General features: G+C 64.0%; 37 protein-coding genes, 1 tRNA gene and 1 pseudogene. 21 read left to right on the top strand and 18 right to left on the bottom strand.

The genetic code is table 11. The features are described 5' to 3' along the window. Window positions 1-79 precede the first annotated feature (79 nt). On the bottom strand, window positions 80-1576 hold the full coding sequence (locus FJ980_RS13525) for an FAD-linked oxidase C-terminal domain-containing protein (protein ID WP_140543417.1): 1497 nt from the start codon (window positions 1574-1576) through the stop codon (window positions 80-82). A gap of 161 nt (window positions 1577-1737) precedes the next feature. Further along, window positions 1738-3060 carry a DUF3422 family protein gene (locus FJ980_RS13530; RefSeq protein WP_140543419.1) on the bottom strand — a complete coding sequence of 441 codons (1323 nt, stop codon included), beginning with the start codon at window positions 3058-3060 and terminating at the stop codon, window positions 1738-1740. A 209-nt stretch (window positions 3061-3269) separates the two neighbouring features. On the opposite strand from FJ980_RS13530, the gene FJ980_RS13535 reads away from it, so the two are divergent. The 4 genes from FJ980_RS13535 (at window position 3270) to FJ980_RS13550 (ending at window position 7326) form a co-directional block, all read left to right on the top strand. Further along, window positions 3270-4073 (top strand): FCD domain-containing protein, encoded by an 804-nt coding sequence (locus FJ980_RS13535; RefSeq protein WP_140543421.1) that lies wholly within the window; start codon window positions 3270-3272, stop codon window positions 4071-4073. 15 nt (window positions 4074-4088) lie between these two features. Next, window positions 4089-5225 (top strand): alpha-hydroxy acid oxidase, encoded by a 1137-nt coding sequence (locus tag FJ980_RS13540; protein WP_140543423.1) that lies wholly within the window; start codon window positions 4089-4091, stop codon window positions 5223-5225. A 58-nt stretch (window positions 5226-5283) separates the two neighbouring features. Beyond that, a complete protein-coding gene (locus FJ980_RS13545; RefSeq protein WP_140543425.1) occupies window positions 5284-6051 on the top strand; it encodes a metallophosphoesterase in 768 nt (255 codons plus the stop codon). A gap of 195 nt (window positions 6052-6246) precedes the next feature. Then, entirely contained in the window at window positions 6247-7326 is a 1080-nt protein-coding gene (locus FJ980_RS13550; RefSeq protein WP_140543427.1) for a helix-turn-helix transcriptional regulator, read from the top strand. A gap of 146 nt (window positions 7327-7472) precedes the next feature. Here the strand turns inward: FJ980_RS13550 and FJ980_RS13555 are convergent, their stop codons facing one another. Both FJ980_RS13555 and FJ980_RS13560 read right to left on the bottom strand, forming a co-directional pair. Then, on the bottom strand, window positions 7473-7613 hold the full coding sequence (locus FJ980_RS13555; RefSeq protein ID WP_095769965.1) for a hypothetical protein: 141 nt from the start codon (window positions 7611-7613) through the stop codon (window positions 7473-7475). A gap of 268 nt (window positions 7614-7881) precedes the next feature. Then, window positions 7882-9069 carry an isoprenylcysteine carboxylmethyltransferase family protein gene (locus FJ980_RS13560; protein WP_181181195.1) on the bottom strand — a complete coding sequence of 396 codons (1188 nt, stop codon included), beginning with the start codon at window positions 9067-9069 and terminating at the stop codon, window positions 7882-7884. Between FJ980_RS13560 and FJ980_RS34675 the strand changes: the two genes are divergently transcribed. Continuing rightward, window positions 9053-9682 (top strand): hypothetical protein, encoded by a 630-nt coding sequence (locus FJ980_RS34675; RefSeq protein ID WP_181181196.1) that lies wholly within the window; start codon window positions 9053-9055, stop codon window positions 9680-9682. The two genes, FJ980_RS13560 and FJ980_RS34675, sit on opposite strands and share 17 nt — an antisense overlap. A 256-nt stretch (window positions 9683-9938) precedes the next feature. On the opposite strand, the gene FJ980_RS13570 is transcribed toward FJ980_RS34675, so the two are convergent. Further along, window positions 9939-10637 carry a type 1 glutamine amidotransferase gene (locus FJ980_RS13570; protein WP_140543433.1) on the bottom strand — a complete coding sequence of 233 codons (699 nt, stop codon included), beginning with the start codon at window positions 10635-10637 and terminating at the stop codon, window positions 9939-9941. Between the two features lie 85 nt (window positions 10638-10722). On the opposite strand from FJ980_RS13570, the gene FJ980_RS13575 reads away from it, so the two are divergent. The 6 genes from FJ980_RS13575 to FJ980_RS13600 all read left to right on the top strand — a co-directional run bounded on the left by FJ980_RS13575 (window position 10723) and on the right by FJ980_RS13600 (window position 15454). After that, complete coding sequence (locus tag FJ980_RS13575) at window positions 10723-11370, top strand: hypothetical protein (protein WP_140543435.1); 648 nt, start codon at window positions 10723-10725, stop codon at window positions 11368-11370. A 131-nt stretch (window positions 11371-11501) separates the two neighbouring features. Beyond that, window positions 11502-12236 carry a 16S rRNA (uracil(1498)-N(3))-methyltransferase gene (locus FJ980_RS13580; protein WP_140543437.1) on the top strand — a complete coding sequence of 245 codons (735 nt, stop codon included), beginning with the start codon at window positions 11502-11504 and terminating at the stop codon, window positions 12234-12236. A 239-nt stretch (window positions 12237-12475) separates the two neighbouring features. Beyond that, on the top strand, window positions 12476-13849 hold the full coding sequence (locus FJ980_RS13585) for a glutamate--cysteine ligase (protein WP_140543438.1): 1374 nt from the start codon (window positions 12476-12478) through the stop codon (window positions 13847-13849). Between the two features lie 102 nt (window positions 13850-13951). After that, window positions 13952-14968, top strand: a complete 1017-nt coding sequence (locus FJ980_RS13590; protein ID WP_140543440.1) for a DUF937 domain-containing protein — start codon at window positions 13952-13954, stop codon at window positions 14966-14968. A 26-nt stretch (window positions 14969-14994) separates the two neighbouring features. Next, window positions 14995-15246, top strand: a complete 252-nt coding sequence (locus FJ980_RS13595) for a type II toxin-antitoxin system HicA family toxin (protein WP_140543442.1) — start codon at window positions 14995-14997, stop codon at window positions 15244-15246. Next, window positions 15230-15454 (top strand): type II toxin-antitoxin system HicB family antitoxin, encoded by a 225-nt coding sequence (locus tag FJ980_RS13600; protein ID WP_140543444.1) that lies wholly within the window; start codon window positions 15230-15232, stop codon window positions 15452-15454. The genes FJ980_RS13595 and FJ980_RS13600 overlap by 17 nt, the downstream gene beginning before the upstream one ends. Before the next feature lie 183 nt (window positions 15455-15637). Here FJ980_RS13600 and FJ980_RS13605 read toward each other — a convergent pair whose 3' ends face one another. Further along, on the bottom strand, window positions 15638-15928 hold the full coding sequence (locus FJ980_RS13605) for a DUF1127 domain-containing protein (protein ID WP_140543446.1): 291 nt from the start codon (window positions 15926-15928) through the stop codon (window positions 15638-15640). A 236-nt stretch (window positions 15929-16164) separates the two neighbouring features. On the opposite strand from FJ980_RS13605, the gene FJ980_RS13610 reads away from it, so the two are divergent. Then, entirely contained in the window at window positions 16165-17121 is a 957-nt protein-coding gene (locus tag FJ980_RS13610) for a LysR substrate-binding domain-containing protein (RefSeq protein WP_140543448.1), read from the top strand. Here the strand turns inward: FJ980_RS13610 and FJ980_RS13615 are convergent, their stop codons facing one another. Continuing rightward, the gene (locus FJ980_RS13615; protein WP_140543450.1) at window positions 17122-19368 is read right to left on the bottom strand and encodes an EAL domain-containing protein; all 2247 of its coding nucleotides are present in this window, start codon (window positions 19366-19368) and stop codon (window positions 17122-17124) included. Window positions 19369-19486: 118 nt separating this feature from the next. Between FJ980_RS13615 and xseA the strand changes: the two genes are divergently transcribed. Beyond that, on the top strand, window positions 19487-21052 hold the full coding sequence (gene xseA, locus FJ980_RS13620) for an exodeoxyribonuclease VII large subunit (RefSeq protein ID WP_140543452.1): 1566 nt from the start codon (window positions 19487-19489) through the stop codon (window positions 21050-21052). A gap of 7 nt (window positions 21053-21059) precedes the next feature. Then, window positions 21060-22178 carry a P1 family peptidase gene (locus FJ980_RS13625; protein WP_140543454.1) on the top strand — a complete coding sequence of 373 codons (1119 nt, stop codon included), beginning with the start codon at window positions 21060-21062 and terminating at the stop codon, window positions 22176-22178. 34 nt (window positions 22179-22212) lie between these two features. Here FJ980_RS13625 and FJ980_RS13630 read toward each other — a convergent pair whose 3' ends face one another. The 3 genes from FJ980_RS13630 to FJ980_RS13640 all read right to left on the bottom strand — a co-directional run bounded on the left by FJ980_RS13630 (window position 22213) and on the right by FJ980_RS13640 (window position 23557). Beyond that, a complete protein-coding gene (locus FJ980_RS13630) occupies window positions 22213-22464 on the bottom strand; it encodes a DUF768 domain-containing protein (RefSeq protein WP_140543456.1) in 252 nt (83 codons plus the stop codon). Window positions 22465-22673: 209 nt separating this feature from the next. After that, window positions 22674-22750 (bottom strand) — tRNA-His (locus FJ980_RS13635). 342 nt (window positions 22751-23092) lie between these two features. Further along, window positions 23093-23557, bottom strand: coding sequence for a phasin (locus FJ980_RS13640; protein ID WP_140543458.1), 465 nt, complete (start codon window positions 23555-23557; stop codon window positions 23093-23095). A 264-nt stretch (window positions 23558-23821) separates the two neighbouring features. Between FJ980_RS13640 and FJ980_RS13645 the strand changes: the two genes are divergently transcribed. After that, the gene (locus FJ980_RS13645) at window positions 23822-27844 is read left to right on the top strand and encodes a PAS domain S-box protein (RefSeq protein WP_140543460.1); all 4023 of its coding nucleotides are present in this window, start codon (window positions 23822-23824) and stop codon (window positions 27842-27844) included. A gap of 249 nt (window positions 27845-28093) precedes the next feature. Here FJ980_RS13645 and FJ980_RS13650 read toward each other — a convergent pair whose 3' ends face one another. Next, window positions 28094-30052, bottom strand: a complete 1959-nt coding sequence (locus FJ980_RS13650) for an acetoacetate--CoA ligase (protein ID WP_140543462.1) — start codon at window positions 30050-30052, stop codon at window positions 28094-28096. Between the two features lie 264 nt (window positions 30053-30316). Here FJ980_RS13650 and FJ980_RS13655 point away from each other — a divergent pair, with 264 nt between their 5' ends. After that, window positions 30317-32197 (top strand): AsmA family protein, encoded by a 1881-nt coding sequence (locus tag FJ980_RS13655; protein WP_140543464.1) that lies wholly within the window; start codon window positions 30317-30319, stop codon window positions 32195-32197. A 38-nt stretch (window positions 32198-32235) separates the two neighbouring features. Here the strand turns inward: FJ980_RS13655 and FJ980_RS13660 are convergent, their stop codons facing one another. The 6 genes from FJ980_RS13660 to FJ980_RS13685 form a co-directional block, all read right to left on the bottom strand. Then, window positions 32236-33054 (bottom strand): ABC transporter permease subunit, encoded by an 819-nt coding sequence (locus tag FJ980_RS13660; protein ID WP_140543466.1) that lies wholly within the window; start codon window positions 33052-33054, stop codon window positions 32236-32238. Further along, window positions 33051-34013: an ABC transporter permease subunit gene (locus tag FJ980_RS13665; protein ID WP_140543468.1), complete on the bottom strand. Its 963-nt coding sequence runs from the start codon at window positions 34011-34013 to the stop codon at window positions 33051-33053. The genes FJ980_RS13660 and FJ980_RS13665 overlap by 4 nt, the downstream gene beginning before the upstream one ends. Before the next feature lie 9 nt (window positions 34014-34022). Beyond that, the gene (locus FJ980_RS13670) at window positions 34023-35162 is read right to left on the bottom strand and encodes an ABC transporter ATP-binding protein (protein ID WP_140543470.1); all 1140 of its coding nucleotides are present in this window, start codon (window positions 35160-35162) and stop codon (window positions 34023-34025) included. 80 nt (window positions 35163-35242) lie between these two features. After that, window positions 35243-36340: a polyamine ABC transporter substrate-binding protein gene (locus tag FJ980_RS13675; RefSeq protein WP_140543472.1), complete on the bottom strand. Its 1098-nt coding sequence runs from the start codon at window positions 36338-36340 to the stop codon at window positions 35243-35245. 441 nt (window positions 36341-36781) lie between these two features. Next, on the bottom strand, window positions 36782-37666 hold the full coding sequence (locus tag FJ980_RS13680) for a DMT family transporter (RefSeq protein WP_246676412.1): 885 nt from the start codon (window positions 37664-37666) through the stop codon (window positions 36782-36784). Window positions 37667-37914: 248 nt separating this feature from the next. Next, complete coding sequence (locus tag FJ980_RS13685) at window positions 37915-39357, bottom strand: XRE family transcriptional regulator (RefSeq protein ID WP_140543474.1); 1443 nt, start codon at window positions 39355-39357, stop codon at window positions 37915-37917. Between the two features lie 251 nt (window positions 39358-39608). Here FJ980_RS13685 and aceA point away from each other — a divergent pair, with 251 nt between their 5' ends. The 3 genes from aceA (at window position 39609) to FJ980_RS13700 (ending at window position 41870) form a co-directional block, all read left to right on the top strand. Continuing rightward, window positions 39609-40898 (top strand): isocitrate lyase, encoded by a 1290-nt coding sequence (gene aceA / locus FJ980_RS13690; RefSeq protein ID WP_140543476.1) that lies wholly within the window; start codon window positions 39609-39611, stop codon window positions 40896-40898. Window positions 40899-40952: 54 nt separating this feature from the next. Further along, the gene (locus FJ980_RS13695; protein WP_027168360.1) at window positions 40953-41195 is read left to right on the top strand and encodes a hypothetical protein; all 243 of its coding nucleotides are present in this window, start codon (window positions 40953-40955) and stop codon (window positions 41193-41195) included. A gap of 291 nt (window positions 41196-41486) precedes the next feature. After that, entirely contained in the window at window positions 41487-41870 is a 384-nt protein-coding gene (locus tag FJ980_RS13700) for a response regulator (protein ID WP_140543484.1), read from the top strand. A 113-nt stretch (window positions 41871-41983) separates the two neighbouring features. Here the strand turns inward: FJ980_RS13700 and FJ980_RS13705 are convergent, their stop codons facing one another. Then, window positions 41984-42697 (bottom strand): HAD family hydrolase, encoded by a 714-nt coding sequence (locus FJ980_RS13705; protein ID WP_140543478.1) that lies wholly within the window; start codon window positions 42695-42697, stop codon window positions 41984-41986. Between the two features lie 149 nt (window positions 42698-42846). Between FJ980_RS13705 and FJ980_RS13710 the strand changes: the two genes are divergently transcribed. After that, window positions 42847-44280, top strand: coding sequence for a glutamine synthetase family protein (locus tag FJ980_RS13710; RefSeq protein WP_140543486.1), 1434 nt, complete (start codon window positions 42847-42849; stop codon window positions 44278-44280). 54 nt (window positions 44281-44334) lie between these two features. Next, a pseudogene (locus FJ980_RS13715) lies at window positions 44335-44507 on the top strand (four helix bundle protein); the annotation flags it as partial.

The following is a 44507-nucleotide window of genomic DNA, read 5'->3' on the forward strand; positions in this document are numbered from 1 at the left end:
ATCTCCCCCCTTGAGGGGGAGATGTCCGGCAGGACAGAGAGGGGGGCGAAGGAACGCCGTCATGCGAAATTAGCCCCCATCAAAACCTCGGAATATCCGGAAACGCCACCTGCCCGCGATGCACATGCATCCTCCCCAGCTCCGCGCACCGGCGCAGCTGCGGAAACACCTTGCCGGGGTTGAGCAGGTGGTTGGGGTCGAAGGCGCATTTCACCCGCATCTGCTGGTCGAGGTCGATCTGGTTGAACATTTCCGGCATCAGGTCGCGCTTCTCGACGCCGACGCCATGCTCGCCGGTCAACACGCCGCCGACCTGGACGCAAAGGCGCAAAATGTCGGCGCCGAAGCTCTCGGCCTTGTCCAGCTCGCCCGGCACGTTGGCGTCGTAGAGGATCAACGGGTGCAGGTTGCCGTCGCCGGCGTGGAAAACATTGGCGACACCTAACCCGTATTTCTGCGAAAGGTCGCGCATGCCGGCAAGCACCCTCGGCAGTTCCTTGCGCGGGATGGTGCCGTCCATGCAGTAGTAGTCAGGCGAGATGCGGCCGACCGCCGGGAAGGCCGCCTTGCGGCCGGCCCAGAAGCTCAGCCGCTCCTGCTCGGATTGCGAGATGCGGCAGGTGGTCGAGCCGTTCCTGTAGGCGATCGCCTCGACGAGGCCGATCAGGTGGTCGACCTCGACACTCGGCCCGTCGAGCTCGACGATGAGCAGCGCCTCGACGTCGAGCGGATAGCCGGCATGGACGAAATCCTCGGCCGCGTGGATCGCCGGGCGGTCCATCATCTCCATGCCGCCGGGGATGATGCCGGCGCCGATGATGTCGGCGACGCATTGACCGCCCTGTTCGCTGGTCGGAAAGCCGATCAAGAGAGCGCGCGCCGTCTCCGGCTTCTTCAATATGCGCACGGTGACCTCGGTGACGACGCCGAGCAGGCCCTCGGAACCGGTCATGACGCCGAGCAGGTCGTAGCCTTCCTGGTCGAGATGGCTGCCGCCGAGACGCACCACCTCGCCGTTCATCAGCACCATCTCGATGCCCAGCACATTGTTGGCGGTGAGCCCGTATTTCAGGCAGTGCACGCCGCCGGAATTCTCGGCGACATTGCCGCCGATCGAGCAGGCGATCTGGGAGGATGGATCAGGGGCGTAATAGAAGCCCTCCTGCTCGACGGCGGTGGTGATGCCGAGATTGGTGACGCCCGGTTGGGCGACGACGACGCGATTGGGATAGTCGATTTGAAGAATGCGGTTGAAGCGGCTCATCACCAGCAGCACCGCATCCTCGAGCGGCAGCGCGCCGCCCGACAGCGAGGTGCCGGAGCCGCGCGGCACGACGCGGATGTTGCGCTCGTTACAGTATTTCAGCACGCGCGAGACCTGGGCGACCGTTTGCGGCAGCACCACGACCAGCGGCAGCTGCCGGTAGGCGGTCAGGCCGTCGCTTTCGAAGGCGCGCATTTCATTGGCCGCGTCGACGACGCCCTCGCCCGGCACGATGATGCGCATGTCGGCGACGATCTCGGCGCGCCGGCGCATCGTTTCGGCATCTGGCTTGGGCATGGCTAGGCCGGATATCGGGCAGCCTCATCCGCTTTTGACTGGTCAAAATCTTTTACCAGCCTGACGTTTTTGTTGCAAATGCTGCTTTGGTCACACGCGGCGGCAAGCGTAACGCCAAGCTTCCGCAGCGGCAATCTGCCGCTGCGGACAGACCCGCGCGTGAAGATGGTTGTCCGCTATTCGCCCGGATGCTTCGCCGGCTCGGAATGCATCTTCCGCACCCGGCGCACGCCCCACCAGACGAGCAGGATGGCGACCGGCACGGAGGCCGCGGTGACCACTTCGGGCGCGAAAGCGTGACCGAAGACCGAGGCGCCCTTGGCCAAATAGCCGATGAGGCCGACGACATAATAGGATACGGCGGCGACCGACAGGCCTTCGACGGTCTGCTGCAGGCGCAGTTGCAGCCGGGCGCGGTTGTTCATCGAGGCCAGCAGGTCGCGGTTCTGCTTCTCCACATCGACATCGACCCAGGTTCGCAGCAGCGTGGTGGCGCGGGTGAGTTTTCGCGACAGGTTGGCCTGGCGCTCCTCGACCGAGCGGCAGGTACGAATGGCCGGCGCCATGCGCCGCAAGAGGAAGCCCGCCCAGGTGTCATAGCCCTGCACCGGCTCCTCATCCAGCGCTTCCAGCCTCGCGGTGACGATGCCGTCATAGGCGCGGCTGGCGCCGAAGCGATAGAGGCTGGACGCGGCATCGGCCTCGAGCTCGGCGGCGAGTTCGGTGAGGTCGGCGAGCAAGGTCTGGCTGTCGCGGGTCTCGACCGCCTTCATTTCCAGCGTGGTCTGCGCCAGGCGGTCCTCGATGCGACGGGCGCGGCCTGACAGCGTCAATGCCATCGGCAGGCCAAGCATGGCCAACGTCCGATAGGTCTCGATGTCGATCAGCCGCTGCGACAGGGCGCCGGTGCTGGCCGGCGTCAGGCCGCGATCGAGCACCAGCATGCGGGTCAGGCCGTCGCCGTCCTGGCGGAAATCGGTGATGATGGCGGCAGCGCCCCGCTCGACCAGCGAATAGCACAGGCTGGTCGGGTCGAAGCCGGCGATCAGCCTTTCGCTCGCCTGCGTCCATTTGCGGATTTCCAGGCGGATGCCGGAGATTACGGTGCCGGGTGGCGAGAAGCCATTGCCGAAGGGCGAGTCCTCCTGCCCCCGGCCGTTCTCGGCCAGCGGCCCTTCCCAGAGATAGGTCGAGAACTCCGTATGGCGCTCCCAGCGCAGCGTGCCCTTGCCCCATTTCATTGCATGGTGGCGGGCATTGCGCTCGGGTGCGGCGATGCCCAGCCGCCGCGACAGTTCCGACAGCACGGCATGATCGACCGCAGTGCCGCCCTCGGTCATGAAGGAAAGCTGGACGAGCACGCGCGGTTTCTCGATCAGCGGATGCGGGCGGGCATGGACCTCGCCCAGCGCGCCGGGCCGTCCCTCATGCGCCGGAAAGCCCATCACGCTGCCTTGGGCGCGCGGCTGGAATTCGAGACTGGACATCTCGTCGGACACGGTTGGTCCCCCTGGTTTCGACCTTCGTGCGAACCCTGCCGTCTTGCGGCAATCGGCGGGACGCGTAAACAGCAAATATCTGCATCCAGGCCGGTTGGCACGCGGCCGGCTATGCGACGGGCTGGACGAATTGGATAAATAATTTGACCAGTTGGCGACAGAGGCTTTAATCTGCGCCGCATCCGTCCCGTTTCCCAGGCACCCTTCCGTTGAGCGACATCTTCTCCAGGATCGAGCATTCGCGCACCGCCGACGAGGTAGTGCAGCAGATCGAGAGCCTGATCCTCGAAGGCGTGCTGCGCACCGGCGACCGGTTGCCCGGCGAGCGCGAGCTGGCGCGCCAGTTCGACGTGTCGCGGCCGATCCTGCGCGACGCGCTGAAGGCGCTGGAAGGCCGCGGGCTGCTGACGACCAAGGCCGGCGGCGGCACGCATGTCGCCGACGTCATCGGCCAGCTTTTCACCAAGCCGGTGACCGATCTCATCTCCACGCACCGCAAGGCGGTGACCGACTATCTGGAATACCGGCGCGAGATCGAGGCTGTCGCGGCCGAATACGCGGCGCGGCGCGCCACGCCGGAGGATCTCGCCCTGCTCGACCGCATCATGGCGCGCATGGACGAGGCGCACCGGACCGGCGATTTCGACGACGAGGCGGAAATCGACGTCGAGTTCCATCACGCGGTGTGCGAATGCGCGCACAACATCATCCTTTTGCACACGCTGCGTTCCTGCTACCGGCTGCTGTCGGAGGGCGTCTTTCAGAACAGGCTCCTGGTGTTCGGCGTGCCCGGCGCGCGCGAGGCGCTGCTCGAGCAGCACAGGGCGATCCACGCCGCGATCAAGGCGGCAGACCCAATTGCGGCGCGCAAGGCGGCGATGGACCACATCACCTATGTCGAGCGCTCGATGGCTGAGGCCGAGCGCAGCGGCGAGTGGCAGCGCGTGTCCAGGCTGCGCCTCAGACAGCGCTCGGACTCCGGCGACATCGAACCCACACGCAAACGCTCCTAAGCAGCGGGGACAACCATGAGCGAAATCCTCACCATCGCCGACCTCAAGGACCTGGCACGCCGCAAGGTGCCGAAGATGTTCTTCGACTACGCCGATTCCGGCGCCTGGACGGAGAGCACCTACCGGGCCAACGAAGAGGATTTCGGCAAGATAAAGTTCCGCCAGCGCGTGCTGGTCGACATGAGCAACCGTTCGCTGGAATCGGCCATGGTCGGTGAAAAGGTGGCGATGCCGGTGGCGCTCGCGCCGACCGGGCTGACCGGCATGCAGCATGCCGACGGCGAGATGCTGGCGGCACAGGCGGCGGAAGCGTTCGGCGTGCCGTTCACGCTGTCCACCATGAGCATCTGCTCGATCGAAGATGTCGCCTCGGTGACCAAAAAGCCGTTCTGGTTCCAGCTCTATGTGCTGCGCGACAAGGACTTCGTGCTCAATCTGATCGACAGGGCCAAGGCGGCCAAATGCTCGGCGCTGGTGCTGACGCTCGACCTGCAGGTCCTGGGACAGCGCCACAAGGATGTACGCAACGGTCTCTCCGCGCCACCTAAGATGACGCTCGCCAACATCATCGACCTTGCCCTCAAGCCGCGCTGGTGCCTGGGGATCGCCGGCACCAAGCGCCGCACCTTCCGCAACATCGTCGGCCACGCCAAGGGTGTCGGCGACGTCTCTTCGCTGTCGTCCTGGACGAACGAGCAGTTCGATCCGCACCTGTCGTGGAAGGATGTCGCCTGGATCAAGGAGCGTTGGGGCGGCAAGCTCATCCTGAAAGGCATCCTCGACAAGGAGGACGCGCTGATGGCGGCTGAGACCGGCGCCGATGCGATCGTGGTCTCCAATCACGGCGGGCGGCAGCTCGACGGCGCGCCGTCCTCGATCTCGGTGCTGGAAGAAATCGCCGATGCGGTCGGCGACAGGATCGAAGTCCATATGGATGGCGGCATCCGCTCCGGCCAGGACGTGCTCAAAGCGCTCTGCCTCGGCGCCAAGGGCACCTATATCGGCCGACCCTTCCTCTACGGCCTCGGTGCGATGGGCAAGGACGGCGTCACCAAGGCGCTCGAAATCATCCGCAAGGAGATGGACATCACGCTGGCGCTGTGCGGTAAGCGTTTGGTAACCGACATGGGCAAGGAGCAGTTGCGGCGCTAGGCCTTATTCACCGATCCGCCCTAGTTTCCCGTGATGAACCGCACGGGAAGACGTACGCTTGACTGAGACCGGCATCCACTATCTCGACGCGCGCGGGCCGGACGGCATGCGGCTTTACGCGATCGGCGACGTGCACGGACGCTACGACCTGCTCGCCGCCATGCATCGCCGCATCGAGAGCGAACTGGAATATGCGCCCGGGTCGGACTGGCGCATCATCCATCTCGGCGACTATGTCGACCGCGGACCGGATTCCAGAAGCGTCATCGATTTCCTGATCGAGACGCGCAAGCGCGATCCGCGCAACATCATGCTCGCCGGCAACCACGACATCGGCATGCTCGAATTCCTAGCCGAGGCAGAGCCGGACGGCCTGTTCATGAATTACGGCGGCGTGCAGACGGCGCAGTCCTATGGCGTCGATCTTCTTCGCGACGGCCCCTGGTACGGCAAGGGACAAGCGATCGCCCGGGGACATATGGCCCTGGTGAAAGCGGTGCCGCGCAGCCATGTCGATTTCCTGCAATCGCTGACGTTTTCGGCGACCTTCGGCGACTTCTTCTTCTGCCATGCCGGGATAAGACCGGGTGTGCCGCTCGACCGTCAGAACCAGCAGGACCTGATCTGGATCCGTGACGCCTTCCATGACCATCCAGGGCTTTTTTCCAAGGTGATCGTGCACGGGCACACGCCCGTCCCGGAAGCCGAGGTGAAGGCCAACCGCGTCAATGTCGACACGCTCGCCTGGAAATCCGGAACGCTAAGCGCGCTGGCCGTCAATGGCGGCGACAAACGCATCCTCGTCATGCAGGGGAAAGCGTTGTAGGCGCTGCGACGGATTGCCAGGCAAATGAAAGCCGCCACTGGCCCATACGGGCAATGAATTTCATGTTGCCGAGATCGGTCTCGCCCGTACAGATTGGACGCGCCGGCTTGAGATCAAGACACCAGCGGCGGATACTGAGCCGCTCTTTCCGCGTTTCCTGAGCCGTCACGCTCGCATTGATTTTGCACGGCAGTCATGATCGACCTGATTGAACTCATCTACGAGGCTGCCTTCGTTCCGGAGCGGTGGAACCAGGTGCTCCAGCAGGCGAGCGAGCAGTCGAATTCGGCCAGCGCGCAGGTCTTCTTCTTCAGCGACGACAGCCCGCCGCGCGGAACGACGCTCGACAATCTGCGGCCGCTGTTCGACGAGTTCGTCAAGGGCGATTTCTGGAAGTTCTGCGACAGCGTCCAGAAGATGTGCAGCTTGCAGCCGGCAAGCTTCGTGCGCGTCGACGACTTCATGAGCGCCGAGGAGATCGAGCGCGATCCGGCCCGCATCATGCTGAGGCAATTCGGCATCGGCGCTCATCTGTGCGCGGCTATCCCCATGCCGACCGGCGAGCTCGCGACATTCGTGTTCCAGAAATGGACCAAGGACGGCGGCTATAAGCATGGCGAGGTCGACAGGCTCGACGGGCTGCGACCTCATCTTGCCCGAGCCAGCCTGGTCGCCGGGCGGTTGAGAGTCGAGCGCGCCGAAGCGACCGCTTCAGCGCTCAATCTGCTTGGCTTGCCGGCCGCCGTGCTTTCGTCAAATGGACGGGTGATGGCAACGAACCTGCATCTCGATCGGCTGGACGCGGCGTTCCTGCCGGTGGCCCATGGCGGACTGGCGATCGCCGACCGCGATGCCAATCGGCTGTTTCAGGAGGCCGTGGCCGACATGAGCCGGCGCGGCAGTGCGATCGGATCCATCCCCGTGCCGGGGATCAGTGGCCAGGCGCCGTTCGTCGTACATCTTTTGCCGCTGCGGCGCGCCGCGCACGACATCTTCGGCAATGCCGACATCCTCGTGGTCGCGACACCGGTCAAGCCAAGCGCGCTCGTGCCGTCGGCGAGCCTGCTCAACGCCTTGTTCGATCTGACCCCGGCGGAGGCGCGGCTCGCCATCGATCTCGCCGCCGGCCTCACGCTGGCGCAATCGGCAAGCCGCAGCGGCGTCACCGTCAAATCGGCCCGCACCTATCTCGAGCGTGTCTTCCAGAAAACCGGCACTCATCGGCAGAGCCAACTCGTCGCCATGCTGAAAACGATGCGGCCGCTGGTCCAGTGAGCGGCCTGCACCGGTTCATCGTTTCACGAACGCAGAACCGCGCTTTGTCTTGACGCAATTCAGGACGGAACCGTTTCACACTTTCCTGGAATTGCTCAAAGCCAGATCCCGACGCGGAGATCCACCCCTCAACCGAGAGGTCAGGTCTAGTTGAGCGAGGCGGTGACGCCGTAGCCGTCGACGGCCCGGTGGTTTGTCGCTGCATCGGCGGCATAAATGCCGAGGCCGCAGAGCACGATGGCAGACAGCATGACAAAGGACAAAAGCGCTGCTTTCACGGACGTCATCTCTGGTTGAGCTTTCTGCATCTGTGCACGAGGCGGTTACCAATGCGTTGAAACGATAAAATGTGTCTCAATGTTTCGACGATTTCGCGCTTCTAGGCAGATTCTGTATCGCCGGTGTGTCGCTTGGATCACACAGAAGGTTCATCGCGGTTGCACGGACGATACAGGGCGGGCGCCTTCTAAGATGGCAGGCGAGCACAAGCCAAGCATGAAGCAGGTTTTCCCCAGGCGGAACCGGTGCCGCGTGCCAATTATGCCACGCTTCGGGTCAGGCTACTCTTTCAACCCAGGGCAAGCCTCGCCGAATCCTTGCCCACAGACCGCGGCGGGTGATGAAATCCTGGTATTCTCGATAAGCTGGGTCGGCCGCTAGATGCCGCCCTTCCGTGACGGCGCGTAGCCAGTAGAGGGCGTTTACGCCGGCAAGCAGCAGGCACGACTGCACGGCTACGGTCCAGCCCTGGGTGCTGAGGAACGGCATCGAGATCATCCACCAGCTGATGTTCTTACAGAGATAGGCGGGATGCTTGACCCAGCGGTACGGTCCGTTGGTGATGATGCCGCGATTGGTAAGGTTGGAGAACCGCAGACCGAAGGAGACGGTCGCCCAGGTATAGACCAGGACCAACGCTAGGATGATGCTGCCCCAGAGGCCGTAGATCAGCGGGTAAGATTCGAGGAAATGGCCCCAATAGGCGTCGTCCTGATCAAAGGCGAGATATTTGACCCCGACCGAGCTCCAGAACGGCGGATAGCAGAACAGGCAGATCACCCATCCGCTGACGGTTGGCTCGGCCGAGCGAAGATGGCTGTCGGTCAGGCGCAGGGTAAGCGTGTAGGCGACGGTCGCGAAGAGAACGTCGACAAGATAAAGAAAGTCGATGCCGAAGGAGAAGAAGTGCTCGAAATTGTCGATCGACACCAGTGGTGAGCGTGCCCAGAGCGCGGCGAGGTCATTGTTGGTGTAGATGAACATCAGCGGCAGGAAGAAGCCCTTGATGATCCAGCCTCGACCGTGCGCAGCTAGCATCGACCAGTCCCTTGGCCGGTTGCCCGCGACAAGGCGACCCAGCTGGGCATAAGCGTCCTCAGGCTGGCGCTGCAGGCGGTCGACAAAGGCGATGTAGACGGGTGAAAGCAGCACCAGCGCAGGCAGGCCGTAGAGCGCCGCCTGTTTGAAAGGATCGTAAAAGCTATCGGAATAGACCGGCAGCAGCCAGTAGATCGCGGCGACAACGCCGACGGTGAGCCACAGCCCGGCCAGCTTGTAGAGGATTCGCCTTATATCGGACGGTCGCTGCGGCGCGGCGGACAGGCCCGACGAGGCGTTGTGCTGGACCCGATAGACCTGCAGGTCGACCACCACCATGGCGAGCGCGACGACGGCAAGAACGGCGAGCGTCCTGATGTAGTCCGGCTGCTGCCACGAACGCAGTGCGATGACCGTCGCGACCATGGCCGCAAGACCGGCGATGCCGCTCCACGCCCCGGTTGCCGATCGCGGAGGCGCATCCAGGGCGCTCAATCGCAACGTTTTCGCATCGTGCAGCAAGGCTCAGCCACTGGTGCCGCTGGTGCCGCCCGAGGTGCCGCCGCTCGTGCCGCCGGAAGTGCCACCACTGGTTCCGCCGGAGGTGCCGCCGCTCGTCCCGCCGGAGGTGCCCCCGCTCGTCCCGCCCGAGGTGCCGCCGCTCGTCCCGCCGGAAGTGACGCCGCTTGTCCCGCTGGACGTGCCGCTGCTCGTCCCGCCGGAAGTGCCGCCGCTCGTCCCGCCCGAGGTGCCGCTGCTGCTCGATCCGCCGCTGCTTTTCCTCGCGGGACGATGCTCAGCGCCATTGCCGCCGCCGGATTCGCAGCGACCGGGGGACGCGCAGAAGGAGGCCAGATGGATCACAGGCGCTCCCGCCGCCGAATTCACCAACTGCCGCAAATCGCTCGCGACGTGCGCGGCCGCCGCGCAAGCACCACCGGCAACGACCGCGTATCCGACGACAAACCCCACAATCCGCATGAAAACCCCTGCCTCAAGAGCGACACCAGGCAATTACCCAAGGGTCCGCCCGCGGTGATCAAAAGACTCCGGCCCTGTCACGCAAGCCGGATACCTCCATGCGCCTTCGCGCACGCCTTCCGCGTGCTCGATTTGAACCCGGTAACCAATGAAAGGCAGGATCACAGACTCCGCAGTCGTCATATGACGACTACGCCGGACTTTTTCACACCGGCCAAGTCTGGAGGGCCCCCTGTTACGACCAGGGCCCGTGATCCATTGTGCGGCGTTACGTCATTTGCGGCTTTGGCATGACTCCAGCCAGTTTCGATCGTTTAGATCGTCGCCACCCAGGCGCGGGCAATGGCGAGCCCCGCGGCGTCGGCATCGGGCCCGTTGCGGGCCATCTCGTCATCAAGCTTGCCGGCCCAATCGGGATGGCGTTCCCCGATCAGCGATGCGAAGGAGGTGCTCCAGTCGCGCACCATCGGCGTATCCGCTTCGAAGTGGAACTGGAAGCCATAGACGGCGCGGCCGAGGCGGAAGGCCTGGTTTTCGGCGATCGCGCTGCCGGCGAGCCGCACGGCGTTTTCCGGCAGGCCGAACGTGTCGTCATGCCATTCGAAGATCGGGAATTTCTCGGGCAGCGCCGCCAGGACCGGATCCGATTTGGCGGCCTGCGTCAGCGACACCTTATGCCAGCCGAACTCGGTGGCGCCGCCGATCTGGTTGGTGCCGCCGAAAGCCCGCGCCAGAAGCTGACTGCCGAGACAGATGCCGAGAACCGAACGGTCCTTGTCGGCGAAATCGCGGGTCAGGTCGAGCAATGCGGGGAAGTAGGGGCAGATCTCGTCATCGAGCGCGTTCTGGGCGCCGCCAAGCACCACGATGGCATCGTGCTCGGTGCTGTCGCCGGGCAGAGTATCGCCGCGATAGGGCTTGCGCAGGTCGATATCGGCGCCGGCTTCCACAAGGGCAGCGCCGATCTGGCCAAGGCCCTCATTGTCGAAATTCTGGACGACCAAAACCCGCATCGAAAACCTGCTGACATGAAAACGCTGGGGCGAGCGATATCATGCGGCCCGTGTTTCAGCCAAGATGCGTGCCGGAGAGAAAGCTATGCCACTGCAAAACCGGGTCGATCCCTTCGGCGCCATCCACGCGGTGCCGGAACGCGGCCTGTTCACCGGCAATCGCGGCATCATCCATGACCCCGAGACGAAGACGCTGCTGAGGAAGCGCTGGGCCTTGCCGGCCTGGATCATCTGTGCCTGCGAATTCGGCAATGTGCGGCGCGAGCCGATGGGTCGCAACCGGCCTGGCGGAAAGGCAGGTTGGACGGAGCTGTTCTTCCTCGACGAGGTGACGGCGCTGGCCGCCGGCCACCGACCCTGCTTCTTCTGCCGGCGTGAACGGGCGACCGACTTCGTCAGCCGTTTCGGCAAGGCGTTCGGGATCGACGAACCGCGCGCGCCGATGGTCGACAAACGGCTGCACAAGGAGCGGCTGGCTTCCGGCGGACGGCCGCCTTCCGTGACCGCGCCGGAGCTCGGAGGCTTGCCGGATGGAACGGTGGCAGCGCAGGGCGACGCTGCCTATGCGCTGCGCGGCGGCAAGGCACGCAGATGGTCGTTCGCGGGTTATTCGAGTCCCATCGCCTTCGATCGCCTCACCGGCGGGTCGCTGCGCCTGCTGACGCCGGCGACCACCATTGCGGTATTGCGGCAAGGCTTTGCGCCTGTCTGGCATCCGACCGCCGATATTTGATGCCGCAGCCGGCCTCGCTCGTCCTAAGCAGATATCATGGGATGTCCCACGAATATCTGCTTAGATTCCCTTGTTTTTCGCAGGTTCTGATCGCAAAACCGCGAGACACTTTTGCGGAACCTGCTTGGGCCATGCGCGCCAACTACAAAATGCAGCGGCTGTTCGTGCCTGACGATCTCGGACCCGGCCTCGAATTCGACGCCGGACAGCAGCAGAGCCATTATCTCGCCCATGTGCTGCGGCTCGGCGAAGGCGCCGAGGTGCTGCTTTTCAACGGCCGCGACGGCGAATGGTCGGCGTCGGTCACCGCGAAGTCCAAGAAGGCGGTCCGGCTGAAGGTGCTGGAACTGCAGCGGCCGCAGCCGCCGCTGCCGGACCTCGTCTATTGCTTCGCGCCGCTGAAGCAGGGCCGGCTCGATTACCTTGTGCAAAAAGCGGTCGAGATGGGCGCAGGCATACTGCAGCCTGTCATCACCCAGCACACGCAAGTGGCGAAGCCCGGCATCGAACGGCTGCGCGCCAATGTCGTCGAGGCGGCCGAGCAATGCGGCATCCTGGCAGTGCCTGAGGTGCGCGAAGCGGAGAAGCTGGAACGGCTGCTCGCCAACTGGGACAAGGAGCGGCGGCTGATCTTCTGTGACGAGGATGCCTCGACCAACAATCCGCTGCGGGCCTTGCAAGCGGTAAACGAGAAGAAACTTGCGCTTCTGGTCGGTCCGGAAGGCGGATTTTCCGAGCACGAGCGCAAGATGCTGAGGGCCCTGCCATTCGTCACCGCCATCCCGCTCGGGCCGCGCATCCTGCGCGCCGACACCGCGGCGGTGGCCGCACTTGCCGCGATCCAGGCGACGATCGGCGACTGGTAGGACCTTGCCTTCTCCCTTTGTTTGGACCGGGGATATCGCGAACAGGTGTGCGAGGACATCGCGAACAGTTTTGCGCGTTTTGCGCGAGGGTTTCGGAATGTCCCCGAGGGGAAGGGGAAGGCGAGCCATGCAGATCAAATCCAGTTGAGCCGTGGCTCAGGATTTTTCGCTTGATCGGCTACTGACATTTCGTCCATCTAGCGCCCGGCGGCCAGCTGATGGCTGCGGAGGGCTTTCTAATGGCGCGCGACACAACTGATACCCAGCTCATCGAAGGCGTCGACGAACTTGTCGGCTATCTGGCCGACGGCAACAAGCCGCGTGACAAATGGCGCATCGGCACCGAGCATGAGAAATTCCCCTTCTATGTCGACGGCAACGCGCCGGTGCCCTATGGCGGCGAGCGCGGCATCCGCGCCATCCTCGAGGGAATGCGGGAAAAACTCGGCTGGGACCCGATTATGGATGCCGGCCGCATCATCGGCCTGGTCGAACCGACTGGCCAGGGCGCGATCTCGCTGGAGCCCGGCGGCCAGTTCGAACTTTCCGGCGCGCCGCTGGAATCGATCCACCAGACCTGCCGCGAGGGCAATGCGCATCTGGCGCAGGTGCGCGAGATCGCCGAGCCGCTCGGCATCCGCTTCCTCGGCCTCGGCGGCAGCCCGAAATGGTCGCTGACCGACACGCCGAAAATGCCCAAGTCGCGCTACGAGATCATGACGCGCTACATGCCGAAGGTCGGCACCAAGGGCCTCGACATGATGTACCGCACCTGTACGATCCAGGTGAATCTCGACTTCGAGAGCGAAGCCGACATGCGTCGCAAGATGCAGGTGTCGCTGAAGCTGCAGCCGCTGTCGACGGCGCTGTTTGCCAACTCGCCCTTCACCGAGAGCAGGCCTAACGGCCTGCAGAGCTGGCGCGGCGACATCTGGCGCGACACCGACAACCAGCGCTCCGGCATGCTCGAATTCTGCTTCTCGCCCGATTTCGGCTTCGCCGATTATGTCGAATGGGCGCTCGACGTGCCGATGTATTTCGTCATCCGCGACGGCCACTATCACGACATGACGCGCTACACCTTCCGCCAGTTCATGGCGGGCGCCGCCCGCAATGAACTCCCTGACGGCCTGCCGACCATGGGCGACTGGGCAAATCATCTCTCGACCCTGTTCCCCGACGTGCGCCTGAAGCGTTTCCTCGAAATGCGCGGCGCCGACGGCGGGCCGTGGCGGCGCATCTGCGCCCTGCCCGCCTTCTGGGTCGGGCTGCTCTACGACGAGCAGGCGCTTGACGCCGCCGAGACGCTGACCGCGAGCTGGACTTACGAGGAAGCGCTGGCGATGCGCAACGCCGTGCCCGAGCAAGGCATCGCGGCGCCGTTCCGCAACGCCACCTTGCGCGATGTCGCCCGCGACGTGCTTGCCATCTCGCGCACGGGCCTGAAGAATCGCGGCAAGAAGAACCGCGACGGCTATGACGAGACGTCGTTCCTCAACACGCTCGACGAAGTGGTCGCGCGCGGCACCACCAGCGCCGAGGAGATGCTGTCGGCCTACCACACGCGCTGGGGCGGCTCGATCGAGCCGGTGTTCATGGAATATGCGTATTAACCGTCCGGCATGCGCCGAGCGGTTGGGCGCCAAAAGCCGCTTCAATCGGTGATGGAAACGAACTAGGCTCTCCGATGAGGATATTCTCGGAGGAGAACCCAAATGCCTTCCCTGTTCGACATTTTCGCCCAGGCCCAGAACGGCGCCGGCATGCAGGCGCTGGCACAGCAATATGGGCTTTCAATGCAGCAGACGCAGGCCGCGGTGCAGGCGCTGCTGCCGGCATTCTCGCAAGGGCTGCAGCGCAACACCGCCGATCCCTACGGGATGGGCGCGTTCATGACGGCGATGGCGAGCGGCCAGCACGCCAAGTATTTCGAGGACGCCACGAGGGCCTTTTCGCCGCATGGCATCGATGAGGGCAACGGCATACTCGGCCATCTGTTCGGCTCGAAGGATTTGTCGCGCGCCGTGGCAGCCCAAGCCGCGCAGGCGACGGGATTGAGCCAGCAGGTGCTGCAACAGATGCTGCCGGCGATGGCCTCGATGATGATGGGCGGGCTGTTCAAGCAGACCAACAATCAATTGAGTGGGGGGCAGATGCAGGCCGCCGGCCTCGGCGGCAGCGGCAATCCGCTCGGCGAGATCATCGAGCAGATGATGCGCCAGGGCGGCCTCGCGCCGGCGCCGCAGACACGCCAGGCGCCGCAGCCGCCGCCCTATGGCGAGAACCCGCTCGGCAAAGTGCTGCAGGATATGTTCGGCGGCGGCGCGCCGCAAACCCAGCCCCAGCAGGCGCCCAGTCCGTACGGCGAAAACCCGCTCGGCAAGGTGCTGCAGGATATGTTCGGCGGCGGTACGACGCAGCAGCCGCAGCCGCAGCAGACGCAAAGTCCCTATGGCGATAACCCGCTCGGCAAGATCTTCGAGGAGATGCTGCGCCAGGGCGGCGGCGGTTTCGGCATGCCCGGGGGACAACCGGCGCCGCAGCCGCAGCAGCGCCAACCGCAGCCAAGCGCGCCGCAACAACCGCAAACCAACCCGAGCGGCCGGCCGCGAAACCCGTTCGACGACATCTTCGGCAAGATGTTCGAGACCGGCGCGCAGCAGCGCGATGAATATGAGAAGAACGTCGGGACGATCTTCGACCAGTTCAAGCGCGACATGGACCGGCGGTAGGTAGCAAACGCCCGAAGCGACGTTCCGTGAGCAAGAGACTTGAACAAATGCGCCGCAATCCCCGCGGCGACTGGTCGATGCGAGATTTCAAGGCAGTCTGCGACGAGGCCGGCATTCAATGCGTGCCGCCGAGATCGGGCGGATCGCATTACAAGATCTACCACTCGGCAATGGCCGACATTTTGACGGTGCCTTTCAAACGCCCGGTCAAGCCCGTATATATTCGAAAACTCGTGTCGTTTATCGACGAGGCAAAAAAGCATGACCGACAAGCTTGAATATCCTGTCGTCATCGCACCACTCTCGATTGAGGACGGTGGCGGGTTTTCCGCTTATGTCCCGGATCTTCCCGGTTGCATGAGCGATGGCGAAACTCCCGAGGAGGCCATCGCGAATGTCCAAGATGCCATCGTGGCTTGGATAGAAGCTGCGCATGAACTTGGCCGGTCAGTGCCAAGACCGTCGAGAAAATTGGCTTTCGCCTGATCCCCTGAGACGCTTTCCGGAGAGAGGCGCGGTCAAAAAATGCCCGGTCCTGGAGGAGGAACCGGGCAATGTGCAGGCTGGCCGGCGGGGAACCGGCAGGGAGTGTGGGAGCCTGCATGAAACTTGGTCGCGCTTGGCCGTGAAAAGGTTCAACGCGACCGGAAATCCAGGCAATGCGGCCGTTCAGGCCACCTGACGAGCGAGATCCTCGATCGTGTCGGCGCGCTCGCTGGCGATGGCGCGCAGCTTCACCGTCGGATCGCGGCCGAAGGGCACGGCGACGGCGACATGGAGGTCGGCGCGGGTCAGGCCGATATCGGCAAGCTCGGCGTCCGACATCTCGCCCAGGCGATAGAAGGCGCGGCGATTTTTCCAGGCGACATAGGCGTTGGCGAGAGCATTGAGCACGCGCGTCGCAACGGCCGGACGCGTGGTGATGCGCGGGGTCTCGGAAGCGAGTTCAATCGTGGTCATGTCAGTCTCTCCTTCGGGAGTCGAGCGGACGAAACCAGGCAAGCGGCGCCTTGGGAGAAGCGCCGCTCCAGTTTCCATTCATTGACGTGATGCATATCGTCGTCCCAGAACTGGGAACCACTTCTGGGCGACATGCACTGCTTTCATGTGAACGATGCCAATTTGCCATCGCGAGATTGATTAATCCAACGAATGTTTTTAATCTGTAGCATCAACATCAATGATGGGTTTGACCGATGAAAGCGCCGCTCGACCTCGATCAGTTGCAAACCTTCATCTCGATCGCCGACACCGGCAGCTTCACCCGCGCGGCCGAGGAGGTGCACCGGACACAGTCGGCAGTGTCGATGCAGATGCGGCGGCTGGAGGAGCGGATCGGCAAGCCGCTGTTCGAAAAGGACGGCCGCACCAACAAACTGACCGAGGAGGGCGAGAGGCTGCTTTCCTACGCGCGGCGGCTGATCCATCTCAACCGCGAGACTTTGGCCGCCTTCGACGACCAGCGGCTCGAAGGCACGATCCGTATCGGCACGCCGGACGACTATGCCGATCGCTTCCTGCCCGAGATCATGGCGCGTTTCTCGCGCTCCAATCCGCGCGTCGAGCTGACCGTCGTATGCGAGCCGACGCCGGGGCTGGTCGAGCACATCAAGCGCGGCAATCTCGACCTGGCGCTGGTGACGCATAACGACACGCGCGGCCAGTCGGAAGTGGTACGGCGCGAGCCGCTTTTGTGGGTGACGTCCGCCAACCATGCCACGCATGAGCAGGAGACGCTGCCTATGGCGTTCGGCCGGCCGAACTGCATCTGGCGGCGCGCCGCCGTCGACGTGCTCGACCGGCAGAACCGCGAGTACCGCGTGCTGTTCTCCAGCTTCTCGGCCACGGTGATTACCGCGGCCGTGCTTTCCGGCCTGGCGGTCTCGGTGCTGCCGGAATGCGCGCTGCGGCCCGGCATGCGCGTGCTCGGCGAGGCCGACGGCTTCGGCCAGTTGCCGGACTGCCGCATCGGCATCATGCGCGGCCAGACCTCGCAACCGGAGATCGTCGACGCTTTGGCCCGCCACATCGCCGAAAGCCTCGACAACATTTCCGTGCCGCTCAGCGAGGAGGCGGGAAGCTTCGACTTCGCCGCGCTTGCCTTTGCCAAGATGAAGCGGGTCAAGGCGAACCAGATCATGCCGGGATGGTAATCAGGCCCGAGCGGCGGAGCGCTCCTGATCCATTGACGAGACACCCGGCAGCGCAAGCAATTGGCCGGGCTCCAGCGGCGGCGACAGCAGATAGCCCTGCAACTGGCGGCAGCCCATGCCGACCAGCAAGGCCTTTTGTGCATCGGTTTCGACGCCTTCCGCGGTCACCTCGACGTTGAGCGCCTGCGCCAGCTCGATCAGCGTCTTGACGATGGCGCGCGCGCTTTCGTCCTCGTCGAGCAGATGCACGAAAGAGCGGTCGATCTTCAACTTGTCGATCGCCTGGCGGCGCAGATAGCTCAGCGAGGAATAGCCGGTGCCGAAATCGTCGAGCACGATGCAGATGCCGGATTGGCGCAGCGCGGCAATCACCGTGCCGATCGTATCATTGTGCTCGAGCAGCACGCTTTCGGTGGTCTCAAGCTGCAGGCGACAGGGATTGAGTCCGGTTTCGCTCAGGATATCGGCGACCTGTCCGGCAAAGCCGATGTCACGCAGCTGCATCGGCGAGATGTTGACCGCGATCCAGGGCAATTCGGTCCCGGCGGCAAAGCGGCAGGCTTCGCCCAGCGCCCATTTGCCCAAATCGCCGATGAGGACGAGGGGTTTTACCGAGCGGAGCGGCCTGACAAGGCCGCGCTCTTCGGCGATGGCGATGAATTGCGCTGCCGGCAAAGCGCCATGCACTTCATGACCCCAGCGGATCAGCGCTTCGGCCCCCAGTATTCCGCGGCCGTCGGCCGCGAAAACCGGCTGATAGGCGAGCTTGATGCCACCTTCGCCTTCCAGCGCCTTGCGGAGTTCGGACTCGACCTTGCGCTTGCGCAACAAGAGATCGTCCATGTCGCCGGCAAACAACTCGTAGCGGCCACGACCGTTCTTCTTGGCCTCGTAAAGCGCGATGTCGGCCTTGCGCAACAGCTCGTCCGCATCGGTGTCCGATCCGGACGACAGCGCGATGCCGACGCTCGCGCTGACGAAGACCTGGTCGTCGATCAGCCGGAACGGCTCACGCAGCTTCAAGAGCAGCCTTTCGGCGATGTCCTCGGCACTTCCGACGTCGGGAACGTCAAGCAGGATGACGGCGAACTCGTCACCGCCGAGCCGCGCGACGGTATCGACTTCGCGGATCGCATGCTTGAGCCGCGCCGCGGTCTGGCGCACGAGCTCGTCACCTGCCGGGTGGCCGAGCGTGTCGTTGATATGCTTGAAGCGGTCGAGATCGAGGTAAAGCAGCGCGATGCGCGTCTTGTCCTTGCTGGCGAACAGCAGCGTGCGCCGCAGGCGGTCCTCGAACAGCGCCCGATTGGGGAGGCCGGTGAGCGTGTCGTGGAAGGCGAGATACTGCGCCTGGTCCTGGCTGGTCTGCAGCGCGGCCGAGGCGCGACGCAACCTTCGCAACAGGAATACCAGCGCGCCGCCCGCCAACAGCAGGGCGATCGCCAAGGCAGGAGCGATCTCGCGCACTAAGGCAAGGCCGGGCCGCAGCTGGTCCCAGCCGATATAGCCGAGGATGACGCCGCGCGAATCGACCAGCGGCACGGCGGCTGGGCCAGCCGGCTGTGACAAAGGCACCAGCCGCGCGCCATCAAGCAGGTACTTTCCGGCGATCTTGCCGATCACCGCGTCATTGATGAATTCGACCGATACATGCAGGCACTCGGTGCCGCGCGCCTGAGTGATCCTGTCCGAGCTCGGCACCAGCGGCATCACACTCAGGATCGCCGGCTTGCCGTCGAGCGACACCAGATCCTCGGCCACCATCTTCGCAGGCTGACCGTATGCATCGGCCTGCGGCGGCCCAGCCAGCATGCGACGGAGTTTTTCGATGATGGGAAGAAGCGCGGGCTGGTCCTCGCCATAGGCGGAAGCGTCGACCACCTTGCCCTCGCGCATAGCGTGGATCGCATGATTGGCGGCGTCGAGAATATAGACCCGGTTGTGACCGTAGTAGGTGAACATCCAGACACTGAGATTCTCTTCGATCCAGGTCTGGTTGCCTGCCCTCACATTGATGATCGCGTCATCCCAGACCGAAACGCTTTCCTGCTCCCGCTGAACAGACGCAATCTGGTCCTTCAAACCATCGGCGATGAACATCTTTTGTCGTACGAGCGAGGCATCATCGGCCTGGCTGGCCGCGTAGAAGCCGAAGCCCACGACGATGGCTAAAGCGAAAGTGGCGAGCGTCAGCACGGTCAGCGTGACCTGACGGGTCAACGGGCTGCTGTTTTGGCGTACGCTCATCAGGTCCCCGGCCGGCTCTTCGGGCCTGTCAAAGCAAATCGGGCTTAACATCGCGTTATAATATTAGCGCGGTTTCTCCGCGCTTGACGCGGGCCGATAAGCGTTCCCCAATCGCGCAATGAGTGAAACAGCAACCGAATCACGCAGCAACGCCACCGAATATACGGTGAGCGAGATTTCCGGCGCGCTGAAGCGCACTGTCGAGGACAACTTCGGCAATGTGCGGGTGCGTGGCGAGATTTCCGGCTATCGCGGCCCGCATTCGTCCGGCCACGCTTACTTCGCGTTGAAGGACGACCGCGCGCGGATCGATGCGGTGGTCTGGAAGACCACCATGGCGCGGCTGAAGTTCCGCCCCGAGGAAGGCATGGAGGTGATCGCCAGCGGTAAGCTGACCACCTATCCCGGCAAATCCAACTACCAGATCGTTATCGACAATCTGGAGCCGGCGGGCGCCGGCGCGCTGATGGCGCTGCTCGAAGAGCGCAAGCGCCGGCTGCAGGCCGAAGGCCTGTTCGATGCCGGCCGCAAGCGGCGGCTGCCTTTCATGCCCAAAGTCATCGGCGTCGTCACCTCGCCGACCGGCTCGGTGATCCGCGACATCATCCACCGCATCAAGGACCGGTTTCCGCTCCATGTGCTGGTGTGGCCGGTGAGGGTCCAGGGCGAGACGACGGCCAGAGAGGTGACCGCGGCCGTCAACGGCTTCAACGCGTTGACATGGGACGGACCCATCCGCCAACCCGATCTGTTGATCGTGGCACGCGGCGGCGGCAGCCTCGAGGACCTCTGGGGCTTCAACGACGAAGGGCTGGCGCGGGCGGTGGCGGCGTCCGCCATCCCGGTGATCTCGGCCGTCGGGCACGAGACCGATACGACTCTGATCGACTTTGTTGCCGACATGCGCGCGCCGACACCGACGGGCGCGGCCGAGATCGCCGTGCCGGTCAGGGCGGATCTGGAGGTTACCCTGGCCAGCCTTGGCGCGCGGCTCAACGCCTGCGCCTCGCGGCATCTGGAACGCAAGCGCCAGGCGGTGCGCGCCGCGGCGCGCGCGCTCCCCTCGCCCGACCAGCTGCTGGCGCTGCCGCGCCGCCGTTTCGACGATGCGACCAGCCGCCTCGGCCGCGGGCTGACGGTGAATATCGAGCGCAAGCGGGCGACGCTAGAGCGGCAAAGGCTGACGCCGGCAACTCTGTCGCGGCGCCTCAATGAAGCGCGCACGCTGACTGGTCGCGATATTGCCCGGGCGCGAGCCGCGTTCTTCGCCATCGTGCGCGAAAGGCGCGCGCGCTTCAAACGCACGGCGGCAAGGCTGTCGCCGGCGCCGATCGTACGGCGCCAGAAGCAACAGGCCGACACGCTGGCCGCGCTGTCGCGCAGGCAGGATCAGGCCACGGCGCGGCGCCTCGACCGGCTGCGCGCGGCTCTTACCCAGGCGGACCGGCTGCTTTCGACATTGTCGCACAAAGCCGTGCTGGCGCGTGGCTTCGCGCTGGTCAAGGACGCCGAAGGCGCCGTCATCAAGCGGGTCGCGGAGCTGGCGCCGGGCGCGGCGCTGCAGCTGGAATTCGCCGACGGCAATGCCGAAGCCATCGCAACCTCCGGCGGCGCGCGGCCGAAACTGGCCGCGAAGTCGTCCGCCAAGGCCAAGGAGCCGGGCAGTCAGGGTTCGTTGTTCTGAGGTTTCCATGAGCGACCACGACCCGCATCTTCGCACGCCATCGGGCAAGCCGCGCCTGCGCTCCTTCGGCATCGCGCTCGACGGCATGCCCGGCCGTTTCAACGCCATCACCGACGTGCCGGGTGTGTCGGTGGGCTACACGACGCTGATTTCAGGCGACGGCCCGCTGCAGGTCGGCAACGGTCCGGTGCGCACCGGCGTGACCGCGATCCTGCCCAGGCCGGCTCAGGAACTCGCGACGCCGGTGTTCGCCGGCGTGTTCAGCCAGAACGGCAATGGCGAGCTGACCGGAACGCACATCATCGAGGAAACCGGCGCCTTCAATTTCCCGGTCACCATCACCAACACGCATTCCTGCGGCGTGACCCGCGATGCCACCTTGCGCTGGATGCATCGCGTCTCGCCGGCCGCGCTCGACAGCGGCTGGGGCCTGCCGGTGGCGGCCGAGACCTATGACGGCTTCCTCAACGATATCAACGGCCATCATGTGAGCGTCGACCATGTGGCCGCGGCACTCGACAGCGCCAGCAATGGGGCCATCGAGGAAGGCAGCGTCGGCGGCGGCACCGGCATGATCACCTTCGGCTTCAAGGCCGGGTCCGGCACCGCCTCACGCGTCGTCGCATGGCAGGACAGGCGCTACATTCTCGGCGTGTTCGTGCAGGCGAATTTCGGCAAGAGGCACAATTTCACCATTCGCGGCCGGCGTGTCGGCCCAGAATTGGCCCAGCCGGCCATCCGCGAGCGCACGCCCCGCGCCGAAAAGGGCTCGATCATCGCCGTCGTCGCCACCGATGCGCCGTTCCTGCCGCATCAGATGAAGCGGCTCGCCCGGCGCGTGCCGCTCGGCATCGCCATGACCGGCGGCTATGGCTATCACAGTTCTGGCGACATTTTTCTCGCCTTCTCTACCGCCAATGCCGAGGCCGCGCTGGCGCCTTCAGGCCGCATCGCCCGCGCGGAATTCATCCCGGACGTCGACATCGACCCGTTCTTCGACGCGATCGTGCAAGGCGTGGAGGAAGCGATCCTCAACGCATTGGTCGCCAATGCGGATATGACAGGGCGCGACGGCAATTTCGTGCCGGCGCTGCCGAAGGAATGGCTGAAGGAAAAATTCGGCTGAGAAACGGCGCCGCCGGCCTGTGGCAGGCGGGTGTTTATTCCGGTTTGTCCGGCTTGACTTCGCTGGTGCCCTCTTCGGCGGCTTCCTCGAGGCGCGACGCGATCAGCTCCTGGATGTCGCCGACCTCTTCCTGGATGTCCTCGAGCAGAATGCCTGCCTCGGCAGCCTTGGCGCAGCACTCCCTGGCGAGGGTCTCGGCCTGCTTGTCGATCTTGATCGGCAAATCCTGGCATTGGACTTTCTCGCCAATCCATCCGCGCAAGAACTCGATCGCATGTTCACTCATACTGCTTTTTCCCTAGCGGCAAAGCCGGTTGGTAGCCATGAACGTCCGCACCCTTGCAAAGGATGCATGCCCCATTCGACCCGAGTCGGCCTCGACCGGCAAGACACCTTGTCTGTGGGATAAGACATCCCGCCCAAAGGACAAGAGATGGTCCGCGGAGCCGAAGGAATGGAAGGGTTCAAGGTGCACGTTCAGATCATCGAGAGTGATGGTACCGTTGGCTGGGATCGAACCAGCGACCTCCGGATCCACAATCCGGCGCTCTAACCAGCTGAGCTACAACGGCCTGCCTGCCTGAGCTGGATCGAGGTGAAAGCTTCATTCTCCGTGATCCGCTCTGTCGTTCGGCGATGCGTCAAATACGGGCTATCGGATTCTAATTCAAGGGCCTTGATAAGGTAAACGATTGGTTTCCTCATCCGCCTGTCGTCAAGGCAAAAGAAAAGGCCGGCGGGAGGAGGTGCCGGCCTTTTCCTGTTACGAGCCAGCGGGAGGAGGTGCTGGCTGGTCACCCCGGAAACGGAGGGAGGAGGTTCCATTTCCGGGTATCTGGTTACTCAACCTATCGCACGACTATTTGTCTGACGAAATGCGACGTTTTGATGCATCGCAGGGTTGTGCGCTGAAATCAGGCGGCCTTGGCGTCCTTCATCGCCTTCTCGAAGGCGCTCTTGACCGGCTTGGAGACGTCCTCGACCGCCTTGGTGGCAACGGTCTGGAATTCCTTGGCCTGCTCGACGGCCATTTCGACGCGCTTGCGCAGGAAGGAGGTCTGCAGCTCGACGACTTCCGAAAGGGTCTTGGCGCCGACCAGGGCTTCGAGGTGCGAGAAGCTGGCCTCGGCATTGGCGCGCAGCGCGGCGATGGCCTTCAGCGAAACGTCGCTGGAAACGGTCTTGGCGGTCTCGTAGGTCGACTCCAGAACCTTCTGGGTCTCCTCGGCGCCGGTCTTCAGCTTGGCATAGGCTTCCTTCGACTGCTCGACGCCCTTCTCGGCGAAGGCGCGGATCTGGTCAGTGGCCTGGGAAGCATCAAAGCTCGGGAACTCGACGTTTTCGATGGTCTCGGAGGGCTTGGCAGTGGTCTTGGACATTTTCCAACCTTTCGGGGCAGCGGCTTTGACAGAAAGCCGTCTCGTTCATGTATGATGGCAATATAAAGGATCTTTTTGTGCGTTGCAATATCTTTGCTGCACCGCACCATAAAAATCTTTCCCCTGCGTCAGCCACGAGAGCCGTTAACCAAGAGCCCAGAGATTTCGACCGATACAAGCTTAGGCTTGTGGACCTCCGGGCCGCGGGCTTTTATTAACAAAGCGTTAACTGAAAAATGCCCGCTTCGGAGGGTTGGCCAGCGCATGCCGCCTGAAAACTACTCCTTCCTCGACGTTGCCGTGCTCGACGCGGTGCGCCAGCGCTTTGCCGCGGGCGATGCTTTGGCCATTTTGTCGGTCGACCTCGAACAGGTGATCTGGGCGAACGGTCCGGGGGCGTCGGGCTTCGGCTATCCGGATATCGAGGCCATCATCGGCGCCTCGGCGCGGCTGCCGCTGATCGCCCGCCGGCAGATCATGGCGACCAGCGGTTTTCCCGACATCGGCAGCGACCGCGCCGTCACGGTGAGGCTGGCTATCGGCATGGTGAGCCGCGCCGTCGGCTTTCTGGCCAGCGCAGTGACGATGCCGGACGGCGAGGCGGCAATCATGCTGGCGGTGCCGGCGGCGCAGACCACTTCGCGCAGCGCCGGCGAGATCGCCAGCCGTGCCATCGGCGGCTTTACCGAGGCCGGGCATTTCATTGCTTTTGTCGACGCGCAAGGCGAGGTCGAGGCAGCCTCGGACGGCTTTGCGGCGCTCGGCATCGAGCCGCGGACGTTGGCTGCCCTGGTTGCGGATGTGGCAAGCAGCGGCGACCGCATCGTCAAACGCCTCGTGCCGGGCATCGACACCGCCTACCCGGCCGGTTTTGCGCGGCTCACCGATACGCGTCATCTGCTGGTGGTGATCGACGAGGCGCAGCTCGACGACTCCGATAGCGGCCAGGACAATCGGCCGGCCGCCGACCAGGGCGATCGGACCGGCGATCAGGGAATTGCGGCGCCAGAGGCGGTTAGCGCCCCGCCCCAAGGTGAAAGCGCTGCAATCGAGCCCGAGTCTCAGCCTGTCCAGGACAACCCAGCGCCTACCGCGGCGGCTGGCAAAGGGGACGAGCCGGCGCCAGAGGCTCCCGACGGCGACGCACAGCCCGACGTGGAGAGCCGGACCTTGGCCGGCCAGCGCCCTGCCGGGACAGACCATCAGGCCGACACCGCCGGCGCCGGCCACCACGACCATTGGTACTTCAATGCCGGCGACGACGGCGCCGGGCATGCTCAACCGACAGCGCCGACGAAGGGCGAGCCGGAAGGTGCCGTCGCAGCCGAAGGCCAAGGACAGCATGGCGCCGAAGCAGCCGGAGACGAAACCGCCAAATCGGTCCAGTCGACCTCGCCCCGCGACATCGACCGCTCGGCGCCACCGCTGCGCTTCGTCTGGCGCACCGACGCCGAAGGTCGGTTCAGCGCGCTGTCGCCCGAATTCGCCGACATCGTCGGCCAGCCTGCCGCCGATGTGATCGGCCGCCGCTTCAAGGATGTCGCCGCCACTTTCGGCCTCGACGCCTCGGGCGAGATCGCCGGCCTGCTCGACCGGCGCGATACCTGGTCCGGCCGCTCGGTACTGTGGCCGGTGGCCGGAACGGGTCTGAAGATCCCCGTCGATCTGGCGGCCCTGCCCGTCTATGGCCGCAGCCGCGCCTTCGAGGGTTTTCGCGGCTTTGGCGTCGCGCGCAGCGCCGACGCCGTGGTCGATCCCGAAGCGCTTGGCATGGCTCTGGTGCCGAATGCCGCTCCTGCCGGGGCCGAGCCGCCGGTCGAGCAGCCAGGCTCGGGACAGACCGAACAGTCGAAGCCTGAAGACCCTTTCCAGGGCGAAGTGCCGGCATTGACCATCGTGCCGAAGCCTGAGCGGCGCTTTGCCGACAAGGTGATAAGGCTGGCCGAGCATCGCCAGCCGGCCAACGACAAGCAACCGGGAAGCGACACGCCGGCAAATCAGAAGGGGCTGTCGATCCTCGAGCGCAGCGCCTTCCGCGAGATCGGCGAGCGGCTGCGCAAGGACAGTTCCGCCCCTGCCGAGGAACGCGGCCCCGAGGCCGACAAGCAGCCCGATGCCGCTGTTGCCGGCGAGGACGCGGCAACGGTGAAGGAAGCGGCCAACGAAACAAGGGCCGACGCAAGCCAGCCGCTTCCACCCGACGCGGCGGAGCACGACGGTTCCGCCCAGGACGCGAGCTTGTCCACGCCCTCGGAAGCCGACGACGCGAAGGCCGATGCGAAGGCCGCGGAAGCGGAGACCGAGGCGGAAGACCAGGAAGACCTGGCGCGGCTCGACGGCATCGATGGCGCCGCCGAGACCGGCGACCCCGGCCAGGCCGAGACCTCGGCCGGTTCCGGCTCGCTGCTCAACTTTGCCGACGGCAAGAAACCCACGGAGGACGCCGGCATCGCGCCGGTTTCCCAGAACGAGCAAGCACAGGGCACCCGGGAGGACGCCGAACCTGCTGCCGCGGAGCCGCAGCGGCCCGTCGAAGAGCCTGCGGCGCCGCCGGTCGCCGCCGGGCGGCCCGCCTCCGATGCGACGGCCGACGACAGCATGACCGCCGACGACTTCCGCGATGCGCAGGACAATGAGGACTGGGCAGGCTCAGATGCAGATGCCGCCAAGGCCGCGGAAGAACAGCCGGAAGAACCGGACGCGACGGCCGCGGCGCGGCGACGCCTCGACGTGCCGCCGCTTAAACTTTCCGGCTTTGTGCCGTCCGCGTTTTCGACCGGAGAGGAAGCCAAGGCCCCCGACACGTCCATCCTGGCCAGGCTGCCTGTGCCGCTGCTCATCCATTCGGGCGACATGCTGCATTATGCCAATGACGCCTTCCTCGAACTCACCGGCTATGATGCGCTGGACGACCTCGCGGATGCAGGCGGCCTGGGCGCGCTCTTCGCCGACCCTTACGCCGAGGACGCCGCTACGGACGAAAGCGACCACTCGCTGAAGCTCAAGACCCGCCAGGGCCTGGAATTCCCGATCGACGCGCTGCTGCGCTCGGTGCCGTGGCGCGACGGCAAGGCGCTGATGCTGGTGGTGCGGCGTTCCGGCGAGGACGATGCGGCGCATTTCACCGCCGCCAATGACGAACCGGCGCTGCAGCCGGACGTGCCGGAGCTGAAGTCGCGCATTGCGGAGATGCGCACCATCATCGACACCGCCACCGACGGCGTCGTGCTGATCGGCCGCGACGGCAACATTCGCTCGATCAGCCGGCCGGCCGAAGCGCTGTTCGGTTTCGACAGCGACGAGGTCGCGGGCAAGCCCTTTGCCTCGCTGTTTGCCATAGAAAGCCAGCGCGCGGCGCGCGACTATCTGGCCGGGCTTTCGGAGCCGGGTGTCGCGAGCGTGCTAAATGACGGCCGCGAGGTCATCGGCCGCGAGGCGCAGGGGCGTTTCATCCCGCTGTTCATGACCATCGGCAGGCTGCCCAACGACAGCGGCTTCTGCGCCGTCGTGCGCGACATCACGCAATGGAAGCGGGCCGAGGAAGACCTGACGCAGGCACGCGCGGTTGCCGAGCGCGCCTCCTCGCAGAAGACCGATTTCCTGGCCCGCATCAGCCACGAGATCCGCACCCCGCTCAATGCCATCATCGGCTTTTCCGAGCTGATGGTAGACGAGAAATTCGGTCCGATCACCAACGACCGCTATCGCGACTACCTGCGCGACATCAACCGCTCGGGCAACCATGTGCTCGATCTCGTCAACGACCTGCTCGACATCTCCAAGATCGAGGCAGGCCAGCAGGAGATGGATTACGAGGCGGTGTCGCTCAACGACACGCTGGCCGAGACGGTGGCGATGATGCAGCCGCAGGCCAATCGCGAACGGGTCATCATCCGATCCAGCTTTGCCTCGCGGCTGCCGGAAGTGGTGGCGGATCTGAGAAGCGTGCGCCAGATCGCCCTCAACATCCTGTCCAACGCCATTCGCTACACCCAGGCCGGCGGCCAGGTGATCGTCTCGACCGCCTACGAGGCCTCGGGCGATGTCGTCATGCGTGTACGCGACACCGGCATCGGCATGACCCAGGCGGAGATCGAGCAGGCGCTGAAGCCGTTCAAGCAGATTAATGCGTTGAAGCGCGGACGCGGCGACGGCACCGGCCTCGGCCTGCCCCTCACCAAGGCCATGGTGGAGGCCAACCGCGCCCGTTTCGCCATCACCTCGACGCCCGGTGAAGGAACCCTGGTCGAGGTCGGCTTCCCCTCGACGCGCGTGCTCGCCGAATAACTTTGCACGCGACAGCGACGGCCAAAGAAAAAGGCGTCCAAGAGGACGCCTTGAGAAATGGGATGCTGTCACAACGGGGGCTTGAGCTGAACCTCAGGGGACGAGGAACGGGATTTCTCCCTCAAGTTACACGCGACTATCAGCGTCGTCTCTTAACAAGTCCTTACCGGACCGCGAAAAAATTTACGAATGTGTACCACCCGTGAAATCTAGGTAAATTCGCCGGACAGATTTCGTTAACCACATCGGTCAGCTTGCCAGCTGCGGCAGGTCGCGGAACAGCTCCAGCGCCTCGGGATTGGCGAGCGCTTCCTTGTTCTTCACGGCGCGGCCGTGGACCACGTCGCGCACGGCGAGCTCGGTGATCTTGCCGGACTTGGTGCGCGGGATGTCGGCGACGGCGACGATCCTGGCCGGCACGTGGCGCGGGCTGGCGCCGATGCGGATCCTGGCGCGAATGCGCTTTTCCAGATCCTCATCCAGGGTCACGCCGGAGGCGAGCCGCACGAACAGCACGACACGGACATCATTGTCGAAATCCTGGCCAATGCAGAGCGCCTCGAGGATTTCCGGCATCTGCTCGACCTGGTTGTAGATCTCGGCCGTGCCGATCCTCACGCCGCCCGGATTGAGCGTGGCATCGGAGCGGCCGTGGATGATCATGCCGCCATGTTCCGTCCATTCGGCGAAGTCGCCATGGCACCAGACATTGTCGAAACGCTCGAAATAGGCGGCGTGATATTTCTTGCCTTCGGGGTCGTTCCAGAAGCCGATCGGCATCGACGGGAAGGCCTTGGTGCAGACAAGCTCGCCCTTCTCCTGCCGGACAGGTTTGCCGTCGTCGTCCCAGACGTCGACCGCCAGGCCAAGGCCAGGGCCCTGGATCTCGCCGGTCCAGACCGGCTCGGTCGGCACGCCGAGCACGAAGCAGGAGACGATGTCGGTGCCGCCCGAGATCGAGGCCAGGTGCACGTCCTTCTTGATGCCGTCATAGACGAAGCGGAAATCCTCCGGCGACAGCGGCGAGCCGGTGGAGGAGATGGTGCGCACGCTCGACAGATCGTGGCTCGCGATCGGCTTCAGGCCGGCCTTGCGAACCGAATCGATGAATTTGGCCGAGGTGCCGAAATAAGTCATCTTCTCGGTATCGGCGAAATCGAACAGCGCGTTGCCGTCGGGGTAGAAAGGCGAGCCGTCATAAAGCAGCAGCGTCGCGCCGGAGGCGAGGCCCGAGACCAGCCAATTCCACATCATCCAGCCGCAGGTGGTGAAATAGAACAGGCGATCGCCATCGAGCAGGCCGGCATGCAGCCGGTGCTCCTTGACGTGCTGGATCAGCGTGCCGCCGGCCGAATGCACGATGCATTTCGGAATGCCGGTCGTGCCCGAGGAAAAAAGGATGTAGAGCGGATGCGCGAAGGGCAGCCGCTCGAAGCTCACGGGCTTTGCGGCAAAGGGCGAGAGCGCGTCTTCGAGCGCGGCTGCCTTGTCGATGGTGGCGGCAACGTCGCTCGAGGTGCCGAGATAGTCGACGATCAGCACCTTGCCCAGGCTTGCCAGCTTGTCCGCGACAGCGCGGATCTTGTCGGCCACCTCGATCGCCTTGCCGTTGTACCAATAGCCGTCCGGCGCGATGAAGACGACCGGCTCGATCTGGCCGAAGCGGTCGAGCACGCCCTGCTCGCCGAAATCGGGAGAGCATGACGACCAGACCGCGCCGATCGAGCTTGCCGCCAGCATCGCGGCGATGGTTTCGGGCATATTCGGCATCATGGCGGCGATGCGGTCGCCGGCCTTGACGCCGAGCGACAGGAAGAGCTGCTGCAGGCGCGAGGTCAGCGCGTGGAGCTCGTTCCAGGAGAGCCGCCGCTCGACCTTGTCCTCGCCGCGAAAGACGATGGCCGGGCCGCCGCCGGTCTTCTGCAAAAGGTTCTCGGCGAAATTCAGCCTGGCATCGGGGAAGAAGCTGGCGCCGGGCATCCGCTCGCCGTCGACGAGGCGCCGCTCGCCCTTGTCGCCGACAAGCGCGCAGAAATCCCAAACCAGGTCCCAGAAGGCTTCGCGGTTGTCGGTCGACCAGCGATGCAGTTCGGCATAGCCGGAGAAAGAACGCGCAGCCTTTGCCTCCGCGGCCTTCATGAACGCGGTCATCGGCGCTGCGTCGATCCGCTCCTGCGTCGGGGTCCACAAAGGTGTGTCGGCGGCCATGATCGCTCCTCCCAAAGCGTCGCGTTCGAGCCAGTTAAGCCCAACGTCGCATATGCCATCGTCCCAGAAACGGCGTGCGATTGCGGATCGGGATCGTGCAGACCGCTTATGCATATTGCGGCGCAGCAGAGCAAGATTTTGTTCGGGCGACCCATGGCGGCCGCTGTGCAAATGCCATCGCAAGGCCATAAAGACTTGAAAAGCGTCGGCGCTCGGTTACACCCGTCGGGCGATTTTGTCGGCAACGAAAGCATACGGGGCGAAATGCCATCATCTCTGATCCGGCGCGGGGTGTGGGCGATCGGCGTTGCCGTGCTCGTCATCGCGCTTGCGGTCGCGGCGCTGCCGCTCATTGCCTCGACCCGTATCGTGCGCGACCGCATCGCCTGGGAATTGAGTGCCTGGAGCGGCTTCAGGGTCACGATCGACGGCTCGCCGCGCATCGAGGTGTGGCCGAAATTCCGGGCCATCCTCAGCGACGTGACGCTGTCGCAATGGACCGAGACCGAAGCGCCGCCGGTGGTCGAGGCCGATCGCGTGGAAGTCGATCTCTCCGCCATGGCGGCCTTGCAGGGCAACGTCGCCTTCTCGACCGCCAGGCTGGTGCGCCCGACTATCAGGGTGCAGCGCACCGCCAGCGGCTTCTATCTGCCGCCGCTTCCGACCGGCGGGCGCATCACGCGCTCGATCGACACCGCGCGCGGCGTGGTCACCGCCAACCCGCAGAAGCCGGATCTCGGCAAATTGCCGTCCGATCCGTTCGGCACCGTCGAATTCCGCGATGGCCGCGTGGTGACTTCGGTTGACGGCAAGGAGGCCGAAATCCTGAGCAGCCTGAACGGCCAGGTCAATTGGGAAGCGATGAACAGCGAGGCGTCGCTGACCGCGAGCGGAATCTGGCGCGGCGAAAGCATGCAGCTCGATTTCTCATCGGCGAAACCGCTGGTGCTGTTTGGCGGAGGGGCGGCACCCGTCACCTTTTCCTTCAAGGCGGCCCCCGCGACATTCTCCTTCGACGGCACGGCCTCGATGTCGGACAATGCCTATCTGGACGGCCAGGCGAAGTTTGCCGCCCCGTCGCTGCGACGCGTGCTGGAGTGGTCGCAGGCAGGGATCGCGCCGGGTGCTGCGATCGGCGCGGTCTCGATCGCCAGCAAGGTGAACGCCTCGGCAGGACGCGCGAAATTCGAGAACACCACGGTCACGCTCAACAACAACCCGGGCATGGGCGCGCTGGATTTCTCCTTCGCCGAGGGGAGCCCGGTGATTGCCGGCACGCTCGCCTTCGACACGCTGGATCTCAGATCTTTCCTGTCGGCTTTCACGCCTGTCGCGCCGACCGGCGAGGCCGGCCCCGGCGATGTCGACACCAGTTTCGCCGACCGCATCAATCTCGACCTCAGGCTGTCGGCGGCGCATGCCATGGCGGGGCCGGTCCAGCTCGCCGACGTCGCGGCGACCGCGCAGGTCAAGAACGGTCTTGCCGTCTTCGACATATCCGACGCGTCGGCCTTCAACGGCAACATCCAGAGCAGCCTGCGCTTCGACCGCAAGCCGGAAGGCACGCAGGTCGAGATGCGGCTCCTGGCATCGGACGTAGATACGGGCGCCTTTGCCACGGCGGCGGGAATGACGCGGCTGGTGCCGGCCAGCACCGGGACCGTATCGGTCATCCTCAAGGGACCGGGCAAGGCCTGGAATTCCATCTTCGAGAATGCCGACGGATCGTTCTCAGCAACGTTGGGTCCGGGCACTATCAACGGGCTCGACCTGCCGGCCTTCCTCAAGCGCAACCAGCAGGGCGGCTTCTTCGCGCTCGACGATGTCGCCAATGGATCGCTGCCGATCGACGGCGCCGAGATCAAGGCAAGCATTTCGAAGGGCGTGGCGCGCCTGGACAAGGCCGAGATCAATTCGCAGAAATACAAGATCTGGCTGTCCGGCATCGCCTCCTATGTCGGACGCGGGCTGGCGCTCTCGGGCGGAGTGGTGCCCAACGGACAGCCGGCGCAGCAGCCGCAGCAGGCCAACAGTCAGGCGGCCAGCCCGGCTTCCGCGCCGCCGAGCCAGCCGCTGTTCTTCGTCGGCGGCAACTGGAGCGCGCCGTTCATATCGCCGATCGCTCCCGGCGTTTCAGGCCAGTAAAGGCGAGGGACGCAAAGCGTCCCCGCTTCTCGTCACGCTCAACCGCGCTGCGCGGCCTGCTCGTCGAGCTGGCGCTGGATCTCGCGCCGCTTGTTGGCGATCGAGGCGATGATAACGCCGACCGCCACCACCGCGATCAGGATGGTGCAGGCGGCGTTGATTTCGGGCGTCACGCCGAGGCGCACCTGGCTGTAGATCTTCATCGGCAGCGTGGTGGCGCCGGGACCCGAGGTGAAGCTTGCGATGACCAGATCGTCCAGCGAGAGCGTGAACGCCAGCATCCAGCCGGAGATGATCGCCGGCAGGATGACCGGCAAGGTGATCTGGAAGAAGGTCTTCACCGGCGGCGCGCCGAGATCCATCGCCGCCTCCTCCAGCGAACGGTCGAACGTGACCAGCCGCGACTGCACGACGACGGCGACGAAGCACATGGTGAAGGTGATGTGGGCGAGCGTCACCGTGACGAAACCGCGGTCGAGCCCGACGGCGACGAAGAGCAAGAGCAGCGAGAGGCCCGTTATGACTTCCGGCATGACCAGCGGCGCGAAGACCATGCCCGAGAAGAGCACACGTCCCTTGAAGCGCGTGTAGCGCGTCAGCGTGATGGCGGCGAGCGTGCCGAGCACGGTCGCGACGGTTGCGGAGATGACGCCGACGCGCGCCGTCACCCAGGTGGCGTCCATCAGGCCCTGATTGTGGAACAGCGACACGTACCATTTGGTCGAAAAGCCGCCCCAGACGGTGACGAGCTTGGATTCGTTGAAGGAAAAGACGATCAGAAGAACGATCGGCAGATAGAGGAAGGCAAAGCCCAGCACGATCGAGGTGATGTTGAAGCGGCTCCAGGTCGAGTTCATCTGCCCTGCTCCTGTGCCTTGGCCTGAGCCTGCTGGAAGAACATGATCGGGATGGTCAGCACCAGGAGCAGGATGACGGCCACCGCCGACGAGACCGGCCAGTCGCGATTGGAGAAGAACTCGTTCCAGAGCGTCTTGCCGATCATCAGCGTCTGCGAGCCGCCGAGAAGGTCGGGGATGACGAACTCGCCGACGGCCGGGATGAACACCAGCAGGCAGCCGGCGACGACGCCGGGCAGCGACAGCGGGAAGGTGATCTTCCAGAAGGCGCCGGTCGGCGGGCAGCCGAGGTCCTGCGCAGCCTCGATCAGCGAATAGTCCATCTTCTCCAGCGAGGAATAGAGCGGCAGCACCATGAAGGGCAGGTAGGAATAGACGATGCCGATGAAGATAGCGGTGTAGGTGTTGAGGATCACCAGCGGCTGGCTGATCAGGCCGGTGGCGAGCAGAACCTGATTGAGCAGGCCTTCGGGTTTCAGGATGCCGATCCAGGCATAGACGCGGATCAGGAACGAGGTCCAGAAGGGCAGGATCACCAGCATCAGCAAGGTCGGGCGGATCGTGGCCGGCGCCCGCGCCATGCCATAGGCGATCGGATAGCCGACGACCAGGGTGAGTATCGTCGAGATTCCCGCGATGACCAGGCTCGTCACATAGGCGTTGAAATAGAGCGCGTCCTGGGTGAGCCAGGTATAGTTATCGAAGTTGAGGTCGCGGACGCCGGCGAAAAATCCCGAAACGCCGTCCTTGAAGCCGAGCACCGGCGTATAGGGGGGCATCGAAATCGCCGTTTGCGACAGCGAAATCTTGAACACGATGATGAAGGGAACAAGGAAGAAGAACAGCAGCCAGAGATAAGGGACGATGATGACGAGGCGGTTGACGAGGCCTGTTGCCAGCCTCGCCGGCAGTGTTGCGGTTTCGGTCGATGGGGCGGCGGTCGCTGCGATATCCGTCATCTCAGCCTCCTACCTGGTCAACACGACGCCGGCATCGGGACGGAAGGAGACCCAGGCGCGATCGTTCCAGGTGAGCGGATCCTCGGTGATGCGCGAAGCGTTCAACGCGCTTGCCCGCACGATCTGGCCGTCGTCAAGCTTGATATGATAGACGGTCATGTCGCCGAGATAGGCGACGTCGTAGACCTCGCCTTCGAGCGCGTTGACGGCATCGGCCGGCTTTTTCGAGGAGACCTTGATCTTCTCCGGCCGGATCGCGAAGACGATGTCGGAGCCGGCAGCGGCGTTGCTGCCATTGTCGACGACGATCTGCGCTCCTGTCGCGCCGGTGATGCGCGTGGTGCTTGTCATATGTTCGGCAACCTTGCCTTCGAACATGTTCACATTGCCCACGAAATGCGCAACGAAGCGCGAGGCCGGCGCCTCGTAAATCTCGGCAGGCGTCGCGACCTGCATCACCTCGCCCTTGTCCATGATGGCGATGCGGTCGGCCATGGTCATGGCCTCCTCCTGGTCGTGGGTGACGACGACGAAGGTGAGGCCGAGCTCCTGCTGCAGGTCCATCAGCTCGAACTGCGTTTCCTCGCGCAGCTTCTTGTCCAAAGCGCCGAGCGGCTCGTCGAGCAGCAGAACCTTCGGGCGCTTGGCGACCGAGCGGGCAAGCGCCACGCGCTGGCGTTGGCCGCCCGAGAGCTGGTGCGGCTTGCGCTTGGCGAACTGCTCGAGCTTGACGAGCTTCAGCATCTCGGCCACGCGCTTTTCGACATCGGGTCCAGGCATGCCTTCCTGCTTGAGGCCGAAGGCGATGTTTTTTTCCACCGTCATATGTGGGAACAGCGCGTAGGACTGGAACATCATGTTGACCGGCCGCTTGTAGGGCGGGATGCCGCGCAAATCCTGTCCGTCGAGGAGGATGCGGCCCGCCGACGGCTCCTCGAAGCCGGCGAGCATCCTGAGCAGGGTCGACTTGCCGCAGCCCGAAGCGCCGAGCAGGGCGAAGAATTCGCGCTCGAAGATGGTCAGCGACAGGTTGTTGACGGCGGTGAAGTCGCCGAACTTCTTGGTCACCTTGTCGAACTGGATATACGGCTTGGCGTTCGGATCGTTCCAAGGCGAGAAATCCCTGCGGATGCTGCCAAGCGATTTCATGGTCCCCACTCCGTTACTTTTTAAAATTCCCCAAAAGAAAGCGACCCCGGCAGTTGGCTGCCGGGGTCGCGTCTCAATGCTTATTGGCCGGTGACGATCTTGGTCCAGGTGCGCGTGATGACGCGCTGTGTCTTGGGATCGTATGGCGCAACCGTGTACAGCTTCTTCGTCGTCTCTTCGTCCGGATAGACCGAAGGATCTTGCAGGATCGCCTTGTCGATGAATTGCTGCGAAGCCTTGTTGCCGTTGGCATAGAGCACGTAGTTCGACGATTTGGCGATGACTTCGGGCGTCATCATGTAGTTGATGAACTCGAGCGCTTCGGCGACATGCGGCGCGTCCGCGGGGATCGCCATCTGGTCGAACCACATCTGGGCGCCTTCCTTAGGCACCGAATAGCCGATCTCGACGCCCTGCTTGGCTTCCTCGGCGCGGTTGCGCGCCTGGAAGACGTCGCCCGACCAGCCGATCGCCAGGCAGATGTCGCCGTTGGCCAAAGCGTTGATGTATTCGGACGAATGGAACTTGCGGATATAGGGCCGGACCTTCAGCAGCGCTTCCTCGGCCTTTGAAATGTCATCGGGCGAGGTGCTGTTGGGGTCGAGTCCGAGATATTTCAGCGCCGCCGGAATGATGTCGGCGGGAGAGTCCAGCACGTAGACGCCGCAATCCTTCAGCTTGGCCAGCTTGTCCGGATTGAAGAACACGTCCCAGCTGTCGATCTTGTCGGTGCCGAGCGCGGCCTCAACCTTCTTGACATTATAGCCGAGGCCGACCGTGCCCCACATATAGTTGACCGAATATTCGTTGCCCGGATCGTATTTGGCGGTGCGCTCGGAGATAACGTCCCACATGTTGGAGATGTTGGGCAGCTTCGACTTGTCGAGCTTCTGGAACACGCCCGCCTGGATCTGACGCGCCAGGAAATTGGCGCTCGGCACGACGACGTCATAACCGCTGCCGCCGGCAAGCAGTTTCGTCTCCAGTATCTCGTTGGAATCGAAGGTGTCGTAGACGACCTTGATGCCGGTCTTCTTGGTGAAGTCGTCGATGATCGAGCTGTCGATATAGTCCGACCAATTGTAGACGTTGACGACGCGGTCTTCGGCATGGCCGCTTATTGTGAAAAGCGTCAGAAATGCCGACGTCGCCGAAAGCCAAAGCGCTTTGCGGATCATGGTGTTCTCCTTTGGTGAGTGTTCCCTCGCCGGCTCGTCGCGATATGGCGGCGCGGCGTTCGTTTCAGACTATTGAGCTTTCCGGAGAGCGACAAGCGTGAACTGCCCACGCCAGGGTCGATCAAGGCATCGAGGTTCGAGGCGTTCCACCCTCCCAGGCGAGGCACCCGGGCGGCGTCAACGGCATTCACCGCGGCGTAAGCAGAGCTATGACGATGCAGTCCGGTCCCGAGCAGGCCGGCGGAGTCACTTGGCAAGATACGCCTGTATTGTTGTTGCCGTGATCACAGCCTGCCCGCCCGGCAACTGGGTTGTCAATGGGGGAGGCTGCCTAAAGCGCGTCGCGCTGAAGGGGATTCAGGCGAAGCGCTTTAAGTCTTTGTTTTGATGCATGTCGTTCTCCCAAAACCGCTGCGCACTTTTGGGCGACATGCATTAACATCAATTGGGCGACGGCAGGCCGGTTACCCCGGGACGTGCAGGCCGCGCCTGTCGCTTAAACTCCAGGCCGATATGGACGAGCAGCGCCGTGACGACGACTGCGCCGCCGATAATGGTGCGCACCGACGGCACTTCGGAATGGACAAGCCAGACCCAGATCGGCCCAAGGATCGGCTCGAAGGTACCGAGCAGCGCCGCGATCGCCGCCGGCACCAGCCGCGCGCCCATGGCGAAAAAGGCGAGGCCGACGCCGAGGTTGATGACGCCGAAGGCGAAGAGGAAGCCCATGTCGCGCCCCGATACCGCGAATGCCGAGGCCTGGGAAGCGGCGAACGCACCGGCGAGCAGCGCGCCGAGACAGGTGGCCGGCACCATGCGCACATGAGCAAAGCGCCGGGTGATCACGGTCGCGAGCGAAAACATCACCGCGATCAGCAGCGCCAGGCCGTCGCCGATCGGCGAGACGGCGCCGCCCAGGGATTCGGAAACCATGATGGCGACGCCGGCGATGACGGCGGCGATCGCGATCCAGGTGGCCGGGGCGACCCGTTCGCGAAACAGCAGCCAGGCAAGGAGCGCAGCAAGCAGCGGCACGCCGGCCTGCATCAGGAGGATGTTGGCGACCGTGGTGTAGGCAAGCGCCACCACGAAGCTGGTCGAGGCGGTGGCGAAGCAGAAGGCGACGCCAAGGCCGGGCAGTCCCATGTGCCGAAAGAGCTTCAGGGTGCCGCGCCAGCCGTCGCGCCACAGCATGAAGGCGAGCAGAAAGGCCACGGCCCACAGCGAACGCCAAAACACCACGATCCAGCTGTCGCCGACATGGATGAAACGGGCGATGGCGCCGCCGAAGCTCCACATAAGCGCCGAAAGGAAGACCAGGAGCATGCCGATCCGCTCCTCGCGAGGCGAGACGGCTGGCAAGGCAGTGGAGGACGGGGCGACGCGGGGCGAGGCGGTATCGGTCATGGACATGACTGTCAGCGGGTTGCGTTCGATGCAGCAAGGACAACAAGACGTGTGTCTCAGACGACAGAACTGTGCCTCAGAAAGAATTATGCCTCAATCGCGTAGCGCAAAGACGCCGGCCCGGCGTGATCCAGCACCCGGCGAGACTTGGGACACATCCGCCGATGTCATCCTTGAAAATCGAAGGCGCTGAGACCCGTCACCATCTCGTCGAGGCCGAGCGGGCGCGTCACCGGCGGCTCGGCGCGCGCCAGGCAGCCGACGCGCTCGCAAAGCCTGCAGGCGGGGCCTACCGGCGTGGCGAAGCCTTGACCGGGCTTGCCTGCGGCTGCGGCCGGCAGCGCCGCGCCATAGACGATATCGTCGCGAAAGCCGATATCGCAGCCTAGCAGGAGCGCGGTGCGGCGCGGCCGTTCGGAGAACGCGCCCTGCGGACCTTTCAGCGTGCGGGCAATGCAGAGGAATTCGGCGCCGTCCGGCATCTCGACCGCTTCGACGAGGATCTGGCCGGGCTGCGAGAACGCCGCATGGACGGGAAGCTTGGGGCAGCCGCCGCCGAAGCGGCTCTGCGGATAGCCCTGGCTGCCGGCCTTGCGGAAGCGGTTGCCGGCATTGTCGACTTCCAGCATGAAGAACGGCACGCCCGCTGCGCCCGGCCGCTGCAGCATGGTCAGTCGATTGGCCGCCTGCTCGAAAGAGACGCCGAAGCGAGAACGCAGGACGTCGATGTCGTAGCGACCGCGAACGGCGGCGGCATGGAAAGCCTGATAGGGCATCATCAGCGCATGCGCGGCATAGCGGCCGAGCTCGAAGCGAGCGAGCCGGCGGGCCTCGTCGGTACCGAGCTTCAGCGCCTGGATCTCAGCCGCGACGGCCACCGACATGCGCATGAGGCTCGCCTCCATCGCGACTTCGCGCAATTGGTCGAAAGGCGACAGCCGCTCGGACAGGAACAGACGTTGCGAATGGCGATCGTAGCGGCGGCGCCAGTTGGGCATAGTGGCGACCGGCAGCACCTTGACGACGATGCCGTGCTCGCGCCTTAGCCAGGCTTTGAGCGCGCCGAACAGATCGTCACCAGGGTCGAGGACCGATGTGAAAGCCTCCGCCTCCTCTTCCAACGAAGCAAAATGGTTCGGCCGGCGCTCAAATACGTCATGGACTTCGTCGGCAGGCAGGCGGGTGCCGGACAGCGCGGTTGCCCTGCCCTCCTTGGCCAGAAGCTGGTTGAGGTCGGACAGGCGCTCGGCCTGCTCGCGATAGGCGCGAAAGAGTTTCACCATCGCCGCCGAAGCGTTCGGCGCTGTTTCGGCGAAGTCGATCAGTTCCTGATCGCCGGGCAGTTCGCCGGCAAGAAGCGGGTCGCTGAAGGCTTCGCGCAAAGCCGCGATCGAGCCTTTTGTCTCGCCCTGCAATTCATGTGGATCGACCTTGTAGACGGAGGCAAGCTTGAGGATGAGTTGCACCGTCAGCGGTCGCTGATTGCGCTCGATCAGGTTGAGATAGGATGGCGAGATGCCCAGCCCCTCGGCCATCGCTGTCTGGGTCAGGCTCCTGGCGTTGCGCAGCCGGCGCAGTCGCGGCCCGGCGAAGATCTTCTGGTCGGCCATTTCTGCCATCCTTGACAAGAATTTACATGATTATCAAGCCCGGCGCTCGTTCGCCGCTTTTACAATCGTGACAAATTTACAGAGCTGACTTGTCAATGGCAACACAGCTTTTCCTCTATTTTCTGAGATATCTTGCGGTTTTTCTAGGCGCCTTTCGCGCTGCAATGTAAACAATGTCATACGCAAGACGTCGCAGAATATGCCTTTGCGATGCAGCGCTGACGCAGTTCCCAAATGATCCGGAGTGACCAATGACCGATTTTTACAACCTCGTCCCCTCCGCACCGGAAGGCCGTTTCGACGGCATCGAGCGCCCCTACTCGCCGGAGGATGTGAAGCGGTTGCGCGGCTCCGTGCAGATTCGCCAGACGCTGGCCGAGATGGGTGCGAACCGGTTGTGGAAGCTCATCCACGAGGAGGATTTCGTCAATGCGCTTGGCGCGATGTCGGGCAACCAGGCCATGCAGCAGGTTCGGGCCGGCCTGAAGGCGATCTATCTCTCGGGCTGGCAGGTGGCGGCCGATGCCAACACCGCCTCGGCGATGTATCCAGACCAGTCGCTTTACCCGGCCAATGCGGCGCCGGAACTGGTCAAGCGCATCAATCGCACCTTGCAGCGCGCCGACCAGATCGAGACATCCGAAAGCAACGGGCTGTCGGTCGAGACCTGGTTCGCGCCGATCGTGGCTGACGCGGAAGCCGGCTTCGGCGGCCCGCTCAACGCCTTCGAGATCATGAAGGCCTTCATCGAGGCCGGCGCCGCGGGCGTCCACTATGAGGACCAGCTGGCGTCGGAAAAGAAGTGCGGCCATCTCGGCGGCAAGGTTCTGATCCCGACCGCGGCGCATATCCGCAACCTCAACGCGGCGCGCCTTGCAGCCGACGTGATGGGCACGCCGACGCTGGTCGTGGCGCGCACGGACGCAGAGGCGGCGAAGCTTTTGACCTCCGATATCGACGAGCGCGACAGACCTTTCGTCGACTACGACGCCGGCCGCACGGTCGAGGGCTTCTACAATGTTAGGAACGGCATCGAGCCTTGCATCGCGCGCGCCGTGGCCTATGCGCCGCATGCCGACCTGATCTGGTGCGAGACCTCGAAGCCGGATCTGGCGCAGGCCAGGAAATTCGCCGAGGGCGTGCGTAGGCACCATCCGGGCAAGCTGCTCGCCTACAATTGCTCGCCGTCCTTCAACTGGAAGAAGAACCTCGACGACGCCACGATCGCGAAGTTCCAGAAGGAGCTCGGCGCGATGGGCTACAAGTTCCAGTTCATCACGCTCGCCGGCTTCCACCAGTTGAACTTCGGCATGTTCGAGCTGGCGCGCGGCTACAAGGACCGTCAGATGGCCGCCTATTCGGAACTGCAGGAGGCCGAGTTCGCGGCCGAGGCCCGCGGCTATACCGCGACCAAGCACCAGCGAGAGGTCGGCACCGGCTATTTCGACGCCGTGTCGATGGCGATCACCGGCGGCCAGTCTTCGACTACCGCCATGCATGAATCGACCGAGCACGCCCAGTTCAGGCCGGCGGCCGAGTAACGGACAACAACCAGAGGCAACGCCCGCAGGGCATCTACACCGAGGAGAAGACCAATGGCATCGATAAGCCGCGTCAAGGAGAGGGCAGAAGAGCAATCAAGCGCGATGAGCGTCGACCAGCAGGCAACGATCCGCATGCTCGCCAACGATCTGCACAGGCTCAACCAATCGGTCATGAAGGCAGTCGAGGCCGGCGTCTCGGTGGAGCTGGTGCGTTCGGCCAGACACCATGGCGGCGACGGCAACTGGGGAGACCTTTTGATCCCGGTGATCGTTACCCAGCAGAGTCACACTTGACGTAACGTCAACAGTCTCGGCGATAGTCTCTCGCGCGCTATACGCTCGGAAGACTATCGCATTTTTTCGATTTGCATTCGTCGCCGAGAGGTACGACTTGCGCTGAATTCCAGAATTTCTTGCTATATTTTCGACGTCGATCGTTTCAGCTTGACAGCGGCCGTGATCTCACTCAATTGTGCCTCAGGTTTCAACCCTGCATTGAACCAGAGTGCCTTCCCGCCGATGTGTCCCGCCGACCCAGCCGACCATTCCAAAAAACATTCGAAACCGGCAGACCGGACCGGCGCGATCACGGCTGACTTTTCAAAGGTGCTCGTCGTCGGAAAATCGTCGATCAACCGGGTTGTGGTGTCGAAAATCGTCGAGAAATCGGGACTGAAACCGATCTCGGAGCCGCCCGAGATCGCCGAGAAGACACTGACCGGCCAACTGCCCGGCGCCGTCATTTTGGACGGCGGACCGGACAACATGGATTGCGATCGGCTGATATCGGCCATCGACGCGCTGCGGCGCGCCTCCGGCAAGCCGCTGCCCGCGGTGATCCTGCTTTCAACCAAGAATGGCACACCGGAAAGCCTCGGCCTGTCAAGCGTGGTCGATGCGGTGGTTGCCAAGCCGATCACGCCCGAGCGGCTGCAACCGGTGGTCGATCGCCTGGTCGGGCGCGGCTGAGCATTCCAAGAAAAGTGCGCAGCGGCCGTCCGCCCGCAATTGCCTAAACAACATGTTGGAGCGGGCCAGCGTTTCTATCGACGCCGAGCTGCCTGGTGCATCCCAACGCTTCGTCAGCCCGCCGTGGCGATGCTTTCGATCATTGCCGGCAGTTCGCTCAGGTCGGCGATCTGCCGGAAACGCGGCGCCGCGACCGGCGCTTCGGCATGCTCGGCCGCCCAGGTCAAATCGTGCGGGACATAGATGCCCCAGCCGCCGGCGTCGATGGCCGGGATGACGTCCGACTTCAACGAGTTGCCTACCATCATGCTCCGTTGCGGTCCGTCGCCATGGCGGCTGAAGATGCGGGCATAGGTGGCGGCGCTCTTGTCGCTGACGATCTCGACGGCGTCGAAAAGCTCGCCCAGTCCCGATTGCGCCAGCTTGCGCTCCTGATCCATGAGGTCACCCTTGGTGATCAGCACCAGGCGATAACTGCCTGCCAGCTTCTCGATCGTCTCACGCGCGTGCGGCAGTGGCTCGATCGGGTGGCTGAGCATGTCGCGGCCGGCAGCCAGGATTTCCGCGATCGTCGAGGCGGGAACGCGGCTTTCGGTAACCTCGATCGCCGTCTCGATCATCGACAGCATGAAGCTCTTTATGCCGAAGCCATAGACGCCGAGATTGCGCTTTGCGGCTTCAAGCAGGTTCGCGGAAATCCGGCTTGCGTCGCCGTGCTCGGCAAGCATGGCGATGAAGCGCTGTTCGGTCATGCGGAAGAACTGCTCGTTCTGCCACAGCGTGTCGTCGGCATCGAAACCTATCGTGGTCAGATGAGAGGCGGGCATATGCGGGCACCGTTCTTCATGAACGGCCGGTTTAGCCGTTGTTATGGCCTGCCGCCAGCCTGAAGACGGACGTGCGCCCGGCGCCTCCCCTTCCCTTTCCCCGTTGCGCCCGGCTATAGTTCGAAATCCGCAACACAATCTGGTGAATGATGCCGCCTGAAAAAAAGGAAGTCCGTCCGTCAAGCCGGGGGGGACGCGCCCGCACGCCTGCATTCCTGAAAAACGAACGCGGCGTGAGGAACTGGAAGGAAGCCAGCGCCTGGCTCGAATGGCGCGGCATCGAGGACATCGAGTGCATCACGCCCGACCAGGCGGGCGTCGCCCGCGGCAAGATGATGCCGTCGAAGAAATTCACCTCCAACACCTCGTTGGCGCTGCCTTCGGCCGTGTTCATGACGACGATCTCGGGCGGCTATCCCGAGGACGGCAACGGCTTCCATTATCCCGAGGACGATGGCGACCTGAAGCTTTTGCCCGATCTTTCAACGCTGACAGCGGTGCCCTGGGAAGAAGATCCGACGGCAGCAGTGATTTGCGACCTCGTCCACCAGGACGGCCGCTCGGTCGAGTTCACGCCGCGCAACGTGCTGAAGCGCGTGCTTGCCGCCTATGACGAGCGCGGCCTGAAGCCGGTGGTGGCGCCCGAGATCGAATTCTATCTGGTGCGCAAGAACCCCGACCCGGACTATCCGCTGACGCCGCCGGTCGGGCGCTCGGGCCGGCCGATCGGCGGCGGCGCCGGCTATTCGATCGCCGGCGTCAACGAGTTCGACGAACTGATCGACGACATCTACCATTTCTCGGAACGGCAGGGCCTGGAGATCGACACGCTGATCCATGAGGAAGGCGCCGGCCAGCTCGAGATCAATCTGCGACACGGCAACCCGATCGAGCTTGCCGACCAGGTCTTCATGTTCAAGCGCACAATTCGCGAGGCGGCGCTGAAGCATGAGATCTACGCCACCTTCATGGCCAAGCCGATCCAGGGCCAGCCGGGCTCGGCCATGCATATCCACCAGTCGGTCATCGACAAGAAGACCGGCAAGAACATCTTCTCGGCCGAGGACGGCTCCGAGACGGACGCCTTCTTCCATTTCATCGGCGGCATGCAGAAGCACGTACCGAACGCGCTGGTGATGTTCGCGCCCTACGTCAATTCCTACCGCCGGCTGACGCAGCAGGCCTCGGCTCCGGTCAACAACAAATGGGGCTACGACAACCGGACCACCGCCTTCCGCGTGCCGCGCTCCGATCCGGCAGCGCGGCGCGTCGAAAACCGGATCCCGTCTTCCGACGCCAACCCTTATCTGGCGCTTGCCGCGTCGCTTGCCTGCGGGCTGATCGGCATGACCAGAAAGATCAAAGCTGAACCGCCGGTTCTGACCACGGCCAATGCCGACGAGATCGACCTGCCGCGCAGCTTGCTGGAAGCGGTCGATTTGTTCGAGGCCGACAAGGAGCTCGGCATTATCCTCGGCACATCCTTCGCCGCCACTTACGCAGCGATCAAGCGGGCCGAGTTCGAAACCTTCATGGAAGTGATCAGCCCATGGGAGCGGGAGTATTTGTTGCTGAACGTTTAGGGGAGTAGGGGAGTAGCGACGGTCGCTGAAAAAACAGGCTCTTACAAGGATTTAGTGGTTGGCAGCAGGCGATGGACTTAGTTGTGTCGGTCTACAGCGCGACGAGATCCTGGCCGAAGGACGAGCTCTATGGACTTACCAGCCAAGTGCGCCGCTCCGCAACTTCAGTGCCCTCAAATATAGCGGAGGGTTACGGCAGAGAGATTCGAGGTTCCTATCAGCAATTT

It is taken from the genome of Mesorhizobium sp. B1-1-5 (assembly GCF_006443065.1).
GTDB lineage: Bacteria > Pseudomonadota > Alphaproteobacteria > Rhizobiales > Rhizobiaceae > Mesorhizobium.

Bases quoted from the DNA above. Each gene is read 5' to 3' on its own strand.
- FJ980_RS13540 (WP_140543423.1), top strand. From the start codon at position 4,089: ATGAGCGAAATCCTCACCATCGCCGACCTCAAGGACCTGGCACGCCGC.
- FJ980_RS13550 (WP_140543427.1), top strand. From the start codon at position 6,247: ATGATCGACCTGATTGAACTCATCTACGAGGCTGCCTTCGTTCCGGAG.
- FJ980_RS13555 (WP_095769965.1), bottom strand. From the start codon at position 7,613: ATGACGTCCGTGAAAGCAGCGCTTTTGTCCTTTGTCATGCTGTCTGCC.
- FJ980_RS34675 (WP_181181196.1), top strand. From the start codon at position 9,053: ATGACCGTCGCGACCATGGCCGCAAGACCGGCGATGCCGCTCCACGCC.
- FJ980_RS13560 (WP_181181195.1), bottom strand. From the start codon at position 9,069: ATGGTCGCGACGGTCATCGCACTGCGTTCGTGGCAGCAGCCGGACTAC.
- FJ980_RS13570 (WP_140543433.1), bottom strand. From the start codon at position 10,637: ATGCGGGTTTTGGTCGTCCAGAATTTCGACAATGAGGGCCTTGGCCAG.
- FJ980_RS13575 (WP_140543435.1), top strand. From the start codon at position 10,723: ATGCCACTGCAAAACCGGGTCGATCCCTTCGGCGCCATCCACGCGGTG.
- FJ980_RS13580 (WP_140543437.1), top strand. From the start codon at position 11,502: ATGCGCGCCAACTACAAAATGCAGCGGCTGTTCGTGCCTGACGATCTC.
- FJ980_RS13585 (WP_140543438.1), top strand. From the start codon at position 12,476: ATGGCGCGCGACACAACTGATACCCAGCTCATCGAAGGCGTCGACGAA.
- FJ980_RS13590 (WP_140543440.1), top strand. From the start codon at position 13,952: ATGCCTTCCCTGTTCGACATTTTCGCCCAGGCCCAGAACGGCGCCGGC.
- FJ980_RS13600 (WP_140543444.1), top strand. From the start codon at position 15,230: ATGACCGACAAGCTTGAATATCCTGTCGTCATCGCACCACTCTCGATT.
- FJ980_RS13605 (WP_140543446.1), bottom strand. From the start codon at position 15,928: ATGACCACGATTGAACTCGCTTCCGAGACCCCGCGCATCACCACGCGT.
- FJ980_RS13610 (WP_140543448.1), top strand. From the start codon at position 16,165: ATGAAAGCGCCGCTCGACCTCGATCAGTTGCAAACCTTCATCTCGATC.
- FJ980_RS13615 (WP_140543450.1), bottom strand. From the start codon at position 19,368: ATGAGCGTACGCCAAAACAGCAGCCCGTTGACCCGTCAGGTCACGCTG.
- xseA (WP_140543452.1), top strand. From the start codon at position 19,487: ATGAGTGAAACAGCAACCGAATCACGCAGCAACGCCACCGAATATACG.
- FJ980_RS13625 (WP_140543454.1), top strand. From the start codon at position 21,060: ATGAGCGACCACGACCCGCATCTTCGCACGCCATCGGGCAAGCCGCGC.
- FJ980_RS13630 (WP_140543456.1), bottom strand. From the start codon at position 22,464: ATGAGTGAACATGCGATCGAGTTCTTGCGCGGATGGATTGGCGAGAAA.
- FJ980_RS13640 (WP_140543458.1), bottom strand. From the start codon at position 23,557: ATGTCCAAGACCACTGCCAAGCCCTCCGAGACCATCGAAAACGTCGAG.
- FJ980_RS13645 (WP_140543460.1), top strand. From the start codon at position 23,822: ATGCCGCCTGAAAACTACTCCTTCCTCGACGTTGCCGTGCTCGACGCG.
- FJ980_RS13650 (WP_140543462.1), bottom strand. From the start codon at position 30,052: ATGGCCGCCGACACACCTTTGTGGACCCCGACGCAGGAGCGGATCGAC.
- FJ980_RS13655 (WP_140543464.1), top strand. From the start codon at position 30,317: ATGCCATCATCTCTGATCCGGCGCGGGGTGTGGGCGATCGGCGTTGCC.
- FJ980_RS13660 (WP_140543466.1), bottom strand. From the start codon at position 33,054: ATGAACTCGACCTGGAGCCGCTTCAACATCACCTCGATCGTGCTGGGC.
- FJ980_RS13665 (WP_140543468.1), bottom strand. From the start codon at position 34,013: ATGACGGATATCGCAGCGACCGCCGCCCCATCGACCGAAACCGCAACA.
- FJ980_RS13670 (WP_140543470.1), bottom strand. From the start codon at position 35,162: ATGAAATCGCTTGGCAGCATCCGCAGGGATTTCTCGCCTTGGAACGAT.
- FJ980_RS13675 (WP_140543472.1), bottom strand. From the start codon at position 36,340: ATGATCCGCAAAGCGCTTTGGCTTTCGGCGACGTCGGCATTTCTGACG.
- FJ980_RS13680 (WP_246676412.1), bottom strand. From the start codon at position 37,666: ATGCTCCTGGTCTTCCTTTCGGCGCTTATGTGGAGCTTCGGCGGCGCC.
- FJ980_RS13685 (WP_140543474.1), bottom strand. From the start codon at position 39,357: ATGGCCGACCAGAAGATCTTCGCCGGGCCGCGACTGCGCCGGCTGCGC.
- aceA (WP_140543476.1), top strand. From the start codon at position 39,609: ATGACCGATTTTTACAACCTCGTCCCCTCCGCACCGGAAGGCCGTTTC.
- FJ980_RS13695 (WP_027168360.1), top strand. From the start codon at position 40,953: ATGGCATCGATAAGCCGCGTCAAGGAGAGGGCAGAAGAGCAATCAAGC.
- FJ980_RS13705 (WP_140543478.1), bottom strand. From the start codon at position 42,697: ATGCCCGCCTCTCATCTGACCACGATAGGTTTCGATGCCGACGACACG.
- FJ980_RS13710 (WP_140543486.1), top strand. From the start codon at position 42,847: ATGCCGCCTGAAAAAAAGGAAGTCCGTCCGTCAAGCCGGGGGGGACGC.